The sequence below is a fragment of the Kribbella deserti genome (assembly GCF_042434725.1).
GTDB classification, from domain to species: domain Bacteria; phylum Actinomycetota; class Actinomycetes; order Propionibacteriales; family Kribbellaceae; genus Kribbella; species Kribbella deserti.
The window spans coordinates 173,015-227,913 of record NZ_JBHLTC010000030.1 but is presented as its reverse complement, the minus strand read 5'-3'; the positions used below and the strand labels follow the sequence as shown (position 1 = coordinate 227,913).

General features: G+C 68.0%; 55 protein-coding genes, 6 tRNA genes and 1 pseudogene (1 of these 62 cut by a window edge). 35 read left to right on the top strand and 27 right to left on the bottom strand.

What is annotated here, in order from left to right; all coding sequences use genetic code 11:
* The 7 genes in view from ACFFGN_RS23755 to ACFFGN_RS23725 are tightly spaced (at most 26 nt apart) and all read left to right on the top strand, a layout consistent with a single transcriptional unit that may run on beyond the window.
* Positions 1–2,216 carry the 3' portion of a UxaA family hydrolase gene (locus tag ACFFGN_RS23755; RefSeq protein ID WP_380051414.1) on the top strand. 481 nt of this gene lie to the left of the window's left edge, so only the last 2,216 of its 2,697 coding nucleotides appear in the window; its start codon lies beyond the left edge, outside the window; its stop codon occupies positions 2,214–2,216.
* 26 nt (positions 2,217–2,242) lie between these two features.
* A complete protein-coding gene (locus tag ACFFGN_RS23750) occupies positions 2,243–3,145 on the top strand; it encodes a fumarylacetoacetate hydrolase family protein (protein WP_380051412.1) in 903 nt (300 codons plus the stop codon).
* Entirely contained in the window at positions 3,142–4,587 is a 1,446-nt protein-coding gene (locus ACFFGN_RS23745; protein ID WP_380051410.1) for an aldehyde dehydrogenase (NADP(+)), read from the top strand. Before ACFFGN_RS23750 ends, ACFFGN_RS23745 begins: the two co-directional genes overlap by 4 nt.
* Positions 4,584–6,440 (top strand): IlvD/Edd family dehydratase, encoded by a 1,857-nt coding sequence (locus ACFFGN_RS23740; RefSeq protein WP_380051408.1) that lies wholly within the window; start codon positions 4,584–4,586, stop codon positions 6,438–6,440. Before ACFFGN_RS23745 ends, ACFFGN_RS23740 begins: the two co-directional genes overlap by 4 nt.
* The gene (locus ACFFGN_RS23735) at positions 6,440–7,714 is read left to right on the top strand and encodes a nickel pincer cofactor-dependent isomerase, group 22 (RefSeq protein ID WP_380051406.1); all 1,275 of its coding nucleotides are present in this window, start codon (positions 6,440–6,442) and stop codon (positions 7,712–7,714) included. The genes ACFFGN_RS23740 and ACFFGN_RS23735 overlap by 1 nt, the downstream gene beginning before the upstream one ends.
* Positions 7,711–8,586 carry a U32 family peptidase gene (locus ACFFGN_RS23730; RefSeq protein ID WP_380051404.1) on the top strand — a complete coding sequence of 292 codons (876 nt, stop codon included), beginning with the start codon at positions 7,711–7,713 and terminating at the stop codon, positions 8,584–8,586. Before ACFFGN_RS23735 ends, ACFFGN_RS23730 begins: the two co-directional genes overlap by 4 nt.
* Positions 8,583–9,965: an FAD-binding oxidoreductase gene (locus ACFFGN_RS23725; RefSeq protein WP_380051402.1), complete on the top strand. Its 1,383-nt coding sequence runs from the start codon at positions 8,583–8,585 to the stop codon at positions 9,963–9,965. Before ACFFGN_RS23730 ends, ACFFGN_RS23725 begins: the two co-directional genes overlap by 4 nt.
* 641 nt (positions 9,966–10,606) lie before the next feature.
* On the opposite strand, the gene ACFFGN_RS23720 is transcribed toward ACFFGN_RS23725, so the two are convergent.
* The gene (locus ACFFGN_RS23720) at positions 10,607–10,801 is read right to left on the bottom strand and encodes a hypothetical protein (RefSeq protein WP_380051400.1); all 195 of its coding nucleotides are present in this window, start codon (positions 10,799–10,801) and stop codon (positions 10,607–10,609) included.
* A 104-nt stretch (positions 10,802–10,905) separates the two neighbouring features.
* Between ACFFGN_RS23720 and ACFFGN_RS23715 the strand changes: the two genes are divergently transcribed.
* Both ACFFGN_RS23715 and ACFFGN_RS23710 read left to right on the top strand, forming a co-directional pair.
* Positions 10,906–11,508 (top strand): hypothetical protein, encoded by a 603-nt coding sequence (locus tag ACFFGN_RS23715; RefSeq protein WP_380051398.1) that lies wholly within the window; start codon positions 10,906–10,908, stop codon positions 11,506–11,508.
* A complete protein-coding gene (locus tag ACFFGN_RS23710; protein ID WP_380051396.1) occupies positions 11,495–11,812 on the top strand; it encodes a transcriptional regulator in 318 nt (105 codons plus the stop codon). Before ACFFGN_RS23715 ends, ACFFGN_RS23710 begins: the two co-directional genes overlap by 14 nt.
* Before the next feature lie 45 nt (positions 11,813–11,857).
* Here the strand turns inward: ACFFGN_RS23710 and ACFFGN_RS23705 are convergent, their stop codons facing one another.
* The 7 genes from ACFFGN_RS23705 to ACFFGN_RS23675 all read right to left on the bottom strand — a co-directional run bounded on the left by ACFFGN_RS23705 (position 11,858) and on the right by ACFFGN_RS23675 (position 14,227).
* Positions 11,858–13,087: an RtcB family protein gene (locus ACFFGN_RS23705; protein ID WP_380051394.1), complete on the bottom strand. Its 1,230-nt coding sequence runs from the start codon at positions 13,085–13,087 to the stop codon at positions 11,858–11,860.
* Positions 13,088–13,133: 46 nt separating this feature from the next.
* Positions 13,134–13,206: transfer RNA gene (locus ACFFGN_RS23700), tRNA-Gln, on the bottom strand.
* 17 nt (positions 13,207–13,223) lie between these two features.
* A complete protein-coding gene (locus ACFFGN_RS23695) occupies positions 13,224–13,670 on the bottom strand; it encodes an HNH endonuclease (protein ID WP_380051392.1) in 447 nt (148 codons plus the stop codon).
* Between the two features lie 57 nt (positions 13,671–13,727).
* Positions 13,728–13,801 (bottom strand) — tRNA-Leu (locus ACFFGN_RS23690).
* A 110-nt stretch (positions 13,802–13,911) separates the two neighbouring features.
* A tRNA-His gene (locus tag ACFFGN_RS23685) sits at positions 13,912–13,988 on the bottom strand.
* 2 nt (positions 13,989–13,990) lie between these two features.
* Positions 13,991–14,064: transfer RNA gene (locus ACFFGN_RS23680), tRNA-Arg, on the bottom strand.
* Between the two features lie 96 nt (positions 14,065–14,160).
* Positions 14,161–14,227 (bottom strand) — tRNA-OTHER (locus tag ACFFGN_RS23675).
* Positions 14,228–15,277: 1,050 nt separating this feature from the next.
* On the opposite strand from ACFFGN_RS23675, the gene ACFFGN_RS23670 reads away from it, so the two are divergent.
* A tRNA-Thr gene (locus ACFFGN_RS23670) sits at positions 15,278–15,353 on the top strand.
* Positions 15,354–15,501: 148 nt separating this feature from the next.
* Entirely contained in the window at positions 15,502–16,647 is a 1,146-nt protein-coding gene (locus tag ACFFGN_RS23665) for an aminoglycoside phosphotransferase/kinase family protein (RefSeq protein ID WP_380051390.1), read from the top strand.
* A gap of 32 nt (positions 16,648–16,679) precedes the next feature.
* Here ACFFGN_RS23665 and ACFFGN_RS23660 read toward each other — a convergent pair whose 3' ends face one another.
* From ACFFGN_RS23660 to ACFFGN_RS23650, 3 genes are all read right to left on the bottom strand, one after another.
* Positions 16,680–17,252: a GNAT family N-acetyltransferase gene (locus ACFFGN_RS23660; protein ID WP_380051388.1), complete on the bottom strand. Its 573-nt coding sequence runs from the start codon at positions 17,250–17,252 to the stop codon at positions 16,680–16,682.
* A 112-nt stretch (positions 17,253–17,364) separates the two neighbouring features.
* Positions 17,365–18,450, bottom strand: a complete 1,086-nt coding sequence (mraY, locus tag ACFFGN_RS23655; RefSeq protein WP_380051386.1) for a phospho-N-acetylmuramoyl-pentapeptide-transferase — start codon at positions 18,448–18,450, stop codon at positions 17,365–17,367.
* A 312-nt stretch (positions 18,451–18,762) separates the two neighbouring features.
* Positions 18,763–19,140: a hypothetical protein gene (locus ACFFGN_RS23650; protein ID WP_380051384.1), complete on the bottom strand. Its 378-nt coding sequence runs from the start codon at positions 19,138–19,140 to the stop codon at positions 18,763–18,765.
* Between the two features lie 361 nt (positions 19,141–19,501).
* Here ACFFGN_RS23650 and ACFFGN_RS23645 point away from each other — a divergent pair, with 361 nt between their 5' ends.
* The 3 genes from ACFFGN_RS23645 to ACFFGN_RS23635 all read left to right on the top strand — a co-directional run bounded on the left by ACFFGN_RS23645 (position 19,502) and on the right by ACFFGN_RS23635 (position 21,018).
* Positions 19,502–19,852: a hypothetical protein gene (locus ACFFGN_RS23645; protein ID WP_380051382.1), complete on the top strand. Its 351-nt coding sequence runs from the start codon at positions 19,502–19,504 to the stop codon at positions 19,850–19,852.
* A 97-nt stretch (positions 19,853–19,949) separates the two neighbouring features.
* A complete protein-coding gene (locus ACFFGN_RS23640; RefSeq protein WP_380051380.1) occupies positions 19,950–20,414 on the top strand; it encodes a hypothetical protein in 465 nt (154 codons plus the stop codon).
* A 106-nt stretch (positions 20,415–20,520) separates the two neighbouring features.
* Complete coding sequence (locus tag ACFFGN_RS23635; RefSeq protein WP_380051378.1) at positions 20,521–21,018, top strand: PH domain-containing protein; 498 nt, start codon at positions 20,521–20,523, stop codon at positions 21,016–21,018.
* Positions 21,019–21,054: 36 nt separating this feature from the next.
* On the opposite strand, the gene ACFFGN_RS23630 is transcribed toward ACFFGN_RS23635, so the two are convergent.
* From ACFFGN_RS23630 to ACFFGN_RS23610, 5 genes are all read right to left on the bottom strand, one after another.
* Positions 21,055–21,762, bottom strand: a complete 708-nt coding sequence (locus ACFFGN_RS23630; RefSeq protein WP_380051376.1) for a class I SAM-dependent methyltransferase — start codon at positions 21,760–21,762, stop codon at positions 21,055–21,057.
* A gap of 57 nt (positions 21,763–21,819) precedes the next feature.
* Entirely contained in the window at positions 21,820–22,035 is a 216-nt protein-coding gene (locus ACFFGN_RS23625) for a VOC family protein (protein WP_380051374.1), read from the bottom strand.
* 78 nt (positions 22,036–22,113) lie between these two features.
* Complete coding sequence (locus ACFFGN_RS23620; protein WP_380051372.1) at positions 22,114–22,530, bottom strand: hypothetical protein; 417 nt, start codon at positions 22,528–22,530, stop codon at positions 22,114–22,116.
* 37 nt (positions 22,531–22,567) lie between these two features.
* On the bottom strand, positions 22,568–22,984 hold the full coding sequence (locus ACFFGN_RS23615; RefSeq protein WP_380051370.1) for an SMI1/KNR4 family protein: 417 nt from the start codon (positions 22,982–22,984) through the stop codon (positions 22,568–22,570).
* Positions 22,981–23,742 (bottom strand): class I SAM-dependent methyltransferase, encoded by a 762-nt coding sequence (locus tag ACFFGN_RS23610; RefSeq protein WP_380051368.1) that lies wholly within the window; start codon positions 23,740–23,742, stop codon positions 22,981–22,983. Before ACFFGN_RS23610 ends, ACFFGN_RS23615 begins: the two co-directional genes overlap by 4 nt.
* A 117-nt stretch (positions 23,743–23,859) precedes the next feature.
* Between ACFFGN_RS23610 and ACFFGN_RS23605 the strand changes: the two genes are divergently transcribed.
* The 6 genes from ACFFGN_RS23605 (at position 23,860) to ACFFGN_RS23580 (ending at position 28,345) form a co-directional block, all read left to right on the top strand.
* A complete protein-coding gene (locus ACFFGN_RS23605) occupies positions 23,860–24,273 on the top strand; it encodes a VOC family protein (protein WP_380051366.1) in 414 nt (137 codons plus the stop codon).
* Positions 24,274–24,285: 12 nt separating this feature from the next.
* Entirely contained in the window at positions 24,286–25,281 is a 996-nt protein-coding gene (locus ACFFGN_RS23600) for an alpha/beta fold hydrolase (RefSeq protein WP_380051689.1), read from the top strand.
* A 10-nt stretch (positions 25,282–25,291) separates the two neighbouring features.
* Positions 25,292–26,062, top strand: a complete 771-nt coding sequence (gene uppS / locus ACFFGN_RS23595) for a polyprenyl diphosphate synthase (RefSeq protein WP_380051364.1) — start codon at positions 25,292–25,294, stop codon at positions 26,060–26,062.
* A 110-nt stretch (positions 26,063–26,172) separates the two neighbouring features.
* Positions 26,173–26,577: a DUF3592 domain-containing protein gene (locus ACFFGN_RS23590; RefSeq protein WP_380051362.1), complete on the top strand. Its 405-nt coding sequence runs from the start codon at positions 26,173–26,175 to the stop codon at positions 26,575–26,577.
* Between the two features lie 212 nt (positions 26,578–26,789).
* Positions 26,790–27,248 (top strand): nuclear transport factor 2 family protein, encoded by a 459-nt coding sequence (locus ACFFGN_RS23585; protein ID WP_380051360.1) that lies wholly within the window; start codon positions 26,790–26,792, stop codon positions 27,246–27,248.
* 89 nt (positions 27,249–27,337) lie between these two features.
* A complete protein-coding gene (locus ACFFGN_RS23580; protein ID WP_380051358.1) occupies positions 27,338–28,345 on the top strand; it encodes a LacI family DNA-binding transcriptional regulator in 1,008 nt (335 codons plus the stop codon).
* Here ACFFGN_RS23580 and ACFFGN_RS23575 read toward each other — a convergent pair.
* On the bottom strand, positions 28,342–29,652 hold the full coding sequence (locus ACFFGN_RS23575; protein ID WP_380051356.1) for a Gfo/Idh/MocA family oxidoreductase: 1,311 nt from the start codon (positions 29,650–29,652) through the stop codon (positions 28,342–28,344). The genes ACFFGN_RS23580 and ACFFGN_RS23575 overlap by 4 nt on opposite strands.
* A 286-nt stretch (positions 29,653–29,938) precedes the next feature.
* Positions 29,939–30,421 (bottom strand): Lrp/AsnC family transcriptional regulator, encoded by a 483-nt coding sequence (locus ACFFGN_RS23570; RefSeq protein ID WP_380051354.1) that lies wholly within the window; start codon positions 30,419–30,421, stop codon positions 29,939–29,941.
* Positions 30,422–30,539: 118 nt separating this feature from the next.
* Here ACFFGN_RS23570 and ACFFGN_RS23565 point away from each other — a divergent pair, with 118 nt between their 5' ends.
* From ACFFGN_RS23565 to ACFFGN_RS23555, 3 genes are read left to right on the top strand one after another with little or no spacing between them, the layout of a single operon-like run.
* Positions 30,540–31,634, top strand: coding sequence for a thiamine pyrophosphate-dependent dehydrogenase E1 component subunit alpha (locus ACFFGN_RS23565; RefSeq protein ID WP_380051352.1), 1,095 nt, complete (start codon positions 30,540–30,542; stop codon positions 31,632–31,634).
* Entirely contained in the window at positions 31,631–32,617 is a 987-nt protein-coding gene (locus ACFFGN_RS23560; RefSeq protein WP_380051350.1) for an alpha-ketoacid dehydrogenase subunit beta, read from the top strand. Before ACFFGN_RS23565 ends, ACFFGN_RS23560 begins: the two co-directional genes overlap by 4 nt.
* On the top strand, positions 32,614–33,981 hold the full coding sequence (locus ACFFGN_RS23555; RefSeq protein ID WP_380051348.1) for a dihydrolipoamide acetyltransferase family protein: 1,368 nt from the start codon (positions 32,614–32,616) through the stop codon (positions 33,979–33,981). Before ACFFGN_RS23560 ends, ACFFGN_RS23555 begins: the two co-directional genes overlap by 4 nt.
* On the opposite strand, the gene ACFFGN_RS23550 is transcribed toward ACFFGN_RS23555, so the two are convergent.
* Positions 33,967–34,689 (bottom strand): TetR/AcrR family transcriptional regulator, encoded by a 723-nt coding sequence (locus ACFFGN_RS23550; protein ID WP_380051346.1) that lies wholly within the window; start codon positions 34,687–34,689, stop codon positions 33,967–33,969. The genes ACFFGN_RS23555 and ACFFGN_RS23550 overlap by 15 nt on opposite strands.
* Positions 34,690–34,806: 117 nt before the next feature.
* The gene (locus tag ACFFGN_RS23545; RefSeq protein WP_380051344.1) at positions 34,807–35,601 is read right to left on the bottom strand and encodes a S1 family peptidase; all 795 of its coding nucleotides are present in this window, start codon (positions 35,599–35,601) and stop codon (positions 34,807–34,809) included.
* A 214-nt stretch (positions 35,602–35,815) separates the two neighbouring features.
* On the opposite strand from ACFFGN_RS23545, the gene ACFFGN_RS23540 reads away from it, so the two are divergent.
* Positions 35,816–37,003: a glycoside hydrolase family 113 protein gene (locus tag ACFFGN_RS23540; RefSeq protein ID WP_380051342.1), complete on the top strand. Its 1,188-nt coding sequence runs from the start codon at positions 35,816–35,818 to the stop codon at positions 37,001–37,003.
* Here ACFFGN_RS23540 and ACFFGN_RS23535 read toward each other — a convergent pair.
* A pseudogene (locus tag ACFFGN_RS23535) lies at positions 36,990–37,292 on the bottom strand (aldo/keto reductase); the annotation flags it as partial. The gene ACFFGN_RS23540 and the pseudogene ACFFGN_RS23535 overlap by 14 nt on opposite strands.
* Before the next feature lie 92 nt (positions 37,293–37,384).
* The gene (locus tag ACFFGN_RS23530) at positions 37,385–38,572 is read right to left on the bottom strand and encodes an MFS transporter (protein ID WP_380051340.1); all 1,188 of its coding nucleotides are present in this window, start codon (positions 38,570–38,572) and stop codon (positions 37,385–37,387) included.
* 157 nt (positions 38,573–38,729) lie between these two features.
* Between ACFFGN_RS23530 and ACFFGN_RS23525 the strand changes: the two genes are divergently transcribed.
* The 7 genes from ACFFGN_RS23525 (at position 38,730) to ACFFGN_RS23495 (ending at position 45,804) form a co-directional block, all read left to right on the top strand.
* On the top strand, positions 38,730–39,179 hold the full coding sequence (locus ACFFGN_RS23525; protein ID WP_380051338.1) for a MarR family winged helix-turn-helix transcriptional regulator: 450 nt from the start codon (positions 38,730–38,732) through the stop codon (positions 39,177–39,179).
* A complete protein-coding gene (locus ACFFGN_RS23520) occupies positions 39,176–40,126 on the top strand; it encodes an NAD-dependent epimerase/dehydratase family protein (RefSeq protein WP_380051336.1) in 951 nt (316 codons plus the stop codon). Before ACFFGN_RS23525 ends, ACFFGN_RS23520 begins: the two co-directional genes overlap by 4 nt.
* Before the next feature lie 151 nt (positions 40,127–40,277).
* Positions 40,278–40,859 carry a helix-turn-helix domain-containing protein gene (locus tag ACFFGN_RS23515; protein WP_380051334.1) on the top strand — a complete coding sequence of 194 codons (582 nt, stop codon included), beginning with the start codon at positions 40,278–40,280 and terminating at the stop codon, positions 40,857–40,859.
* Between the two features lie 179 nt (positions 40,860–41,038).
* Positions 41,039–42,181: an NAD(P)/FAD-dependent oxidoreductase gene (locus ACFFGN_RS23510; protein WP_380051332.1), complete on the top strand. Its 1,143-nt coding sequence runs from the start codon at positions 41,039–41,041 to the stop codon at positions 42,179–42,181.
* On the top strand, positions 42,178–43,896 hold the full coding sequence (locus ACFFGN_RS23505; RefSeq protein ID WP_380051330.1) for an FAD-dependent oxidoreductase: 1,719 nt from the start codon (positions 42,178–42,180) through the stop codon (positions 43,894–43,896). The genes ACFFGN_RS23510 and ACFFGN_RS23505 overlap by 4 nt, the downstream gene beginning before the upstream one ends.
* Positions 43,893–44,801 (top strand): dihydrodipicolinate synthase family protein, encoded by a 909-nt coding sequence (locus ACFFGN_RS23500; protein WP_380051328.1) that lies wholly within the window; start codon positions 43,893–43,895, stop codon positions 44,799–44,801. Before ACFFGN_RS23505 ends, ACFFGN_RS23500 begins: the two co-directional genes overlap by 4 nt.
* 1 nt (position 44,802) lies before the next feature.
* The gene (locus tag ACFFGN_RS23495) at positions 44,803–45,804 is read left to right on the top strand and encodes a proline racemase family protein (RefSeq protein WP_380051326.1); all 1,002 of its coding nucleotides are present in this window, start codon (positions 44,803–44,805) and stop codon (positions 45,802–45,804) included.
* 103 nt (positions 45,805–45,907) lie between these two features.
* Here the strand turns inward: ACFFGN_RS23495 and ACFFGN_RS23490 are convergent, their stop codons facing one another.
* The 5 genes from ACFFGN_RS23490 to ACFFGN_RS23470 are packed head-to-tail and all read right to left on the bottom strand — an operon-like array spanning position 45,908 to position 50,831.
* Positions 45,908–46,741, bottom strand: a complete 834-nt coding sequence (locus ACFFGN_RS23490) for a 5-oxoprolinase subunit C family protein (RefSeq protein ID WP_380051324.1) — start codon at positions 46,739–46,741, stop codon at positions 45,908–45,910.
* The gene (locus ACFFGN_RS23485; RefSeq protein ID WP_380051322.1) at positions 46,738–47,349 is read right to left on the bottom strand and encodes a 5-oxoprolinase subunit B family protein; all 612 of its coding nucleotides are present in this window, start codon (positions 47,347–47,349) and stop codon (positions 46,738–46,740) included. Before ACFFGN_RS23485 ends, ACFFGN_RS23490 begins: the two co-directional genes overlap by 4 nt.
* Positions 47,350–47,365: 16 nt before the next feature.
* On the bottom strand, positions 47,366–48,118 hold the full coding sequence (locus tag ACFFGN_RS23480) for a LamB/YcsF family protein (protein WP_380051320.1): 753 nt from the start codon (positions 48,116–48,118) through the stop codon (positions 47,366–47,368).
* Positions 48,119–48,159: 41 nt separating this feature from the next.
* The gene (locus ACFFGN_RS23475) at positions 48,160–49,458 is read right to left on the bottom strand and encodes an NRAMP family divalent metal transporter (protein WP_380051318.1); all 1,299 of its coding nucleotides are present in this window, start codon (positions 49,456–49,458) and stop codon (positions 48,160–48,162) included.
* A 41-nt stretch (positions 49,459–49,499) separates the two neighbouring features.
* Positions 49,500–50,831 carry a PA0049 family protein gene (locus tag ACFFGN_RS23470; RefSeq protein ID WP_380051316.1) on the bottom strand — a complete coding sequence of 444 codons (1,332 nt, stop codon included), beginning with the start codon at positions 50,829–50,831 and terminating at the stop codon, positions 49,500–49,502.
* Positions 50,832–50,956: 125 nt separating this feature from the next.
* Between ACFFGN_RS23470 and ACFFGN_RS23465 the strand changes: the two genes are divergently transcribed.
* The 4 genes from ACFFGN_RS23465 to ACFFGN_RS23450 all read left to right on the top strand — a co-directional run bounded on the left by ACFFGN_RS23465 (position 50,957) and on the right by ACFFGN_RS23450 (position 54,895).
* Positions 50,957–51,682, top strand: coding sequence for a GntR family transcriptional regulator (locus ACFFGN_RS23465; protein ID WP_380051314.1), 726 nt, complete (start codon positions 50,957–50,959; stop codon positions 51,680–51,682).
* A gap of 18 nt (positions 51,683–51,700) precedes the next feature.
* Positions 51,701–52,459, top strand: a complete 759-nt coding sequence (locus tag ACFFGN_RS23460; protein ID WP_380051312.1) for a putative hydro-lyase — start codon at positions 51,701–51,703, stop codon at positions 52,457–52,459.
* 273 nt (positions 52,460–52,732) lie between these two features.
* The gene (locus ACFFGN_RS23455; RefSeq protein WP_380051310.1) at positions 52,733–53,227 is read left to right on the top strand and encodes an NUDIX domain-containing protein; all 495 of its coding nucleotides are present in this window, start codon (positions 52,733–52,735) and stop codon (positions 53,225–53,227) included.
* 234 nt (positions 53,228–53,461) lie between these two features.
* Positions 53,462–54,895 carry an aminopeptidase P family protein gene (locus ACFFGN_RS23450; protein WP_380051308.1) on the top strand — a complete coding sequence of 478 codons (1,434 nt, stop codon included), beginning with the start codon at positions 53,462–53,464 and terminating at the stop codon, positions 54,893–54,895.
* Positions 54,896–54,899: the final 4 nt, after the last annotated feature.

Below are 54,899 nucleotides of genomic sequence, written 5' to 3'. Positions count from 1 at the left end.
TCACCGAACTGGCTCGTCGCCTGGGCAACAGCCCCACCGTCGTACCGGTCGCTCATACCGAAGGTGGCGAGGACGTCCGGCCGAACAACCTGCACTTTCTGCTCGCCACGTTGAGCGGCTTCTTGCTGAATCCCAACGTTGGCGCGGTTCTGGTGGTCGACACCGAGAACGATGTGGTTGCCGGGAGCAACATTCGCGAGTTCATCGCGGAGCAGGGCTATCCGTCGCTCCAGGTGCCGCACGCGTTCTTCACCCGCACAGGTGGTTTCGAGGCCGACCTGGCTGCCGCCGCAGCGCTGGTCGAGCCGTGGATTCCGCAGGTGCTCGCGCAGCAGCGCACCGAGGTCCCGCTGACGGACCTGCGGATCGGCCTGCAGTGCGGTGGTTCCGACGCTTTCTCGGGTATCAGCGCGAACCCGCTGTCCGGTGCCGTCGCCCGCGAGGTGATCCGCCACGGCGGCATCGCCGTACTCGCCGAGACCGACGAGTTGATCGGTGCTGAGGGCTACGTACTCAAAAACGTGCGGGATGTCGCGACCGCCCGGCGATTCCTGCAGACCATCCAGTCGTTCAAGGAACGCGTCGGCTGGCACGGCCACACGGCCGAGGGCAATCCGTCCGGCGGCAACGTCTATCGCGGCCTCTACAACATCGTGCTGAAGTCGGTCGGCGCCGCCCGCAAGCTCGATCGGGACGTCCGGCTCGATCACGTCATCGACTACGCCGAGCCTTTGCCGGGGCCCGGGTTCATCTTCATGGACAGCCCGGGCAACGACCTGGAGAGTGTCGCCGGGCAGGTCGGCAGCGGCTGCAACCTGATCTTCTTCACCACCGGGAACGGGTCGATCACGAACTTCCCGTTCGTGCCGACCATCAAGTTCGTCACCACCTCCCCGCGGTACGAGCTGCTCAAGGCCGAGATGGACGTGGACGCCGGGCGCTACCTGACCGGTACGCCGATGGATACGTTGACCGCCGAGACGTTCGACCTCACCGTGCGGGTGGCGTCGGGCGAACCGAGCGCGGGCGAACGGGCCGGGCACAGCCAGGTGTCGATCTGGCGCGACTGGAAACAAACCGGCCCGCGCGAAGGCATTTCGATCGACCGTCGGCCCTTGCCGCTTGCGGAGCTGCCGATCGACGACCGCGACGCGCCGCTCGCGGGTAAGCCGGTCCCAGGTCGAACCGCGACGCCACCGGCGATCGGGCTGTCCCTGCTCGCCGCGGATGGCCGTCGTACGCCGGAACAGGTCGGGCTGATCCTGCCGACGAGCCTTTGCTCCGGGCAGATCGCCTTGCGGTTGGCCGAGCAGGCCGAGAACGAGAAGTGGGCGGGGGAGGCCGTTTCCCGGCTGGTGGCGTTGCCGCATACCGAGGGCTGCGGTTCGAGTGGTGGCGCGTCCGAGCAGACCTTCGCTCGCACGATGGTCGGGTATCTGCTGCATCCGAACGTGCGCATGGCCTTGCTGCTGGAACACGGCTGCGAGAAGACGCACAACGACTACTTCCGATCACGACTGGTCGAGGCCGGTGCCGATCCCGCGCGGTTCGGATGGGCCAGTATTCAGGCCGATGGCGGTCTGGAGGCGGTTGGCGGCCGGGTGCGCGAGTGGTTCGGCCGCTTCGGATTGCCCGCGCCGGTGGAGGTCGCTGGTGGCCTGGGTGATCTCACGGTCGCGCTGGAGGCTCGGGGCGAACTGACCGACGACACGGCCGACGCCTTCGCGCTGGTAGGCGCGAGCATCGTTGGTGCCGGTGGCACGGTCATGTTGTCGTCGCGGGGGAGCCTGCTGGCGAACGACCGGTTCCGCCGGAATGCCTTTGGTAGCGAGGATTCCGTCGACCCGACCATCGCGCACGGCCAGCGGTTCGTCGAATCCGGGTGGCACGTGATGCGCATGCCCGGCACGGACTGGATGGAGACGGCCACCGGATTCGGCGCGGGTGGTGCGCAGCAGATCCTCGCGCATGTTGCCGGAGGCACCTTGTCGGCTCAGCGGTTCGTCCCGGTCGTGCAGCTCAGCGCGGATCCGGCGACGGTCCGAAAGCACGGCGACGACCTCGATGCGGTGGTCTCCGGTACGCGTCTGGAGCAGGCGCAGGTCGCGTTGCGCACGGTGGCCGCGGTGGCGAGCCGCCGCCAGGTACCGCGTGCGGTTGCCTCGGGCAACGTCGGCTTCCAGATCACCCGGGGGCTGCTCGGTACGTCGATGTGACCGGTTTTCTACAGAGAGGCATTTCCATGCATCTGGTCCGCTTCCAAGCGCCGGGCGAACAGCCGCGGGTCGGCGTACTCGCTGACGGCGCGGTGGCACCGATCGAGGGCTACAGCTCGATGGCGGAGTTGCTCCGGCTCTCCGTCGACGAACTGCGAACGGCCGTCGGCACGGTGTCCGACGCGATCGACGCCGCGGGTGTTCGGCTCTTGCCGCCGATCGACGAGCGGGCCGAGGTGTGGTGTGCCGGTGTGACGTACGAGCGTTCGCGTGGCGCCCGGATGGAGGAGAGCACCGAGCAGTCGGTGTACGACCGGGTCTACTCCGCGGAACGGCCCGAGCTGTTCGGCAAGTCGCCGGCCTGGCGCGTGGTCACGGATGGCGAGCCGATCGGCATCCGGGTCGACTCCGGCCACGACGTACCGGAACCGGAACTGGCGGTGGTCGCGAACAGTCACGGCCAGATCGCGGGTTTCACCGTCTGCAACGACGTCAGCTCCCGGTCGATCGAAGGCGTGAACCCGCTGTACATCCCGCAGGCGAAGGTCTTCGCCGGAGGCTGCGCGCTGGCCACGGGGATCCGCCCGGTCTGGGAGGTCGCGGACCCGGCCAACCTGACGATCGACCTGCGAATCACGCGCGATGGCGCGGAGGTGTTCGCCGGTACGACCTCGACGGCCAAGCTGGTTCGGCCGCTGGCCGACCTGGTCGACGTGCTGTTCGTACCGAACGACTTTCCCGACGGCGTGGTGCTGGCCACGGGCACCGGGATCGTGCCCGAACTGGACTTCGCGCTGTGGGCCGGTGACGTGGTGGCGATCTCGATCGAAGAGGTCGGCACGCTGACGAATACGGTGGCAGTGGGCAAAGAGGCATTTGCCACCCTGGCCACCGGAACCGCTCGCCCCGAATTGAAGGACGCAGAATGACCGACACCACCGCTGCCGAACTCGACCAGATCCTCGCCGCCGCCTGGGATGCCGCACCTGCCTTGGCCGCCTCCGGGCCGGCTGAGCGCGCGGGCTGGATCCGCGCGGCCGCGGACGCGCTGGACGCCGCCGCGGATGAGCTGGTGCCGATCGCCATGCGCGAGTCGTCCCTGCCTGAGGCTCGCCTGCGTGGCGAGGTGGCCCGCAGCAGCGGCCAGCTCCGCATGTTCGCGGACGCGCTGGCGGAAGGCTCGCTGCTGGAGGTCGTCATCGACACGGCGGACCCGGCGGCCAAGCCCGTACCGCGGCCGGACCTGCGCCGGGTGCTCGTACCGCTCGGGCCGGTACTGGTGTTCGCTGCCAGCAACTTCCCGTTCGCGTTCAGTGTTTGCGGCGGTGACACCGCTTCGGCCCTGGCCGCGGGCTGCCCGGTCGTCGTCAAGGCGCACCCGGGTCACCCCGAGCTGTCGCAGCGGACCGCGGCCGTGCTCGCCGAGGCGCTGACCAAGGCAGGCGCCCCGGCCGGCGCGCTCGCGCTGGTCGAGGGGTACGACGTCGGCATCGCGGCGCTCAAGGACCCGCGCATCACCGCGGCGGGTTTCACCGGTTCGGTGCCGGCTGGTCGCGCGCTGCACGAGATCGCGGTCACCCGGCCGACGCCGATTCCGTTCTACGGCGAACTCGGCAGCCTCAACCCGGTCATCGTCACCCAGGCCGCGATCGACGCGCGTGGTGCCGATATCGCCAAGGGCTACGTCGGCTCGTTCACGCTCGGCGTCGGGCAGTTCTGCACCAAGCCGGGCATCCTGCTGCTGCCGAACGGCCACGGCCTCGAGGACCAGCTGACCGAGGCCGTTGGAGGCGTCGCCGCGGCGCCGATGCTGAACGACCGGATCGCCTCCGGCTTCGCGAGCGGCCTGGCCCGGCTGCGCAAGGCGGTTCGCGTGCTCAGCGAAGGCCCGGGCGCGACGTTGCTGCAGACCACCGTGACCGAGCTCCTGGCCGCGCCGGAGGAAATCCTCGAGGAGTGCTTCGGACCCGCTTCGGTCATCATCGAGTACGGCTCGATCGATGAGCTGAAGGCCGCGATCGAGGCCTTCGAGGGCAACCTCACTGCCACCATTCACGCCGAGGCGTCCGACGCAGACCTGGCCGCGGACCTGCTGCCGTTGCTCACGGCAAGGGCCGGGCGAGTGCTCTGGAACGGCTGGCCTACCGGTGTCGCGGTCTCCTGGGCGCAGCATCACGGTGGCCCGTTCCCGTCCAGCGTCGGCTCGATCCACACCAGCGTCGGTGTCACCGCGGCCCGGCGGTTCCAGCGGCCGGTGGCGTTCCAGGACGCGCCGGACGACCTGCTGCCCGCCGTACTGCGGGATGCCAATCCGCTCGGCGTCAGCCGCCGGATCAACGGCGAGATCAGCACTGCGGAGGTGCACCGATGAGTGACGACCAAGACCGCCCGGCCGTCGAGGACCCTCAGCCGTCGGTCCCCGGGGTCCCCAGCTCGGGCTCGGGCGAGCCGACGCCGGACAAGACCGGCCGTCCGATCGGCGAGGAGCCGGGGCGGCCGGAAGGGCATATCGGCCGACGGAGCTTCGACCACTGGTTCGGCGAGAAGGACCGCAACGGGTTCATCCACCGGTCCTGGATGCGCGCGCAGGGCTTCTCGGACGAGGTGTTCGACGGCCGGCCGGTGATCGGCATCTGCAACACCTGGTCGGAGCTGACGCCGTGCAACGCGCACCTGCGCCGGCTGGCTGAATCGGTCAAGCGTGGCGTCTGGCAGGCCGGGGGATTCCCGCTGGAGTTCCCGGTGATGTCGCTCGGCGAGACCATGCTCCGGCCGACCGCGATGCTGTTCCGCAACCTGCTCAGCATGGACGTCGAGGAGTCGCTGCGCGGTAATCCGATCGACGGCACGATCCTGCTGACGGGCTGCGACAAGACCACGCCTGGCTCGATCATGGGCGCCGCGAGCGTCGATCTGCCCACGCTGGTGGTGACCGGTGGCCCGATGCTCAACGGCAAGTTCCGCGGCTGCGACATCGGTTCCGGTACGGCGGTCTGGCGGTTCACCCAGGACGTGAACGCGGGCCGGATGAGCCAGGAGGACTACGCCGCCGCCGAATCGGGCATGTCCCGCAGCAACGGCCACTGCATGACGATGGGCACGGCCTCGACAATGGCCTGTATGGCGGAAGCCCTCGGTCTGCAGCTGCCCGGTTCCGCCGCCATCCCGGCCGTCGACTCCCGGCGGTACGCGATCGCCCAGCAGGCCGGCCAGCGCATCGTGCAGATGGTCGAGGAAGACCTCAAACCGAGCGACATCCTCACCCGGGACGCCTTCGCGAACGCCGTCCGGGCCAACGCGGCGATCGGTGGTTCGACCAACGCGGTGATCCACCTGCTCGCGATCGCGGGCCGCGCGGGCGTGGACCTGACCTTGGACGACATGGACGAGTGGGCCCGCGGGGTGCCGTGGCTGGTGGACCTGCAGCCGTCGGGCCGTTACCTGATGGAGGACTTCTACTACGCGGGCGGTCTACCGGCCGTACTGCGGGAGATCCTGCCGCTGCTCAAGGCCGACGCGATCACCGTCACGGGCAAGAGCATCGGCGAGAACGTCGCGAAGGCCGAACGAACCGTCGATACCGACGTCATCCGTGCGGTCGGCGATCCCCTTGGCAGCGGCGCGGGTACCGCCGTACTGAAGGGCAACCTGGCGCCGGACGGAGCCGTCGTGAAGCAGTCGGCCGCCTCCGAACGATTGCTGCAGCACCGGGGACGGGCCTTGGTCTTCAGCAGTATCGAGGAATATGACCTGGCCGTGGACGACCCGGAGCTCGACGTGGACGCGGACACCGTGCTGGTACTGCAGAACGCCGGCCCACGCGGATATCCGGGTATGCCCGAGGTCGGCAACATGACCATCCCCCGCAAGCTCGCCGAACAAGGCGTCGACGACATGGTCCGGATCTCCGACGCCCGCATGAGCGGTACGGCGTACGGGACCGTGGTGCTGCACGTCGCGCCCGAGGCGGCCGTGGGCGGGCCGCTGGCGTTGGTACGAACGGGCGACTGGATCGAGTTGGACGTGCCCGGGCGGACATTGCACCTGGACGTGTCCGACGAGGAGCTGGAGAAGCGCCGCGCCGACTGGCAGGCGCCAACGCCCGCGGGCGATCGCGGTTGGGTCCGGCTCTACACCGATCACGTGATGCAGGCCAACGAAGGCTGCGACCTCGACTTCCTGGTCGGCCGGAGTGGCTCGGCCGTCGGCCGGCAGAGTCACTGATGTCCGACCTGTTCGCCGCCGTTCGGGACCTGCGGCCGGAGGGACCGGTGCCGTTGGTGACGCCGGTCCGCGCGCCGCTGGGGGAGTTACCGATCGAGCCCGACCCGTATGGCGCCGCCCGGGCCGCGCTGGCGCCGTTGCGGGTCGAGCCAGGCGCGCGGGTCGCCGTCACCGCTGGAAGCCGGGGGATTCGCGATCTCACCGTCGTACTGCGGGCGGCCGTCGACTGGTTGCGCGAGGCTGGAGCTGCGCCGTTCATCGTGCCGGCCATGGGCTCGCACGGTGGCGCCACGGCCGAGGGACAGCGGGAGATGCTGGCGGGTCTCGGGGTGACCGAGGAGTCGATGGGCTGCCCGATCGAGGCGACCATGGAGACGGTGGTGCTCGGCACGCTGGCCGACGGCACACCCGTGCATCATGACGCGATCGCCGCTCAGGCGGACGGGGTGTTGCTGGTCAATCGGATCAAGCCGCACACCGATTTCCACGGGCCGGTGGAGAGTGGGCTGGCCAAGATCGCGGCGATTGGCCTCGGTAACCATCGTGGTGCTGCCGCCTTGCATGCGGGCGGAATTCCCTTGCTGGGTGGGGCAATCGCCGCTGTGGCTCGCATGGTTGTTGCGCACGGCAAGATAATCGGCGGACTCGCCATCGTGGAGAATGCTCGCGACGAGACCGCTTTTGTTGAGCTGGTGATGCCCACTGGCATCGCTGGCGAGGCGGAGAATGTCTTGCTTGGAAAGGCTTCCAGCCTGCTCGGGCGACTGCCTTTCGATTCGCTGGATGTGCTGGTGGTCGATGAAATGGGCAAGGACAAGTCCGGTACCGGGATGGACACCAACGTCATCGGTCGTTGCTGGGTGCACGGAATTCCCGAGTTCGAGAAGCCTTCGATCGCGGCGATCACCGTGCATCGGATCAGCGCGGCGTCCCACGGCAACGCCTCGGGCCTTGGCCTGGCTGACGTCATCCCGATGCGGCTGCTGGCTTCGGTTGACCTGCGCGCGTCGTACGTGAACGCCTTGACCTCGGGCGCCGGTGGAGCCCGGCGGTCGCGGTTGCCGATGGTGCTGGCGGATGACGCGGCGGCGATCGTGGCCGCGGTCGCGATGAGTGGGCGGCGGGATCTGGCGGAGCTGCGGTTGGCCCGCGTTCGCGACACGCTGAACCCGCACGAGCTGATGGTCACGCGCCCACTGCTTAGCCTGGGCTTCGAGGTGCTGGGACCGGAACGGCCGATCACGAACGACCTGGGCGATCTGGAGGACTGGTGAACTTACGCGAAGCGCGTGAACTCCTGGCGGAGCAGGGATATCCCGTTCTGTTCGCGCTGCCGTCGGCGCCCGGGCGGTTCCACGGCGGGGCACCGTACCGGATCGAGATCCCGTCTTGCGAGGGGCCCGAGGTGTTCAAGGCCGTACTCGACGAGGCGGTCGAGCGGGATGTGCCGGTGCATCGGGTCTCCCAGGGCAGCGGCGTGATGATGCTGACCGACGCGGAGATCTCCGAGATGGTGGAGCTGGGCAACGATTACGGTGTCGAGGTCTGCCTGTTCCTGGGGCCGCGATCCGGTTGGGATATCGGCGGACAGGCCAAGGTTTCGGCGGCGGTCGCATCGGTTGCTCGTGGCAACGAGATGGTTGCCGCGTCGCTGTGTGATGCCTTCCGCGCAGTCGAGCTCGGCGTGCGCAGCCTGCTGGTCGGCGACCTGGGCGTGCTGCAACTACTGGGCGATCTGAAGAAGTCCGGCCATCTGCCGGACGACCTGGTGCTGAAGACCTCGGTGCTGATGCCGTTGACGAACGGCCCGACCGCCGCGCTCTACCAGGCCGCCGGCGCGACCAGCCTGAACGTGTCGACGGATCTGCCGTTGTCCGCGCTCGCCGAGATCCGGGCGTCGGCCAGTGTGCCGATCGACCTGTACGTGGAGGCGCCGGACGACCAGGGCGGCAGCGTGCGGTTCTACGACGTACCTGAGGTGATTCGGATCGCCGCGCCGGTCTATCTGAAGATGGGTCTGCGCAACGCCCCGAACATCTATCCCGTCGGCGCGCATCTCGCCGCGACCGCGCAGGCGCTGGGCCGGGAACGCGTTCGCCGGGCCGAGTTGGTGCTGCGCCTGCTCGCCGAACAGGATGAGATATGACCGCCGAACAGCTCGCCGACCGCCTTCGCATCTCGATCGGTGACAAGGCCGTTGTCACCGATCCCGACATCCTGAACAGCCATCGCAACGACCACGCCACTTTCTGTAGCGCCGGTACGCCGTTGCTGCTCGTCCGTCCGGCCTCGACCGCCGAGGTCTCGGAGGTACTACGCGCCGCCGGCGAGGCCGGTGTTCCCGTAGTCACGCAGGGCGCCCGTACCGGTTTGTCCGGCGCGGCCAACGCGATCGACGGCTGCATCCTGCTGTCGACGTCCCGGATGAACCAGATCCTCGAGATCGACGTCGAGGACCAAGTGGCCGTCGTACAACCCGGCGTGATCAACGCGGACCTGTCCCGGGCCGTGCTGGCGAAGGGCCTGTTCTATCCGCCGGATCCGTCGTCATGGGAGATGTCCACCATCGGCGGCAACATCGCCACCAACGCGGGCGGCCTGTGCTGCGTGAAGTACGGCGTCACCGGCGACTTCGTCCGCGGTCTCGAGGTGGTGCTCGCGTCCGGCGAGGTGGTCCGGATGGGCCGCCGTACGGCGAAGGGCGTGGCGGGCTACGACCTGACCAGCCTGATCGTGGGTTCGGAAGGCACGCTTGGCGTGGTCACGGAGGCCACCCTCGCGCTCCGCCCGGAGCCGGAGGCCGCCCTGACCGCGGCAGCCACCTTCACCTCGGCCGAACAAGGTCTCGCCGCGGCCGCCGCCATCATGGCCGCGGGCCTGCAACCTTCGCTGCTGGAGTTCCTCGACGGCGCGACCGCCCGGGCGATCCAGAACTACCGCGACATGGGCCTGCCCTCCAACGTGGGCAGCCTCCTGATCGCCCAGTCCGACCGAGGCCTCCGCGCGGTGGACGACGTCGCCGAAATGGCCCGCATCTGCACGGAGGCCGGCGCCATCGAGGTAGCCGAGGCCTCCGACGCCGAGGAATCCCGCATGCTGCTGGAGGCCCGTCGCCTGGTCAACCCGGCGCTCGAACCACTCGGCGCCACGCTGGTCGACGACGTTGCCGTACCGCGCAAGCGCCTCGTCGACCTGCTCGACGGCATCACCGCCATCGCCACCAAGTACGACGTCCAGATCTTCTGCCCGGGCCACGTCGGCGACGGCAACATGCACCCCACGGTGGTCTTCGACCGCGACAACCCGGCCGCGGAAGAACGAGCCCTCCAAGCCTTCGGCGCCGTCATGGAACTAGGCCTGGCCCTAGGCGGAACCATCACCGGCGAACACGGCATCGGCAAGCTGAAACGCCAATGGCTAGAACAAGAACTAGGCCCAGTAGCCCTAACCCTCCACCGCCGCCTCAAAACCGCCTTCGACCCCACCAACCTCCTAAACCCCGACAAACTCCTCCACCCTCACTAACCCCCTCCCTCCCTCGTCCCCCCTCGAAATACCGACGCCCCCCGGCGCGCCGGTATCCCGCTCATCGGACCCTTGTTACGCGGCGTGTCGGCGTTCATCGGACCCTTGTGGCCATCTCCCGGCGTGTCATCGGACCCTTCTGACGCGGCGTGTTGCCGTTCATCGGACCCTTCTGACCAAGGGCTAACCGACCTATCCAGCCGACGCCGCGGCCCCTGCATTCATCGGTTCGAATCCGCGCTCGTAGAGGAGCGCGAAGGTCAGGTGGCGCGTGGGAGGGCGGATTCGGACCGACGCCATGCCACCGCAGCGCCATTCGTCGGCAACGGCGGCGGACAGTCCCTCTGCCTGGAGTCGAACCAGGAACCCGGCCTTATGAGAGCCAGGCAGGCACCAACCTCAAAGGGTCCGCCAAGAGGTGGTCGGCGGGCGACAGATCGCACCCTGGTGATGACAGGCCGGCAGTTGGTCGGAAGGGTCCGATGACACGCCGAGGCATGGTCACAAGGGTCCGATGAAGGGCAACGCGCCGCGTAACAAGGGTCCGATGAAGGGCAACGCGCCGCGTAACAAGGGTCCGATGAACGCCGACTCGCCGCGTAACAAGGGTCCGATGAACGGGATACCGGCGTGCCGGAGGGTTATTCCTCGACGGTGACGACGCGGAGCCAGTTGGAGCAGCCGGCTTCGCACCAGACGTGGTCGCCGGTGTGGGCGATGCGGTCGCGCTGGAGGTGCCCGCAGGCCAGGCGGACCCGGCGCATCGCGTGTCCCGGCCGGACGGGAGCGCCTGTCCTGCCCTTGGCCGCCTTCTTGTTCGTACTGAGATCGGCCATGGCCGGTCCTCCTTTCGGGTTATAAGGTTTGCATCGCAAACTAGTTGACGCGACCCGACTTTGGCGCTTAAGTTTGCGGCACCAACTAGTTTGAGGGGGTCCAAATGGAGCGGAAGCAGTTGGAACGCGCCGGGGCGACGTACACCTATCTGCGTGGTCTGCTGGCCATTCCCGGCGGGCTGATGATCGTGGTCGCGGCGCTGGGGAACTGGGAGGTTCCGCCGCTCGACATCACCGCCGTCTTTTTGGTGGTGTTCCTCGCCGCGGCGCTGTCGGCCCTGCCGATCCAGCGCTACTACAACGAGAACTACGGCCGGCTCACCCAGACCGCGAAGCACGGTTGGCTGACCGTCCTGCAGATCGTGCTCACGGTCGCGCTCGTGGTCGGTGCATCCCTGCTGTTGCGCAGCCGGATGTCGTGGTCCTTGGATCTGCCGGTCAATCCCATCGCCATCGGTGTAGCGCTCGCGGCCCTGCTGTCCTACGTGATCGGAGTCGGATTGAAGCGCCACCACGTGATGATCTGGGGTGCACTCCTGGTCATCGGAGCGGTGCCACTGTGGAACGGCGCCGACCCGAGCAACATCGGGCTACTGCTGGCCGGTTTTGCCGTCATTCTGAACGGCGTTTTGGACCACCGGGCGTTCGTCCGTACCTTTGGTCCAGCCGGAGCCCTGGAGCCGAAGGACAGCGATGCCGGAGCGTAATGCCGATCTCAACCTCGACCGGCTGATCCACGAACCGGGCCGGTTGGCGATCCTGACGGTGCTCTCGTCGGTCAAAAGCGCGGATTTCCTCTTCCTGCAAAGGACGACCGGCCTTACCAAGGGCAACCTGTCGAGCCACCTGACCAAGCTGGAAGACGCCGGTCTGGTCGACATCTTCAAGAGCTTCGTCCGCAAGAAGCCGAATACCAGCGTTGCGTTGACCGCCTTGGGCAAGGAGCGCATCGCGCACCACTGGGCCCAGCTCGAGCGGCTCAAGAACCTCTCGGAGCAAAGCGAGGAGTAGGGCCGCCCGTCGTAACCCCTGTGTACGACGGACGGCCCACCCGGCTCAGCCCTTGACGCAGATCACCTGCTTGAGGTGGGCAACTACCTCGACCAGATCGGCCTGCGCCGCGATTACCGACTCGATGTCCTTGTAGGCGGCCGGTAGTTCGTCGAGAACCCCCGCGTCCTTACGCGACTCCACCCCGGCGGTCTGGGCCACGAGGTCGTCGACGGTGTAACGCCGCTTGGCCTCGTTACGGCTCATCCGACGCCCGGCGCCGTGCGACGCGGAGTAGAACGACTGCGCCGACCCCAGCCCGCGTACGACGTACGAGCCGGTGCCCATCGAACCCGGGATCAGCCCGAGATCGCCGAGGCCGGCCCGGATCGCGCCCTTGCGGGTGACGAGCAGGTCGAGGCCATCGATCGTCTCCTCCGCCACGTAGTTGTGGTGGCACGAGATCGGCTGCTCGAACGTGACTCCGGCCGTCGGGAACGACTCCCGAATGACCTGGCAGATCAGCGCGAGCATGATCGCCCGGTTGCGCGCGGCGTACTCCTGGGCCCAGGTCAGGTCGCGGCGGTACGCGTCCATCTCCTTGGTGCCACTGAGGAACACCGCGAGATCCCGGTCGGGCAGATCCGCGTTGTGCGGCATGGCCTTGGCGATCTTCATGTGCCGCTCGGCCAGTTCCTTGCCGATGTTCCGGCTGCCCGAGTGCAGCATGAGCCAGACGCGGTCCACTTCGTCGAGGCAGACCTCGATGAAGTGGTTACCGCCTCCGAGTGTGCCGATCTGCAGCATGGCCTTGCGTTCCCGGTCCTGCACACCCTCGTGCAGGCTGGTGAACTTGCCCCAGAAGTTCTTCCAGCTCCAGTCGTCCCCACCGCCACCGCCACCGCCACCGCCGTCGCCGGAGAGGGAGAGCTTGCGCGGGCTGACGGCCGACTCGTGAGCCTTGAAGCCAACCGGTACGGCGTCCTCGATCCGGCCGCGGATCGCCGAAAGGTCGTCAGGCAGATCCGCTGCCGTCAGCGAGGTGAGTACGCCTTCCATGCCGCAGCCGATGTCCACCCCGACCGCCGCGGGCGAAACCGCCTGCCGCATCGCGATGACCGAACCGACCGTGGCGCCCTTGCCGAGATGCACGTCCGGCATCACCCGGACACCGTGCACCCAGGGCAGCGCGGCGATGTTGCGCAGCTGGGTCAACGCCGCGGCGCCGACCTCGTGTTCCTGGGCCCACATCAGGGTGGAGCTCTTCGCGCCACTCAGCGGGACAGGGAAGTTCATCTCCACTCCTTCTTCTCTGGTATTGCTCGGATTGTTGGGTACGGCGTTGCCAGGGCAGGGCTCGAACCTGCGGGACCTCGGGTCAGAACCGAGGGTGGGACGCCGTCGCCCACCTGGCACTACTGGTAGCCGTGGCTCAGATCGAGAGTTCGGCCCGCGAGGGAATCCACGGCTGCCAGAGCAACGGCATACCGGCTTCCTCAGGCGTCCGGTTGCCCTTCTTCTCGTTGCACGAGGCGTGCGCGGCGACGGCGTTCAGCCACTCACCCCGGCCACCACGGGAGCGCGGTACGACGTGGTCCATCGTCATCGCGCCGGCCTGACCGCAATAGGCGCAGCGGAACCGGTCACGGCGCAGTACGCCGGCGCGGGTGTACTGCAGGCGGCCGGTCGCATACCGCCACTTGGTCACGACGTACCGGACGAGGCGAAGCACGCGGGGTAAAGGGAATGGCCCGATGCGGGCGCCGTCGTGCGCTTCCTCGACCACCGCCACCTCCCGGACGAGCATCCGGATGGCGTGCGGCACGGAGACGACATGCAGCTGCTCGTACGACGCGTTGAGCACGATCACACCGCTCATGGCCTTCCTCCTCTCCTCAGTGTGCCAAACGACCTCACGTTGAGGCCGATCCATCGGTGCGGCTCCAGGGATTCGAACCCCGAACCTTCCGGTCCTGAACCGGACGCCTCTACCAGTTGGGCCAGAGCCGCGCGTACGTCGATCAACGGTGCTTCATCCGGCCGGGTGGTTCCCGGCTCGGGCTTTGCCCGGCCGGTGGATCCGGCGCGGGTGTTTCTTGTCCGGCCGGGTGGATCCGGCTTGGGGTGTCCGGCGGGGCTCGAACCCGCTTCCTCCGGGGTCACATCCCGGCGCATCGCCCACTTCCGCCTCGGACACAGCACGCCCGGCAGGACTCGAACCTGCACTCTGCTGCTTCGTAGGCAGCCGCCTTGTCCAGTTGGGCCACGGGCGTTCGGCGGGTCCCCGGCCGGCGCCTCCGCCTGGCCGGGGACCACGGCCTTTTCGTTTGGCGCCCCTGCGGCCGGTAGCTGAACCTGAGGGCGCCCGGTCGAGCTGGAGAGATTCGAACTCCCGATCTCCTCATCTGAGGCGGCCCACCACTGGCCCGCAGCTCGTCCATTCATTGACTATTCGATTCTCATTCTTCAATTCGCCGCCCGTGGGCACCGAAAAGCACCGATGGAAGGAATCGAACCCTCGGGAAACAGGTTTGGAATCTGTTCCGCTGCCACAGCTCACCGGCAAAACCAAGGTGTTTCGAACATGAAAAAGGGCCGCCCCGGTCGGTCGAACCCGACGGGCGGCCCCTGGCCTGATCAGCAACGATCAAGCAGGTGGACCACCCGGACTCGGACGGGATTCGCCGCCACTAAGCAGGTTCTGACCGTGATACGCGCGGACCGCGGGCCAAGACCGCAGGCAGGCAAAGCCGGCGGTGCGCGAAATACGCAACCCCCGCTTATCCATCTCCCGCCGTCCAGTCACGATCGTCCCTCTCAGTCCTGCGGCTATCTGCCGAGCAATAGTTTGACCCCCACCCCCGCCCACCGTCAACCCATTTCCCAATTTCCCCCCCAAATTCCCATTCTCATGCCCGGTCCCGTGGAATACACAGCCCCACCAGCCAATTTCCGCAAGCAGTACGACGCCTAAGCCGCCGCCGCAGGTTCCGGCAACGAGTGGTCCCGCCAGAACCCGCTCGCGAGACGCCGCGCCAATCCCCGCCGCCCCAGCCAACCGCCCGGCCCTCCCGCAACCGCCCCAGCCAACCGCCCGGCCCTCCCGCAACCGCCCCAGCCAACCGCCCGGCCCTCCCACAACCGCCCCAGCCAACCGCCCGGCCCAGGCCCCGGCAGCCGCCCGTCCGACGTCCGCCCCAGCCGCCCGTCCGGCGAGCGACCCGGCCACCCTCCGACGTACGACCAGCCAACGCCTGGTCCGCGCCGACCTCGGACAACCGTCCGGCAACCGAACCCGGCCAACCAGCCGAGGTGCGACCCGGCCGACTCCGGTCCGGGTCGGCCGCCCTCGCGGCCTCGGCGTCCGGACGTGCCTCGCCGCCGCGACGGCACCCGCCTTCGGTGGCCCTCCGACAACCCGTCGGGGTATCCGATTCGGAATCGGCCCGACCTCCCGCTACACTCTTGCATCGGCCCTAGGGCCACGCCGCCTTAGCTCAGTCGGCAGAGCGTCTCACTCGTAATGAGAAGGTCATCGGTTCGATTCCGATAGGCGGCTCCACGAGAAACCCCAGGTCACGGGCTACATGACCTGGGGTTCTTTAACGCCTGGGCGGGCTTGCCAGCAGATCTGCTAACGCGGTCGCCGCCACCGCTTCCCACGACTCCGGGTCCGGGATGCCGGGTCTGCTCCGGCCACAAGGCGAGTGATGATCTGGGGTGCGTTCTCCCACCTGACGATCGGCTCGTGGTGCGAGGTTGCCGGCGTCCTGCCGGCCGAAATGGTGTCGCCTCCGGGCGTGGCGCGTGGAACACTCCCCGGGGTGCCGATCAACGCCGAGCAGCTCGCCGATGCTTTCGGCCTGGGGATTGTCCTGGAGGACCGCCCGCTCGCCAACGGAGACCGCCCCGCCGTCACTCGAGTCTTGTCGACGACAAACGGGCGCTGGGTGGTCAAGTACGACCATCTCGGCTCCGCCGATCGCCCTGATCTCGCCGAGTGGCAGCGTCGGAAGGCCTGGACCGTGTACCGGCTGGAGAGCGCCGCCGTGGCGGCCGGTATCCCTATGCCTCAGCCCGTCCAGCCGCCCGAGCCGAGCGTTGGCTATTGGTACGCGCCACCGGACGCCGGCGGCGACCTTGTCCGGGTGACGGCCTGGGTTGAGGGCCGCGACCTGCGGGACGCCCGCGTCCCCGACGAGGAACTGGCGTCCTGGCTCGGCGGCGTCCTGGCCCGGATCGCCCGGTTGAACGTGGCACTCGACCCGGACGCCGACGCGTCGTCGGTCTTCCCGCTGGACGAGTGGCGGGACTGGGCCGGTCAGGCCGAGGGCATGGCAGACCCGGCGTTGGGCCGGGCCGCTCGCGCTGTACTCGGGGTGGCCGAAGACTCGGCCGACCTGATCGCCGACGCGCTGCGGAACCGGCCGGCCCTGAGGATGACCCACGGGGACGCCGCCCGAGCCAACATCCTCGCCACCCCGAGCGGTCTGGTGTTGATCGACTGGGAGTCGGCGACCGCCGATGTTCCGTGGTGGGACGCGGCGGCCAACGCCGTTCGGCTCGCCGCTGCCGACGAGCGGAGCATCGCGGGCGGCGACCCTGGCATCGTTCGTCCGCTGATCGGGTCCTATCGGGAGCACGGCGGCCCGGCCGGGTCCGTCGACGCGACTGCCTTCGCCGGACTGCTTATCGGGCATCTCAGCTTCACGGCCTGGTGCTTGTGGGTGGTGCTGGGGCATCGCGACGAGAGCGCGGAGCAGGTCGCGTTCTGCACCCGGTCGCTGCTCGACGCTGGCGAGCACCTGCCGCGGATCCTGCGGGAACTGGACGACTGGGCCCGCCTACTGACCTGACGACCCGGATGCCTGCGTCGGACGAGACCCGCTCAGAGGGCTTGCGGCGCCTCGGTTGGTGACTGCCAGTCGCGCCGGAGGAGGCCGTAGACCCAGGAGTTGGAGACGTCGCCGTTCACGATGCAGTCTTCGCGCAGTGTTCCTTCGTGCACGAAGCCGAGCTTTTCCAGGACGCGGGCGCATGCCACGTTGCGTGTGTCGGCCTCGGCTTGAACGCGATTCAGGTCCAGCGTGTCGTACGCCCATCCCAGCAAGGCGCGCGCGGCCTCGGTGCCGTAGCCGTAGCCCCAGGACGCCTCGGTGAAGCAGAAGCCCAGCGACGCGCTGCGGTAGTCCGGGTTCCACTGGCTCAGGCTGCACCAGCCGAGAAAGGTCCCGTCGGAGGAACGATCCACGGCCAACCGAGCCCCGGTGCCCGACTCGGCAAGCTGACGGCAAGCCGCGATGAATCGCGCGGAACGGTCGCGTTCGGTCCACGGCGGCGAGTCCCAGTAGCGCAGCACGAACGCGTTGCTGTGCAGCGCGAATAGCTCGTCGGCATCCGCGTCGTCGAAGGGACGCAGCCGAAGGCGTTCGGTATGCAGCGTGGGGGTCGGCAGCGACATGTGGTCGTGGTTCCTTCCCTTACTTGGTTGCACATCAATCAAGCAACCGGGCCAGACCACCGCAACGGGTTTTCCCGCCCGTCGGCGGTGTACTCCGAAAGACCGGACAGGTTCAGGCCAGCCAGGAGGCGTAGAAGATGCCGAGCCCGGCGGCGACGGAGATCCCGGCGATGATCCAGAAGCGGATCACCACGGTGACCTCGTCCCAGCCCAGGTGTTCGAAGTGATGGTGGATGGGCGCGATCCGGAAGATGCGGCGCCCCGTGCCCGTGAGTCGCCTGGTCAGTTGGAAGTAGCTCATCTGCAGCAGCACGGACAGCGTCTCGAGTACGAACAGTCCGCCGATGACGGCCATCAGCAGCTCGGTACGGGACATGATCGCCAGCCCGGCCAACGCGCCTCCGATGGCCAGCGAGCCGACGTCACCCATGATGATCCGCGCGGGATTGGCGTTCCACCAAAGGAAGCCGATACACGCCGCGGCGATGGCGGCCGCGAACACCGCGAGGTCGAGCGGATCGCGCACCTGGTAGCACTGCGACTCCACCACGGTGGGCCGGGCGGAGCCGCACAGCTGGTTGTTCTGCCAGATGTTCACGATGGTGTACGCGCCGAAGATCAACGCCGACGCGCCGGCGAGCAGGCCGTCGGCACCATCGGTGAGGTTGGCGCCGTTGGAGGTCGCGGTGACGAGGAACCAGATCGCAAGCAGTACGACGACCAGCGGCAGCTTGATCCCCCAGTCGTGCGTGGTGGAGATGTACTGCGACGCCGGCCGGACGCCGCGCTCGTCGGCGTACAACTGGGTGGCAAGTACCCCGAAAACGAGCGCGACCAGCGTTTGTCCCGCCATCTTGGCCCGGCTGCTGAGGCCCTGGTTGTTCTGGGTGTAGACCTTGATGAAGTCGTCGAGGAACCCCACGGCCCCGCAGCCGAAAAACAGCAACATCAGGAGCCAGGCGCTGGCACTCGGCCACCCACCGGTCACGATCGTTGCCGTCAGGTAGGCCGCGGTGGCGCTCAGCAGGATCGCGAGACCGCCCATGGTCGGCGTACCTCGTTTGACGTGATGCGTGGTCGGTCCGTCCTGCCTGATCGGCTGGCCGAAGCCGTGACGGGCGAACCACCCGATCGCGTACCGAGTCCCCAGCAGCGAACAGACCACCGCCAGCGCACCACTCAGCAGGATCGTCCGCATAACTTCCAGCCCCTCTCGGCCATTCGGATGCTCGATCCCTTCGAGTCAAGAGGGAGTCGTATCGCCGCCCGCGCCGGCGTACGCGAATCGGCAAGTCGGTCCAACATAGCCAAGTCCCGGTCCCAGCCGGGCGCGGGTGCAGGCCGAACCAGGCTGACGGCCGGCCCTCGGCTAATGGACGATCAGGCCGAGTCTGCCGGTACGGCGATAGGACGCCGATGACCGCCACCTCAAGACCGGCCACGACGACACCTGGACCCACGCCAAAGGCTTTGGACTGGCAAACCGCACGCAACCAACCTCGACGAGCACCTATAGCGGCGCCTGGGGTCGGGCGATCGCGAAGGGGTCTTCGTCGTCCGAGGTGTCGGACTGGCCATCGTGGGAGACGAAGGTGTTCCACTCCGCGTGCGGCTCCAGGCCCGGAGCGTTCGCCAGACCCGACCAGCCGCTCGCGTGCACGATCTCGGCGGCGGCCCGAATGATGTCCGGGACGGCAAGGGCGGCGTCTTCGTCGGTGTCGGACGGCCACAGGCTTCGATAAGCATCCCGCCCCGCGCTGACCAGGGCCGCCTGGTCCGTGACCGTGAAATCCGAACGGAGTAAGCCCGAGAGCACAGGCCCGGCGGCCTCCTCGTCCTCGTCATCCTCGTCATCGTTGTCTTCGTCGTCGAAGTCATCGAGGTCCATGAGGTTCAGCGCGGACGAACCGCACCAGTCGAGTTCCGTCTCGTTGAACGCTTCAGCCGCCTTCGAAAGCGCCTCAGTGGAGGAAAAGTACGGGCGAACTCTCGTTGGCGACCGCTCCGCTCGATCGTCAGCGCGACATGTGCCTTGAGCGCGGCCATCAGATCGTCGGCGCATCGCTCGTAGCGCTGGCGTGCCGCATCCGACCACTGAGCAACTTCGCTGATCTCGTCGATGAGACGAACGCTAACCCGCAGCGACGGGGCCTCTTGGATATGCGCGGGTGGGCTGAAGCCGCGCATGGTCAAGACGTGGGAGCGGCAAGCTTTGGTGTTTCGGGGCGCGGACAGTGAAACTGGGTTCCATGTTCGATCAGCAGCCAGGCCCAGATCCGGTCCAGATGCCGACTGCGCGCGGGGCATACGCATCACCGCAAGTCCCGGGGGTCAGCACCGGCTACCGGCGGTGGGCCAAGGTTTTCGTCTGGTCCGCCATCATCCTCGGGGTCCTGATGGTGGTCGCGTTCGTGCTGAGCATCGTCTTGCTTGTGCTGGCGGACGCGGACGTGAACAACGCTGCCTACGGCTACCTCGCCATCGTTCTGTGGGCCGTGATCGTTGTTGTCATGCCCATTCTGATCGGGGTCGCCATCGCGGGCGCGGTCATGACGAGGCATGTGCGGCGGCAGCGGCAGGCGGGGACCATACCTGCGTGAGGCCGGCGTGCATCTCGGCGACCCGCAGTGATCTGACGGTTGCGGGGGCTAACGTCCGTGCTTGCCGTTTCGGCGATTCCGCTAGGCTGCCCCTGCCATGACGACCAAACGACCACTGCGCACCCGCGAGCGGGTCTTTGTCCTCATCGGCATCGTCTTCATCCTGCTCTTCACCCTCGGTGGCGGGCTGAGCCTGGCAACCGAGGGACTCGAGGGCCGCTCCGCCCTGCGCGACGGCCCTGTCGGGACCCTGACCCCTACCGACCGCAAGTGCGGTGACGAGTCCTGCCGCTGGGTCGGCACGTTCACCCGCGCCGACGGCACCGTGATGGGACAGGACATCGTGCTGAATGACAGTGTCCGGGTCCGGCACACCGATCCCATGCCGGGCGCGATCGAGGGCGTACGGCTCGCGGAGAACGCAAAGACCGCCTACACCGCCGACTACGGCTGGCGCGTGCCGATCGTGAAGTGCGGTGTGCTCGCCCTCGTGGGCCTAGCGATCGCGACCGGCCTGATCCTGATGCTGCGCAGCTACCGAACCACCGCCAAGTCGCGCTGAACCGTCCGGGGCGAGTGCCGACCACAATGCCGCCGAGCCCCGCGTCTTAAAGCGTCCTGTACGACGAGTCGCCTGTCGGTTCTAGCCTGGCCTGAAGGTCGAAGTGGTGGCGTGGAGTGTGGGTCTCGATCAAACTGCATTCGTGAATGAAGACCGAGACGAGCAGGACGAGCAGGTATGGGATGCCGGGGTGGTCGGCCGGATTTTGTGCGTTCTGCCTGTGCTGGGCTTCGTGGCGACGGTCGTCTTTGCCAGCGAACATTTCCCGATCGATGAGGTGTGGCCGTTCTCCATTCTGTTGGCCGGCTTTCCGGCGCTCATCCTGCGGCCCGCTGTGCGGATTACGCCGACTGAGCTGGTGATTCGGCACCCGATCGGCAGTGAGCGCTTCCCCAGAGCCGAGGTGGCGTCCGCGAGGTTCAACTACGCAGGGCTCATCATTCGTACGCGGCGTGGCGGTTCCGCGATCGCCTTCATTCTTCCCAAGTGGACGTCGACCGAGTTGAGTGGCGACGAACCACCGCCCGACAGCGCCGCCTACCAGATCACCAGGTGGGCGCAGCTCGCCGATCCGGGCACCCGCGTTGAGGGGCCGCCGCGATGAGCAGTCGCTCGGACTGACCACCAGGCGGGAACTGGCTCAGGCCAGGTGGCAGCGGGCGTGGAGGAGTTGGGGGACTTCCTGCCAGACCGGCGGGTGGTCGAGGGGTGGTTCGCGGAGTTGGTCGACGACGAATCCCGCGCTCGACAACGTGTTCACGTAGGTGCTTAAGGTGCGGTGATAGGCCCCGACGGGCAGGGCGTTCCGATGAAGACCTGGGCCGTCCCAATAGCCCTCGGCGAAGTACCGCCCGACGACGCGACGGACGCTCTTGTTCGTATGGTCGACAAAATCGCCGGTCGCAGGTGTCTTGAAGCAGGGATGCGTGATCGCGAAAACGAACCACCCACCTGGCCGCAGAATGCGCGCGATAGACCGCAGCGCCGCATCCAGGTCAGGGATGTCCATCAACGCCATGAAGCAAACCACGCCGTCGAACGACTCGTCTGCCAGCCCTTCGAGCGTATGCGCATCTCCTTGCTGATAAGAGATTCCGAGCGGCTCCGCCTCCTCGTGGCGCCGCGCAAGCGTGATGAAGTTCTCCGACAGGTCGACACCCGTCACGGTCGCGCCCTGGCTGGCGAGGTACCGCGCCTCCCGGCCTTGCCCGCAAGCGACCGAACAGACCTCCTGCCCATCCACCCGGCCGACCAATTCCGCGAACACCGGGTCGGCCAGCGGCGAACCACCGCCCACCCATTCGTCGTACTCCGCCGCCACCTCGTCGTACCTGGACTCGACGCTCATAAGCCCACCCCTTCAGCGTTTCGGCCACGTTAGCCCGTACGTCAAAACGGCGCCTGGCTAGAAGCGCCGGGCCGCGGAGGCGCGCAGCAGGCAGAGCGGATGGCCGGCCGGATCTTGCAGCACCAGCAGGTTCGGGTTGTTCGGATCTTGGTGAGGGGAGAGGTTGCCGCCAAGCGGCAGCAGGGCTTCGGCGGTGGCGTGCGGGTCAAGGCAGTGGATGGTCATGGCCCACCATTGGACGGGTGGGGTCGAGTGCGTCGGCTGTTCGCTCATGGAGCCAAGGCTGACAGCTGGTACGACCGCTCGGGCGGGTTTATCGCGCTTCGGATAATGCCTACGCCTACAGAAGAATCAGGGGAGAGTACGGACGGTCTGGGTGTAGTGGTCAGCGTTGAAGTTGAACGGGCCGAAGCGCGTGTAGTCGCGCTTAGGGCGGTGCGGCTGGGCGAAGTCACTCCAAGTCACTACGCCATCTTCGGCCAGGACCTGGGCCAGGAGTGGCCAGCAGCCGGTATCGCCGCAATCGCAGCCTAGAAGCGCAACAGCGCCTGGATTGTCGCCGAAGGAGTACCGAGGCTTCCCGAGCAGGTAGTCGGCTAGTTCGCCAGCTTTGAAGCTTTCGACCTTAAGCCCCGCGTAAGCCCCGGGGACATCGAAGCGGCTCTTCTGCTCGTACGCCGACACAAGGTCCAACAGGCTCACGCCGTCGACGTACGGGACCAATTCGTGCCCACCCCATTCCTCGAACGGTACGACCTCAAAGCTCACTTGCCGGAGTCTGGCCACGCCACCACTGTAAGCAAGGTCAGGTCCCGATCTGGCCGGAAAGCCATCCCGGCCAGAAGGCCTCAAGGTTGTCCGCAAGGTGGGTGGCCTCCTGGGACACAGGTGACCACGAGTAGACGGCCGGATCTCGGTCGAGGCTTGCGCAGAACGGATCGCCAGTACCGTCGTCGCCGAAGGCTAGGAGCGTACGGCGCTCGGAAGGGCCTTCCCGCCAGGAGGTGAGGTTCCAGCTGACTAGGTCGGTTAGACGCCACATACTGAACCACTGGCCGCTGATGTCGTAGATGCCGTCTGTATGGCGGTAGAGCCCGTGCAGGTCTTGCGGCAACGTCCGGTCGAGGATGCGCTTTGCCGCGGCTAATCGAGGTTCGGAGCAGCCGGGGTGCAAGGTGATCTCATGCGCGTACGGCGCCAGGACCTCCGGCCAGTTCGTCATGTCGTGCCGGTAGTCGTCCACGCGGTGGCGGAGATGGTGAACGGCCCTGCGGGTAGTACCTCGGCGCAGTGGGCGCGGAGGGCCTCGCGGTGTTCAGGCGACAGCTTGGCCGTGTACGCGCCGGCCGGGCCCACGCCGAGGGTGTACGGCTCCCACCATTCGTCGAACGACTCGTACGGGACTTCCACCGTCAACGTGCCGGCTTGCACGTCCTGAACTCCAGCGGCAGCGAAGAGCTCGGCTAGCTGGCCAGCACGAGCACCAGCACGATCCGACTCGTCGTGCACCTCCGGCAACACCTCGTGAGCCGCCTTCCAGAACGGGCTCAACGGGCCGCGGCCACCGGCGTGGTCCCAGACGCAGGCGGCGATGGTCCCGCCCGGACGGGTGACACGGGCCATCTCGCGCAGTCCCTGGACCGGATCGGCCATGAAGTGAACGACGAGCTGGGCCAACGCGACGTCGAAGGAGCCGGCGGCGAACGGAAGATCCTCGGCGGTGCCGGAGTGGATATCGACCTCGGGAAAGCGCTCGCGCACCGCGGTGATGAACGGCGGCGACGGGTCGATGGCCGACACGGCGTCCGGGCCGAGCCGATCGATCAGCTGGGCGGTCAGGGCACCGGGCCCGCAGCCCACGTCGAGCGCGCGCTGACCCGGCCGGACCCCGGCGAGGTCGGCGAAACCGCCCGCCAGCGGTTCGGCGTACCGGCCCATGAAGCGTGCGTAGGCATCCGCGCTCACGTTGTTGAAACTCACCTTCGGAAGGTAGCCCGGCAGCGGCGCCGCGTCCATGGATCCGAGCTCTCGCAGACTGTCGGTGGGCGGGTCTAGTGTGCAAAGCAGTTCCCGTTCTGGACCGCAAAGGAGCGTCCGATGGCCTCGCGACTCAATCCGTATCTGAGCTTCACCGACAACGCGCGGGAGGCGATGGAGTTCTACCAGAGCGTTTTCGGCGGTGATCTCACGCTGAGCACGTTCGGGGAGTCCGGCATGGCCGGCACGCCCCAGGAGAACGGCATCATGCACTCCCAGCTGGAGACGGAGAAGGGCTTCACGCTGATGGGCGCCGATACCCCGCCGGGCATGCCGTACAACCCGGGCACGAATATCGCCATCAGCCTGAGCGGTGACGACAGCGACGAGCTGCGCGGTTACTGGGAGAAACTCTCCGACGGCGGCACGGTCGCGGTGCCACTGGAGAAACAGATGTGGGGCGACGTGTTCGGCATGTGCTCGGACAAGTTCGGCATCGGCTGGATGGTCAACATCGCCGAGGGCCAGAGCTGAGCGGCGCCTGAGCTGAGCGAGCAGCTGACCCTGCCGGATGGGCGCCGCGCCCAGTACTGGCAGGGCGGGGATCCACGCGGGCGGGCGTTCTTCTTCCTGCACGGCTGTCCGGATACACGCCGGGCCGCCTTCACGGGTGATACGGCCGCGCGGCGGGTCGGCGTGCGGCTGATCGCGGTGAACCGCCCTGGCTATGGCACCTCCGACCCATACCTGCCACGCCCTGTGGAGGTGGAGACGTCCACGGTGCGGGCTGATCCGTGCCGGGCGGAGGTGGGGACGCCCGCGGTGCCGGCTGGTCCACGTCCGGCGGAGGCGTGGGCAGAGCGGACAGGGGTGGGGCACTCGGTCGTCGCCAGGGATTTGGTGGCGGTGGCGGATGCGTTGGAGGTGGCGGAGTTCGGACTGCTGGGAATGTCGCTGGGCGGGCCGTACGCGTTGGCCTGCGCGGCGCGGTACGGCGAGAGGGTTCGGGCCGTCGTGCTGGCTGCCGCGCCGGGTATGGCGCCTGCCATGGATCCGCCGTGGCCTCGGGACGACCTTTCGCCGCAGCAGCGGGACTTCTTCGCCGCGCTGGCGCGAGGGACTGTCGCCGAGAACGTCGAGCGGATGCGCCCCGACTTCGAGCAGTACGTCGCCCAGCTGGACCCGGCCGACGAGGATGACGAGGCCCTCGCCACTCGGTTCCTGGCCGGTCTGCCGCCCGAGGATGCGGCTCAACTCGCCCGGCAGGGCGCGAAGGCCGTCGCGGATTCCGTGCGCGAGGGGCTCGCTCAGACGGACGGCTATCTGGCGGATGCCGCGATCACCTTCCGGCCCTGGGACTTCCGGTTGCCGGACGTGAGCTGCCAGGTCAGCCTTTGGTACGGCGAGCACGACGCCAACGCGCCGGTCCGCAACGGCCGCTGGCTGGCGGACCGCCTCAGTGACGCCAGGCCCACCGTTCGCCCGACAACCCACCTGTGCACATTGCTCGACCACTGGGAGGAGATCCTCACAACAACATAGGTTGATCGGTATGACGCTGCTCGAGCCGTTCTACTCGCTGTACGTCCGTCGTCTGCGCGCGCGGCTGGCCGGACGGCCGATTCCCGCGCACATCGGCATCGTGATGGACGGCAACCGGCGCTGGGCCCGCGGCCAGGGCCACGCCAACCCGAGCGTCGGCCATCGGTACGGCGCCGAGCACGTCGAGAAGATGCTGCGCTGGTGCGAGACAGCGGGCGTTCGGCACGTCACGGCCTTCGTCTGCTCCACCGAGAACCTGGTCAAACGCGGCGACGCCGAAGTGGCGTACCTGATGCGCGTCACCGAAGAGGTGGTCGCCAGTCGGCTCATGCAGCCGGGAGGCCGGTGGCAGTTGCACATCGCGGGCATGCTCGATCTGCTGCCGGACAGCACGGCGCGGGCGTTGAAGGAGGCGGTTGAAGCGACGAAGGACTGTACAACCGGCAATCACCTCAATCTCGCGATCGGTTACGGCGGAAGGCAGGAGGTGGTCGAGGCCGTTCGAACGTTGCTGGAGACCGGGGCGGCAGCGGGTAAAGGCCTGACCGATGTGGCGGAAACCGTCTCCGTTGAGGACATCCGGCGCCATCTCTACACCGCGGGGCAGCCCGATCCCGAGCTGATCATCCGGACCAGTGGAGAGCAGCGGATGTCGAACTTCCTGCTCTGGCAGAGCACCCGATCCGAGCTGTACTTCTGCGACGCCTACTGGCCCGCGTTCCGTGAGGTCGACTTTCTGCGCGCGCTCCGCTCGTACGCCGACCGCCTCGACCGTGACTGACCACGTCGCGCCTGTGACCTGCCGACCGGGGTGTTCGACGTGCGGACGGGGTGTGCGATTGACCTGCGCAGCGTTTACGGTCTGTCGGTGCGAATTGTGGGGACGGAATCGTGGTGATCTGGGGTTATCTGTTCGTGGCCGTGGGGGCGGCAGGAGTGTTGGCGGCGCTGGTGCTCGCGCGCCGGGAGCGACGGTTGACGCGCGGATACACCGCGACGGGCCAGCTGGTCGCGATCGAGGTGGACCAGAAGACGACCAAGAGTGGCATCAGCACCTACCGTTATCCCGTCATCCGGTTCCGTACCGCCGACGGGCATGAGGTGCAGGCCCGTTCGCCGTACGCCGATTCGGGCGGCAAGGCCGTCGGCGATTCGATCGACGTGGTCTACTCCCCGCAGGATCCGGCGGAGTTCCGGGTGGCCGGCAGCTCCATCGGCCTGGTCGGCGTCGCGGCCTTCGGCACGGTCGGCGCCGTCATGCTGCTGATCGGCCTTCTCGTCACCACCTACGCCTGATCACCGAATCGCCCGCCTACACCCGCAACGACCGCGAGTACGGACTAGGGCCATGTCGAAAGTGGATCTGGGCGATCGGCTCGCATTACTTCGGAGGTAGTCGTCTCGGCGAGCCCGTGCTGGCAGATTTAGCGATCTCTCCGCGTCGGAGGACGCGGAGCTGGACGGAGAGGTCAGTCGTGTCTATAGCCACACCTACGAACACCCGCGCTGTGGTTGAGGAGTTGCTGCGCAGAATCGGCGAAGGCAATCCCGAGCGCATCGCCGAGCTGTATGCCGAGCAGGGAGATTGGAAGCTCGACTGGCCAGAGTCCGAGCACGGCCGTACTGCCACGCCGTGGATCCGTCACCGGTCCACCCGGGCTGATGCAGCCGCCCACTATCGCGAGCTTGCCGAGTACCACGTGCCGGAGCAGGTGGCGACTGAGGTCGAGCGCATCCTGATCGACGGAAGCGACGCGGTCGTACTGGGCGAGATCCGTCAGACCGCCCGGCCCACCGGACGTGCCTACCGGGCGCGGTTCGCTCTGCATCTCACCGTCGAGGACGGCCTTGTCACCCGGCACCATGTCTACGAGGACAGCCTGGCCGTGGCCCAGGCATTCGAAGCGAAGAGTCCAGTGAAAGACCAGCTGATCAACCCCGAAGACGCTGCGACAAGCCCTCGCTGACGGCCGCCGCGCGAAGGCGGCCGCGCGAAGGCGGCCGCGCGACGGCCGCGGCGCGGACGGCCTCGGCTCGGCGAGCGTACGATCTGGCCATGGTCAAGGGCGGGCGCGAGGTGGTGACCAGGAACGACGTCGCCGAGTACGCCGGGGTCAGCACGGCCGTGGTGAGCTACGTGGTGAACAACGGCCCGCGGTCGGTGTCCCCGCAGACGCGGGACCGCGTGCTGGAGGCGATCCGCGTGCTCGGGTATCGGCCGAACGCGACGGCCCGTGCACTGAAGGTCGGCAGTACTCGTACGTTCGGCCTGATCATTCCCGACGGCGGCAATCCGCTGTACGCCGAACTCGCGAAGGCCATCGAGAAGGAGGCCGCCGCGCGCGGATACGTCGTACTGCAGACGAATACCGACAGCGACCCGGTGGTGGAGAAGCAGAAGATCGCGGAGTTGCTCGCCCGCCAGGTCGACGGCCTCATTCTCACCACGCCGACCGGGGAGCCGGATACCACCGAACTGGCTGATGCGAACGTTCCGGTCGTGGCCCTGAACCGCCCGGTGCGCGGAACCACCTCCATTTGCGCGGAGTACCGGGCCGGCGCGCGCCTCGCGGTCGAGCACCTGATCGGCCACGGCCATCGCGAGATCGGCCTGGTGATCGGCATCGAGCAGAGCGACTGGAGTCCCGATCGCGAACACGGCTGGCGCGACGCCCTGAACGCGGCGGGCCTACCGGACGGCCCGATCGAGCGGACGGAGTTCAGCCGCCAAGGTGGTTACGACGCGGGCAGGCGTTTGCTCAAGGCAACGAATCCGCCGACCGCCGTCTTCGTGAGTTCCGACCTGCAGGCCGTCGGCCTTCTTCGCGCCATCCATGAGGCGGGGTGCGACGTGCCGGGACAGCTGGCGGTGATGGCCTTCGACGGGACGGCTGAATCGGAGTTCAGCTGGCCTCCGCTCAGCGTCGTACGGCAGCCGATCGAGCGGATCGCGCGCAAGGCGGTGAACCGGCTGCTGGACGAGACGGACGAGCCGATCGAGGCTTTCACCTACCCGACCGAACTCGTCCTCCGCGCCTCGTGTGGTTGTCCCGAAAAGGCTTAGAAACCGCTTAGCTCCAGCTCCGCGATGGTGACGGGCAGACCGGTTTCGAGCGACTGGTTGCCGGCGATGCCGACGGCAACGGCCCGCACTCCGTCGTGCACGTTGGCCGCCCGGCCGAGGGGATCGTCGGTCACCCCGCGGAAGAGATCCGTGAAGAGCACCGCGTCGCCGCCACCGTGGCCACCGATGGCCTTCGGGATCGGCACCTCTACCGCGGATTCCCAATGCCGTTGCAGCACGAGGCGTTCGCCGTCCACCCGGACGTTGCCCGTGGCAACCGGTTCGAACGCATAGCTCGGGTCGACCTCGGCGCCGAGTACGGCGGCCCGTTCGACCACCTCCAGCTCGGCCCGTCCCGCCGTGCCGTTGACGGCGACGCGATAGCCCTCCCACGGGCTGTGCGCGTTCAGTGAGTACGACAATCGGGCCGCGCTGTCGTACTCGACGGTCAATGCGAGGTTGTCCTCGATGGTGATGCCGTCGCCGAAGACGTCCTGGTCGCGGAGATAACCGTCGTGGTGCTCGGCCTCCAAGTAGAGCCGGCGCAGGTCCTCGTCAGTCCGAAGGTCCAGCAGGAACGGATCGTCGGCGGACCCGTCGACCGTGCCACGCGCGGGACGTGGCCCCAGCCCACGTTCCGCCGCGTTGGCCGAACCGTAGAACGCGAGCGACCCCGAGGCGAAGACCCGGGCCGGGGCCGCGTCGATCCACCAGTTGACCAGGTCGAAGTGGTGGGAGGCCTTGTGTACAAGGAGTCCGCCCGAGTTCTTCTTCTTGCGGTGCCAACGCCGGAAGTAGTCCGCGCCGTGCCGGGTGTCCAGCACCCACTGGAAGTCGATGCTCGTGACCTGGCCGATCGAGCCGTCCGCGATGAGCTGGCGCAGCGCGCTGTTACGGGGCGAGTAGCGGTAGTTGAAGGTCACCACGACGGACTTGCCGGACGACGCCTGAGCCTCGACGATCTCGCGAGTGCCCGCGGCGTCGATCGTGAGCGGCTTCTCGACGATCACGTCCGCGCCCGCCCGCAGGCAACGCGCGACCAGCGCCGCGTGGGTGTGGTCGGGGCTCGTCACGATCACCCGATCCACCCGCTGGTCGGTGATCATGCTTTCCAGCCCGTCCGGGTGGTACGTCGGCAGGCTGTCGCCACCGAGCTCCTTGACCAGGTCCAGGTAATACGCCAACCGGCCCGGGTTGGTGTCGAGCAGCGCGACCAGTTCGGCCGTCTCCGCGTGATCCCGGTAGATCGCCCGCACGTACTCCCGGGCGCGATGCCCGGTCCCCACTACGGCGTACCTCGTCGTCATCCGCGCAAACTCCGATCAGGTCAGCAGGACATCGCGAAGCTACTCGTGTAGATCCGCGCCCGCCGCCGACGCTAGCAAGCCCTTTCCCAACGGGTCAACCCCCGCCGAACCGTCCAAGGGGCACTGGCTCGCCGGGGAGCCTGGCAGTGAAGAGCGGCAGGGAGGCGAGATGCGGTCCGGCACGAAGAGGCGGGTGCCGGGCCGGTCACTGTGTCTACGGCCACTTCGCCGACTTCATGGAAGCTCTCAACGGCTGGGCCTGACCAATGGCCGGCCGAGGTGGCGGTTAGGGGGTGCCGAGGTCTTCGAAGACTAGGGCGGTTCGGGTGCTTAGGACTTCGGGGACGGCTTGGAGTTCGTCGAAGACCACCCGGCGCAGGCCGGCGTTGTCGGCGGCTCGGACCAGGAGGATCGCGTCGAAGTCGCCGCCGACGAGGGCGACGTGGCGGACTTCGGGAATGGCCTGAAGGCGTTCGCGGAGTACACGCCACGAGCTTTGGCGCAGGTTGAGCATCACGTACGCCGAGGTGGCGAGGCCGATCTTGAGCGGATCCACCGTCGCGGTGAAGCCGGTGATCACGCCGGCGGTGGTCAGCCGCTCGACCCGGGCATAGGCGTTGGCCCGCGAGATGTGCACCTTTTCGGCCAGTGCGCGGATGGAAAGCCGGCCGTCGGCGACCAACTCGTCGACGATCAAACGATCGATGGCGTCGAGCGGCGCGGCCAACTGTCCAGTACCACCCCCGGCAGAGGTATCACGATCAGACATATTGCTCCCGTCGGGCGGTTCCAGTGATACATATTCTCGCATCTAGGCGAACTGTGGATCACTAATGGCCAGCAGGGGGACCATAAGGAATCCGTCCGTCTGTGCAGTAGGAGGGTCCATGACCGCCATCGAGGAGCACTTGCTCCCCTCCACCGAGCCGGTTCGGCTGATCGACGAGCACGGCACCGCCCACGAGCATGCGGTGTATTCGATGCCGGCCGACGACCTGTTGCTCAAGGGGTACGGCGAACTCGTTGCCGGGCGCCGGATCAACGACCAGGCCGGCGCACTCGTCCGGCAGGGACGGCTCGCGGTCTACCCGTCGTCCCATGGCCAGGAGGCTTGCCAGGTCGCGGCCTCGCTCGTACTGCAGGAGCAGGACTGGCTTTTCCCGACGTACCGCGACACCGTTGCGGCCGTCTCGCGCGGCGTCGACCCGATCGAGGTGCTGACGCTGCTCCGCGGTGACTGGCACTCCGGCTACGACCCGTACGAGCACAACGTCGCGCCGCAGGCCACGCCGCTCGCGACGCAGCTGCTGCATGCGGTCGGTGTCGCCCAGGCGGCCAAGCTCAAGGGCGAGGACACCGTCGTGATGGCCCTCTGCGGCGACGGCGCGACCAGCGAGGGCGACTTCCACGAGGCCGTGAACTTCGCCGCGGTTTTCCAGGCCCCGGTCGTCTTCTTCATCCAGAACAACGAGTACGCGATCTCCGTGCCGCTCAGCCGCCAGACCATCGCGCCGTCCCTTGCCCACAAGGGCGTCGGGTACGGCGTACCGGGAGAACGGGCCGACGGCAACGACCTCGCGGGCCTGCTCGCCGTACTCGGTGCAGCCGTGGCGAAGGCCCGTCGCGGCGAAGGCCCGCAGTTGGTGGAGGCGCACACGTACCGGGTCCAGGCGCATACGAATGCCGACGACGCGACACGTTATCGCGACGACGCCGAGGTGGCGCCGTGGCTCGAGCGCGATCCGCTGAAGCGCGCGGAGGCCTACCTCACCGCGCGCGGGTTGCTCGACGACGACGGCCGGGCCCAGGCGCGGGACAACGCGGAGCGGATCGCGGCCCACCTGCGCGAAGGCCTGATGCAGGAGGTCCAGCCGGATCCGGCCGATCTCTTCGCCCACGTGTACGCCGAGCCGACGCCGCAGTTGCGCGAGCAGTGGGCCTTCCTGACCGACGAACTGGCGCGTGAGGAGACGGCGCGATGACGCACGTGAAGCTGAGCATGGCCCAGGCGCTGAACCAGGCGCTGCGCGACGCGATGACCGCGGACGAGACCGTGCTGATGTTCGGCGAGGACGTCGGCGCGCTGGGCGGCGTCTTCCGGATCACCGACGGCCTGACCGCGGAGTTCGGTGAAAGCCGCTGCTACGACACTCCGCTGGCCGAGGCCGGCATCGTCGGTACGGCGATCGGCATGGCCATGAACGGCATGCGCCCGGTGGTCGAGATGCAGTTCGATGCCTTCGCGTATCCGGCGTTCGAGCAGATCGTCAGCCACGTCGCGAAGATGCGGAACCGCACCCGCGGCCGGGTCACCCTGCCGATGGTCATCCGCGTTCCGTACGCCGGGGGCATCGGTGGCGTCGAGCATCACTGCGACTCGTCCGAGAGCTACTACGTCAACACCCCGGGCCTGATCGTGGTCGCGCCCGCCACCGTGGCCGACGCGTACACCTTGTTGCGCAGGGCAATCGAATCGCCGGATCCGGTGATCTTCCTGGAGCCGAAGAAGCTGTACTGGGCCAAGGAAGAGGTCGACCTGACCCAGGCCGAGCCCGGAATCGGACAGGCCGTCGTACGGCGTGAGGGTGGTGACGCCACGTTGATCGCGTACGGGCCGTCCGTGCCGATCGCGTTGGAGGCCGCCGAGGTGGCCGCGACCGAGGGGCGCGAGCTGCAGGTGGTCGACGTGCGCTCGCTGGTGCCGTTCGACGACGAAACGGTGTGCGCGGCGGTTCGCAGTACGGGCCGGGCCGTGGTGGTCGCCGAGGCGACCGGTTTCGCCAGTGTCTCGTCCGAGATCGTTGCCCGGGTCACCGAACGGTGCTTCCACTCGCTGGCCGCGCCGATCCGCCGGGTGACGGGTTTCGATATTCCGTTCCCGCCACCGAAGCTGGAGCGTCACCAGCTGCCGAGCGTTGACCGCATTCTCGACGCCGTCGACGACCTGCAGTGGGAGGACTCGTGACCGTGCAGACGTTTCTGCTGCCCGACCTCGGTGAAGGCCTGACCGAGGCCGAGGTGGTCCGCTGGCTGGTGGCCGTCGGCGATGTTGTCGCGGTGGACGCGCCGATCGCCGAGGTCGAGACAGCCAAGTCGATCGTCGAGGTGCCCTCGCCGTACGCCGGTGTGGTCGCCGAGCTGCACGGCGAGGAGGGCTCGACCGTCAACGTCGGCCAGCCACTGATCTCGATCGGAATCCTGACCGACGCTGCCGGCAAACCAGCTGCCGAAAGCAAGCCGGCTGCGGAAAGCAAACCTGCTGCCAAGAGCCGGGCCGCGGAGCAGTATCGCGAGGAGGAGAAGGCCGGTTCCGGCAACGTGCTGATCGGCTACGGCACCTCCGGTCTGCACTCGACCGGCCGCAATCGCCGCCGCCGTACCGCCGTCCCGGCCGCGCCCGCCTCGAAAGCCGCCACCGGAACAACAACGGCCAGCCCGATCGCGCGCCCAGCAGCCAAGGCCGGGAACAAGGTCCCGCTGGTGATCTCGCCCCTCGTACGCAAGCTCGCGAAGGACTCCGGCGTCGACCTGACCACCCTCACGGGTACGGGCACCGGCGGCGTCATCACCCGCCGCGACGTGGAGACCGCAGCCACGCCCGGACCCGAAAAGCAGCAAGACGGCCTGGACAGCCGGACGGGCCTGCCGATCAAGCTGGTCACGCCGATGAGCGGATTCCGCAAGGCCGTCGCGACCACCCTGAGCCGCAGCCGCCGCGAGATCCCCGAGGCGACCACCTGGGTGGACGTGGACGCCACCGCGTTGCTCGACCTGCGCGAGTCGTTGCGCACGGCAACCGACCCCGGTCCGGGTCTGCTCGCCTTGATGGCCCGGTTCGTGGTCGCCGGTCTGCTCAAGTACCCGGAGCTGAACGGCAGCGTCGATACCGAACGCGACGAGCTGATCCAGTACGACGGCATCAACCTCGGCTTGGCCACGCAGACCGAGCGCGGGCTCGTCGTACCGGCGGTGCTGAACGCGCACCGGCTGACCACGCGCGGCCTCGACGCCGAGATCCGCAAGGTCACCGCCGAGGCGCGGGAAGGCCGCAATATCGGCACGGCCGGCACCTTCACGCTGAACAACTACGGCAGTTTCGGTGTGGACGGCAGCGCGGCGATCATCAACCACCCGCAGGTCGCGATTCTCGGCGTCGGCCGGATCATCGACCGGCCGTGGGTGGTCGACGGGCAGCTCGCGGTTCGCAAGATCACCCAGCTGTCGTTCGTTTTCGACCACCGGGTTTGCGATGGCGGTACGGCCGCGGGGTTCCTGCGGTTTGTCGCCGACGCCTTCGAATCGCCGCTGTCGGTGCTAGCCGACCTTTAACGGTTCCTCGAGTGGTTCCTCAACACCGCCAAGGATGGCCCGGAGGCCGGCCACGAACCGCGCCTCCGGTCCGGCCAGGTCATTCCGGCTCAGGTAGGACGCGAGCACGCTGGCCCCGACCCCGAGCTGATCACCCGCCGCGGCGGCCCATTCCGGCTGGGTTCTGCCGCTACGCCTGATCGTGGCGGTCCAGGCCGCGTCCGCGACGGCTGCGCCGACGACGTAGTGGAAGACGGCCGACACCGCGGCGTCAAGGCCTTCGCCGACGAATCCCGCCGCGGCGAGGATCTCCAGGATGCGCTCGGCGTACGCCTGATAGTTCGGACCGAGGCCCGCGTGGCTGCCGAGGAGCTGGGACGCCCACGGATGGCGGCGCAGTACGTCGTACACCCGGCGGGCGAGGATCTCGAGCTGCCGGCGCCAGTCGCCGGCCAGGTTGCCGAGATCGGCCTCACCGATGACGGCGTCGACGGCCAGTTCGAGCAGGTCGTTCTTGGTGGCCACCCGCCAGTACAGCGCGGAGGTCGCGGCGGTGCCGAGCTCGCCGGCCATCCGCCGCATCGTCAGGCTGTCCAGGCCCTCGGAGTCGAGAATCGCGATGGCTGTTTTGACGATGTCCGCGCGGCTGAGCGGTGAGCGCGTCTCGCCTGGATCCGGCCGCAGCCAGACCGAGCCGAGGGTGGTCTTCTCATCCGCCGCGCGTGCCATGGCGGAACCTTAGCGGCCGGGCTGAAACAGTGTTTCAGCAGGCTCTGAAACGCCGTCTCAGACGTGCCTCGACCCCGGCAGCGGGCGGCTTGCCGGGGTCGAGGTGGAGGGAGACGGCTAGCTGTTGATCTGGGCCTGCAGCGCGCTGGCGTAGGTGGCGACCTCCGCGTACACACCCGGCTTGCGGGCTTCCGCACAGCCGATACCCCACGAGACGACACCGAACAGGCGGCCGTTCAGCACCAGCGGACCGCCGGAGTCCCCCTGGCAGGAGTCCTTGCCACCCTCGACGTACCCGGCGCAGATCTCGCCGTCGGCTTCGTAGTCGTAGTCGGCGTAGACGTCCGGCCGCGAGCAGTACGAATCACCCAGCACGGGGACGAGCACCTTCTGGAAGCGTTCGGCCGGTCCGGCGCCGCCGGTGTTGCCCCAGCCATAGACGGTCGGCCGGGCGCCGGCGACATCCGCTGAGCGGCTGGTCTCCAGCGGCAGGGTGGCGACACCGGTGAACGGCGTGGCCAGGGTCAGTACGGCGACGTCGTGGCCCGGCTGCTGGCCGTACAGCGGGTCCTTCCAGATCTTGGAGATCTTTGAGGTACGGCCGACCGAGGTCTCCGACAGGCTATCGCGACCCTGGACCGCGGTGTACGAACTCATCGCGCGGGCGACGCAGTGGGCTGCGGTCACGATCTTGTTGGCCTTTACCAGGGTCGCGCCACAGTATTGGTCGTTCGGCGAGGACGAAGCGGTGTTGTTCAGCGCGATCGCCCACGGCGCTTGGGCCGTGCTCGCCAGCGTGCCGCCGACGATGGTGGTGCCGGGGTTCGGTGCGGCCTGCGCCGGGGTGGCGGCGCCGAGGGCGGCGGTGGTGATTGTTGCCAGGGCCAACACGAGCTTGAGCTTTCCTGCCATGCCTCACACTCCAGGTAGTCGGGCCGCCAATGGGCGGAAGCGGCCGTCTGACGCAGAAGAATCGTCCGGGCACGGACAGTTATGCAAGCGTTTGTACGGCACATCCGTGCCGATCTATCGGTGGTGTCAGATTTGGGCCGACCGCTACTTAAGTCGCGCTGATCGAGCCTGCGGAACGATGTTCTTTCGGCCAGACCGGCAAAAACTGAGCGGTATGCCGATCGAGACCAGCAAGATCAATCGAGCCCAGTTCCTCGCCGGCGCGGCCGCCGTCGGAGTCAGCCTGGCCACGCCGAACCAAGCCGCCGCCACGCCCACCCAAGCCGGCACCACGCCGAACCAAGTCACGGCCGGCGCTACGCCGAACCGGACCGCGGCCGGACGTCGCCCGATGCACCTCAACGGCGTCGGGTACGACACCGGCACGGTCTTCCTGGGCGACGACAGCCGCCCAACCTGGAACCGCGGCCAGATGCGCGCCGAGCTCCGCGCCATCGACAAACGCCTGCACGCCAACTGGGTGAGCCTCTTCGGCAGCGATGCCACGCGCCTGACTGAAACGGCCGAGGAAGCGTTGAATCGCGGCCTGACCGTGTCGATCCAGCCGCGCGCGTTCGACCGCCCGCAGTCGTATGCGCTGGAGCAGTTGCGGCAGACGGCCTGCGCCGCCGAGCGATTGCGTCATCGCCACGATCCCGAGGTGATCCTGGTCGTGGGCTGCGAGTTCATGCTGTTCACGCCGGGAATCGTGCCGGGGGCGGACTTCTACGAACGGGTCGAGAACCTGGCGAAACCCGATCTCGACTGGCCCGCGATCCGGCGCCGGATGGCGGTGTACGTCGAGAAGGTGGTGACCGTGGCCCGGAAGAACTTCGGCGGCCGGATCACCTACGGCGCGGCGGCGGATCTGGAAGCGGTCAACTGGAACCTGTTCGACATCGTCGGCCTGGACTACTACTCGTACCACGAGGACCCGGCGAGTCACACGGCCGAGCTGGCGCCGTTCCGCAAATGGCGAAAGCCGATCCTCGTGCTCGAATTCGGATGTTGCACCTCCACCGGCGCGGCCGAACTCGGCGGCATGGGCTGGGACGTCGTTGACTACACGCAGGACCCGCCGGTCATTCCGGCCGAGGTCACCCGGGATGAGGCCGAACAGGCCCGGCACTTGGTCAACATGGTGGGGGTGTTCGAGCGGGAGGGCCTGCTGGGCGCCTCGATCTACTCGTTCATCTCGCCGGATGCGCCGCATTCCGCGAGCAAGGAGCACGACTACGACATCGCCTCGTACTCGGTGGTGAAAACGATCCGGGCGGACCACTTCGACCCCACCTCGCCGTACCGGTGGGAGCCGAAGCAGTCCTTCAAGGCCGTCGCGAAGAAGTACGTCAGGCCACGTTGAACGTGTCCGGGTCGGGGCCGGTGCGCTCGCCCCGGTCGAGACCCGCGAGATCGGCCAGCTCGCTCTCGTTCAGCTCGAACCCGAAGACGTCGATGTTCTCCTGAATACGCGACGGCGTGACCGACTTGGGAATTACCGCGTTGCCGAGCTGGAGGTGCCAGCGCAGTACCACCTGGGCGGCGGTTCGGCCGTGCTTGCCGGCGATCTTGGCCAGCACCGGTTCCGCGAGCAGTTCGCCACCCGTGGCCAACGGGCTCCAGGCCTCGGTGACGGCCGCCTGGGGCTCGTCGTTGGGGACCTGGAAGACGCCGAAACCGAGCTGCGGTATCTCGACGCCGTTGTTCAAAGTGATGCTGGTGTTTTCCTTACTGCTATGGATTTTCAGACGTGGAAGAGGGCGGGAGCGGTCTCGCGCGTGGTCTGCCGGCGGGTGCGATCGAGCCGCCCGGACAGTACGGCGACGGCCAGGCCGGACGCGGCGAGCGCGGCACCGACCCAGTTAGGTGCCGTGTACCCGAGGCCATGCTCGATGGTCAGCCCACCGGCGTAGGCGCCGACCGCGTTGCCGAGATTGAACGCGGCGATGTTCGCCGCGGAGGCCAGCGCCGGGGCACCGACGGCCTTGTCCATCACCCGCTTCTGCAGCGGCGCCACGGTGGCGAATCCGGCCGCGCCGAACAACGCGATGGTGATTGCCGCGGGCAACTTCGCGTGCGCGGTGAAGACGAACACCACCAGCACCGTCGCGAGTAGCGCGAGAATGACGTACAGACTGGGCATCAGCGACTTGTCGGCCGCCTTGCCGCCGACGATGTTGCCGACCACCAGGCCACCGCCGAACAGCACCAGCAACCAGGTGACCGCGCCACTGGAAAAGCCCGCGACGTCGGTCATCATCGGCGCGATGTAGGTGAACGACGCGAACACCCCGGCGAAACCGAGCGCCGTCATCGCCAGTGCGAGCCAAACCTGCACGTTCTTGAAGACGGCCAGTTCGCTGCGCAGGCCGCCGCTCTCGTTCACGGTCTGCCTGGGCACCAGCGCGATGATGCCGAGCAGGCCGATCACGCCCAGCGCGGTCACCGCCCAGAAGGTGGATCGCCAGCCGAACTGCTGACCCAGCGCCGTTCCGCCCGGCACGCCGAGCACGTTGGCGACGGTCAGGCCGGTGAACATCAACGCGATCGCGCTGGCCTGCTTCGCCTTCGGCACCAGCGACGCCGCGACCACCGAGCCGACGCCGAAGAAGGCGCCGTGCGACAGGGCCGCCACGATCCGACCGGTCATCAGCACGCCGTACGACGGGGCGAGCGCGGAGATCAGGTTGCCGACGATGAACAGGCCCATCAGCGCGATCAGCACGGTCTTGCGGGACACCTTCGAGCCGATCGCGGTGAGCAGGGGTGCGCCGACGACGACGCCCAGGGCATAGCCGGAGATCAGCAGACCGGCGGACGGAATGCTCACGCCGAAATCGGTGGCGACCTCGGGCAGCAGGCCCATGATGACGAACTCGGTGGTGCCGATGCCGAAGGCACCGATGGCCAGCGCGAGCAGTGCGGCAGGCATGACTGGATTTCTCCTCGACTGTAGTCTTGCGACTGTTATCGGCGTCCGCGATAGTTGCATACGCGGGCTATTGCATAAGCGTCATGCTGCCTTATGCAACGGTATGAATCAAGTCGCGCCTGCCATCCGAGCGGAGGGCCGGTCTGGAGGAGGAGCTGTGGGAGTCGCGGACGACGCCGTCGAGGCGCGGGCGCAGGGTTGGCGCACGCTGGCTGCTCTGCATGCCCGAATCGAGGATGAGCTGGAGCGGGCACTGCAACGCCAGCACGGAATCTCCGTCAGCGAGTACAGCGTGCTGGACGTTCTAGCCTGTCAGGACGATTACCACTTGCGGATGAACCAGCTGTCGAACGCAGTGGTTCTGAGCCAGTCGGCCACTACCAGGCTGGTGAACCGTCTGGAGGATCGCGGCCTGCTCTCGCGGTATCTGTGCGCTACAGACCGCCGGGGCATCTATACCGAGGTGACGCCGGCGGGGCGTGAACTGTTGGCCGAGGCGAGGCCTACGCATGACGCCGTACTGTCCGAGGCGCTTCAGAAGGCGGCGGAGCTACCAGAGCTCGCGCCGCTGGTTGACGCCCTCGCCCGCCTAGCCTTGCCTGCGTGAGACTTCTTCTACTCGGCGGAACATCCTTCATTGGCCGGACTATCGCGGAGGAAGCTCTCCGCGCGTGCGTGGACCTCACACTCTTCAGTCGCGGCCTTACGGGGAACGAGCTCTTCCCGTCGGTGCCGCGGCTGGTGGGTGATCGAGACGCTGGGGACTACTCGGCACTGGAAGATGGCTCGTGGGACGCCGTAGTCGACGTGAGCGGCTACGTACCTCGGCACGTCGGCCAAGCCGCAGAGGCGCTTGGTGATCGTGTCGGGCGCTACCTGTTCATCTCGAGCCAAGCCGTCTACGAGCGCTCAGGAGTCGTCCCGGGCGCTGACGAGGATGCTCCGCTTCGTCCGCCGGTGCGGGACACCGAGGAGCTTTCGGAAGACACCTACGGCCCTTTGAAGGTCGCCTGCGAGCAGGAGCTGGTCTCGCGGTACGGCGATCGGGCGACGGTCGTGCGTCCGGGCAAGGTGGCCGGCCCGTACGACTCATCGGACGCCTTCACCTATTGGGTACGTCGTGCCGCGCAGGGTGGTCGAGCGGCTCTGCCGGGGCATCCCGAACAGCCGGTCGAACTGGTCGACTCGCGGGCGCTCGCGTCGTTGGTCGTACGGCTGGTGCTGGACGATCGGGGCGGGGCCTTCAACGCGGGTGGGCCGCCGGAGCCTACGAGCTTGGGCGAGTTGATCCACCTCTGCGCGGAGGTCGCCGGGACGTCGGTGGAGGTGGTTCCCGTACCGGAAGGCTCGGGTGGTCCGTTCTTCCCGCTGGTCCGGGATCGCTCCGCCTGGTCAGGGCTGCAACGCAGCTGCGCTCGCGCCTACACCGCCGGCCTCCCGCGCATCCCGTTGGCGCAAACCGCCACCGACGTTCTCGCCTGGGACCAGGCTCGCGGCCTGCCGCGGTTGACCTCCGGCTTCACGCCTGCCGACGAAGCCGCGCTGCTCGCCTGACGCTGGTCGTTCATTTGTCGCAAAGCGCCCTCTCGGCCCCTGCGGCCAGGTGCAGGCGGCCGGTGGGCGAAGGCGCTTTGCGACGAATGAACGACAAAGGTGGCTGGGGTGGTGTGGGAGGCTCGGGGTTCCGGACGTTAGGAGGCGGTTGGTGGCTGGGCAGGGTGCGGGGCGGGTGCTGGGGGCGAACCTGCGGGCGCGACGGGATGAGCAGGGGATCTCGTTGTCCGAGTTGGCGCGCCGTTCGGGCATCGCCAAGGGGACTTTGTCGCAACTGGAGTCCGGCACCGGCAATCCGACGATCGAGACCGTGTTCAGTTTGTCGAACGCCCTCGGCGTGGCGGTCTCGTCGTTGCTGAGCGAGACGACCGCCGCGGACGTGGTGGTCGTGCGATCGGACGAGGTCGACGTGCTGAGCGGTGACGCGGTGGACCTCAGGATGTTGCGGCGGATCGAGGCCGCGGGCAGTTTGTGCGAGTTGTACGACCAGCGCGTCCGGCCTGGCCAGGTCCAGCATTCCGCCGGCCATCCCGGTATCGAGCACACGATCGTGGTTTCCGGCCGGCTTCGGATCACCTCGGGTGGCGTCGCGCATGAGGTCGGCCCGGGCGACTACCTGTCGCTGGTCGCGAGCGGGCCGCATTCGTACGAGGCGCTCGACGGCCCGGTCTTCTCGGTGCTGATGCTGGAATATCCGCCGGACGTGCGCGGCCCGGTGGTCCTGCCGCACTGAGCCCGCGCTGAGCCCGCACTGAGCCCGCACTCAACCCGCGCTGAGTCTGGACTGAGGCGGCGCTGAGCCCTGCCGAGGCTGGGCCGAGGTCGCTCGAGGCGGCCCCATTGACCTGGGCCCGGTTAGGCGCCTACTCTCGATATCGTTCAGTTTAATGAACGATGCGTCGAGGAGGTGCTGTGCCGGAGGTCGTGGTTGTCGGTGCCGGCATCATCGGCGCTGCCTGCGCGGAGGCGCTGACTCACGCCGGGTTGAGTGTGCTCGTGGTCGATCGAGGTGATCCAGCCTCAGGAACCACCGCAGCCGGCGAGGGCAACGTCCTGGTCTCCGACAAAGAACCCGGGCCGGAGCTGGCTCTAGCCATCGCCTCCCGCCAGGAGTGGCCGAGCGTTCTCGAACGCCTGCAGGCCGACGTGGAGTGGGAGCCCAAGGGCGGCCTCGTAGTCGCGACCACCTCACTTGAGCTCTTGGAGAAGTTCGCCGCCTCCCAACGGGACGCAGGCGTCGAGGCCATCGCGGTGTCGTCTGCCGAGGCCCTAGAGCTGGAACCACTTCTCACGCCTCGCGTCGCGGGAGGCGTCTACTACCCGGACGACGCTCAACTCCAGCCAGTACTGGCCGCAACCGCCCTACTCGCCGCCGTACGTGCTCGTGGTGGCGAAGTCCGCGGCGGCGTGACAGCTACCGGCGTGCGTCAAGCAGGTGCGCGAGTGGTCGGCCTGGAAACCTCAACCGGGTTCATCCCTTGCGAAACCGTCGTGAATGCCTGCGGACCGTGGTCCGGCGCCTTCGCCTCTGCAGCCGGTACGCCGGTCGAGGTGTTGCCGCGCCGGGGGATGATCCTCGTGACCGCTCCGCTGCCCGAATGCGTCCGGCACAAGGTGTACGACGCGGACTACGTCGGGGCCGTCGGTAGCGGTGAGGCCGACCTCCAGACGTCAACGGTGGTCGAGTCCACCCGGGGCGGCACGATCCTGATCGGCTCCAGCCGCGAGCGGATCGGGTTCGACGGGACTATTCGCGTGCGGGTGCTGCAGGAGCTTGCCGCGAAGGCGGTTGGGCTGTTCCCGTTCCTGGCGGATGTGCCGGTTATGCGCGCGTACGGCGGCTTCCGCCCGTATGCGCCGGACCACCTGCCCGTGATCGGGGCCGACCCGCGCTTGCAGGGCCTTTGGCATGCGACTGGTCACGAAGGTGCGGGCATTGGACTGGCGGCATCGACGGGACGGCTCATTAGCGAACTGATGACCGGCCGGACTCCCCATGTTGACGCGGAGCCCTTTCAGGTCGGCCGGAACGCTGTGATCGGAGCAGCCTCATGAGCCAGTCCAACGCCCCCCAGCCCGGCCAGCCCGACGACCTCAGCATCACCATTGATGGTGAGGTCGTGGCCGCGCGGCCAGGCACGACCGTCGCGGCGGCGCTGATGGCGTCGGGTCGCGACTCGTGGCGGCGTACCCGGTTCGGCGATCGGCCGCGTGGAGTCTTCTGTGGCATCGGAGCCTGCTTCGACTGCCTGGTCACGGTGAACGACCTTTCCGACGTTCGAGCCTGCCAGCGCACCCTCGCCCCCGGCGACACCATCACCACCACACCGGGTGTGCCGTCATCAGTCCGAATCCGCCCTGCTGACTCAGCGCCGGATACCTCCAGGGGCGGATTCGGACCGATGACGGCAAACCCGGTAGTCGTGGTTGGCGCGGGACCTGCGGGTATGGCCGCTGCACTCGCGGCTGCCGACGCGGGTGCGCCCGTGGTGCTCGTCGACACGGCTCCGGCGGTTGGCGGTCAGTACCATCGCCAATTACCCGAGGCTGCTAACCAGCCTGCGGCCACCGACTTCGCGAAGACCCGCGAGCGGATCCGCCAGCACGCCAACCTCACGCACCTGGCGGAGACCTCCGTCTGGGCGCTCGAACCCGCGCCGAACGGTCATCGGCTGCATCTCCAGACTGGTCCGGCTGACGCGTCCAACCGTCAGCTGACGACGATCGATACGCCTGCACTGGTCCTCGCCACCGGCGCCTACGATCGCGCTCTGCCCTTCCCTGGTTGGGATCTGCCGGGCGTCTACACGGCTGGCGCCGCCCAGGCTTTGGCCAAGGGACAAGGTGTTGCCGTCGGCAAACGAGTTCTGCTGGCCGGAACCGGCCCGTTCCTCCTGCCGGTCGCTGAATCCCTGCTGAAAGTAGGTGCGCGCCCGATCGAACTGCTCGAGGCCAACCACCTCACAACCATGGCCCGCGGCTGGCTCGCCGACCCATTGGTTGCCCGGGGCAAATTCCGCGAAGGCGTGGGGTACGCGGCAACCATCGCGCGACACCGAATTCCGGTGCGCCACGGACAGACCGTGGTCGCCGCACACGGAACCGATCGCGTTGAGGCCGTCACCGTGGCGAAGCTGGATCGCGACTGGCGGATCGTGCCGGGCAGTGAGCGACGCGTCGAGGTGGACGCGGTCTGCGTCGGCTTCGGCTTCACCCCGAACCTGGACTTGGCCGTCACCGCGGGCTGCGCGCTCGATCCGTTCGTCGTCGTCGACGATCACCAGCGGACTTCGGTGCCAGGCGTACTCGCGGCAGGCGAGGTGACCGGTATCGCCGGCGCCGTTCCGTCCGCCGCCGAAGGCCGAGTCGCCGGAAAGACGGCCGCCGCGTTGCTCGGCCTGCCGATCGAGCCGAGTCCTGCCGAGTCGAAGGCGGTTGCCCGGGGCAAGCGGTTCGGCCACGCGCTCGCGAAGGCCTATCCCGTTCCCGATGGCTGGCAGACCTGGTTGACCGATGACACGATCGTCTGCCGGTGTGAAGAGGTCACCTGCGCCACGATCCGGCAGGCCGACGCGGAAGGCCTTCGCGCCCTCAAGCTCACCACCCGGGCCGGTTTGGGGCTGTGCCAGGGCCGGGTTTGCGCCCGCGCCGTACAGACCCTGGCCACCAGCCTGAGCGCCGAAGACCTCGGCGCGAACCGGCCCATCGTCGTACCCGTGCGGCTGGGAGATCTTGCCGCAGCACCAACCGAACCCGTGGAGGGGAAATGACCGAGAAGCTCGACGGCGTCATCGTCGCGACGGCCCTGCCGTACGCCGAGGACGAGAGCGCGCCGGCCGGCCTGCGACCGGACTACGAGCGGTACGCCGAACACTGCCGCTGGCTGGTGGAGAGCGGCTGCCGCGGCGTCGGCCCGAACGGTTCGCTGGGGGAGTACTCGTCGCTGACCGACGACGAGCGCCGGACCGTGGCCAAGACCGCGATCGAGGCCGTCGGCAACGATGGTGTGGTAGTGGTCGGCGTACACGGCGCGGGCGCGCACCAGGCCCGCCGCTGGGCTGAGTTCGCGGCCGCGGACGGCGCCGACGGTGTGCTGTGCCTGCCGCCCACGATGTACCGGGCGAACCGCACCGAGGTGATTCACCACTACACCGAGGTGGCGAAGGCCGGTCTGCCGGTGATGGTCTACAACAACCCGCACGACACCAAGGTCGACCTGACCCCGGACATCCTGGCCGAGCTGGCCCAGATCGAGAACGTTGTCGCGGTCAAGGAATTCACCGGTGACGTCCGGCGCATTCTGGAGATCCGTGAGCTGGCGCCCGAGCTGACCGTCGTCGCGGGCGCCGACGACCTCACGCTGGAGGCCCTGCTGATGGGCGCGACCGGCTGGTTCGCCGGATTCCCGAACGTCTTCCCGGCCGAGTCCGTCAAGCTCTACAACCTTGCCCTGCAGGGGAATCTCGCCGAGGCGCGGGCGCTGTACGAACCGCTCGTGGCGGCGTTCCGCTGGGATTCGCGGGTCGAGTTCGTCCAGGCGATCAAGTACGGCATGGACTACGTCGGCCGGTACGGCGGCCCCTGCCGTCCGCCGCGCGGACCGCTGACGCCGGAACACCTGGGTCAGCTCGAGCTCGACATGAAGAAGGCCGTCGAGTACCTGCGGACGGCCTGACATGCGCGCGGCCCGATCCATCAGCGCGGTCGACTCGCACACCGAGGGCATGCCGACGCGGGTCATCACCGGCGGCGTCGGCGTCATTCCCGGTGCGACGATGGCCGAACGGCGTGTCCACTTCATGGCGCATCAGGACGACCTGCGGCTGTTGCTGATGAACGAGCCGCGCGGCCACAGCGCGATGAGCGGCGCGATCCTGCAACCACCGACCCGGCCCGACGCCGATTGGGGCGTGCTCTACATCGAGGTGTCCGGCTGCCTGCCGATGTGCGGCCACGGCACGATCGGCGTCGCGACGGTTCTGGTGGAGACGGGCATGGTCACGGTCACCGAGCCCGTCACCACCGTCCGCCTGGACACCCCGGCCGGGCTCGTCGTGGCGGATGTTGCCGTCCGCAACGGCAAGGCCGAGCACGTCACGATCCAGAACGTGCCCGCGTATTCGCATGCGCTGGACGCGGTGGTCGACGTACCGGGGCTGGGGGAGGTGACGTACGACCTGGCGTATGGCGGCAACTACTACGCGATCTTGCCGTTGGAGCAGCTGGGGATTGCGTTCGACCGGGCGGAGAAGGACCGGATTCTGGCGGCGGGCCTCGCGATCATGGACGCGATCAACGCGAAGGACCGGCCGGTGCATCCGCTGGATCCGGAGATCTCGGGGTGTAAGCACGTCCAGTTCACCGCGCCCGGACGGAATGGCAGCCACTCGCGTAATGCGATGGCGATTCATCCCGGCTGGTTCGATCGCTCGCCTTGTGGCACGGGCACTTGCGCGCGGATGGCGCAATTGCACGCGCGCGGCGAACTTGCCCTGGGCAACGACTTCGTGAACGAGTCCTTCATTGGTACGCACTTCACCGGCCGCCTTATCGGCGAGACCCCGGTAGGCCCGTACCCCGGCCTCATTCCAACGGTCACCGGCCGCGCCTGGATCACCGGTTTGGCCACGTATCTCCTCGACCCCGAAGACCCGTTCCCGACCGGCTTCCAGCTCTAGCACCCCACCTGATTTTGCGACGATCGGACCCGTTTGCCGCTGCGAGGCAGCCTGCACCTGACCGGCAGCGGACGAGCGGCGAACGGGTCCGATCGTCGCAGAATCAGGGCCCGAACTGCAGGGTTTGCCCCGGGCGGAGCTGAGCGCAGGTGGGGAGGGACGCGCGGGTTACGTAGGCGATGACCGGGTAGCCGCCCGTGACGGGATGGTCGGCCAGGAACAGCACCGGCAGACCCGACGGCGGGATCTGCAGGGCGCCGACGGCCATGCCCTCGCTGGGGAGTTCGCCTTCGCGGGTACGGGGTAAGGGCATGCCGTCGAGGCGTACGCCGACGCGGTTGCTGTTGCTGTTCACCGTGTAGGTCTGCCCGGTCAGCAACTCCCAGGCCTTCTCGTCGAACCAGTCGAGCCGCGGCCCGGGCACGACCCGCACCCGCACGAGACCCGCCGCGGGCGCCGCCACCGGAGCCAGGTCCACGCCCGGCATCGGCCGCATCGCCGTACCGACAGGCAGTACGTCACCAACTGCGAGTGGAGCCGGACCAAGGCCCGACAACACGTCACTCGATCGCGAACCCAGCACGGGCTCGACGTCGAACCCGCCACGTACGGCGACGTACGTGCGCAGGCCGCTGGTCGGCGGGCCGAAGCGCAGAACCGTGCCGCGGCGGACCTGGTGCGGCGCGTTCAGCGGTACGCCGGTACAGGGCGCGCCGGTGATCGCGACGACCAGGTCGGTCTCGGCGAGCAGCACCAGCCCGCCGAAGGTCAGTTCGAGCACGGCGGCACCTTCGGGATTGCCGACCAGGCGGTTCGCCAGCGCATAGGCCTCGACATCGCACGCGCCGGACCGGCCGATGCCGAGCGCGGCCTGTCCGGGGCGGCCCGCATCCTGGATCGTTGTCAAAGGCCCCGATTCGAGCACCGTGAAGCTCACGCGTCGACCTCACGGAAGCGGACCCGAACACCCGGGCGGAGCAACGCGGCCGGCTCGCGGTGCAGATCGAAGACCGCGAGGGCCGTCCGCCCGATCAGTTGCCAGCCACCCGGCGATTCGCGCGGATAGATCCCGCTGAATTCCCCGGCCAACGCGATCGAGCCCGGCGGCACCTTCGTCCGCGGCGTGCCGCGTCTCGGGATATCCCAATCGCCGGTGCTGGTGAGATAGCCGAAGCCCGGCGCGAACCCGCAGAACGCGACGGTCCACTCGTCACTCGTGTGCCGAAGGACCACCTCTTGCGCCGAGCAACCGAGCAGCTCCGCCACCTCCGGCAGATCCTCCCCGTCGTACACCACGGGAATCTCCACCAACTCCCCATCCGTACGACGATCCAGCCGCGGATTGGTTGCCCTGAGCATCTTTTCCAACGCCGTCAGCGAGGTGACCGACGGGTCGATCGCCGCCATCACCGTGCGAGCCGCCGGGACGAGGTCGACGACGCCCGGCGGCGGGTCGGCCGCGAGGGCCGCGTAGTACCCCAGCACCTCGTCGAGGTCCGCCAGTTCGACCAGCAGCGCCGATTCACCGCAGGACAGGATTCGCATCAGGACGGCATTCCGGTCAAGGCGCGAACGGGCTCAACGTGACGCCCGCCCCGGTCAGGCCGGCGCGAACCGTTCGGGCGATCTCGACCGCGCCGGGGGTATCGCCGTGCACGCAGATCGACCCCGGCGACAGGCGCAGCGAACCACCCGCGCTGTCCTCGATCGGCTCGCCCGTGGCCATCGCGACACACCTCGCCGCGATCGCCGTACCTTCGTGCAGTACGGCGCCCTCGGTACGGCGGGACACCAACGTGCCATCCGGGTTGTACGCCCGATCCGCGAACGCCTCGTGCACGACCGGCAGGCCCCTCTCGGCCGCGAGGCGGAGCCAGGCCGCGCCGGGCAGACCGAGTACCGGCAGGGTGGCGTCGTACTCCGCGACGGCCTCGACCACGGCCCCCGCCTGCTGCTCGTGGTGCACGATCGTGTTGTACAGAGCGCCATGCGGTTTCACGTACCGAACGCGGGAACCGCCGATCCGGGCGAAGGCGTCGAGCGCGGCCAGCTGGTAGACCACCTCGTCGCGCAGCGCGGCCGGCTCGATGTCGATGAACCGGCGCCCGAACCCGGGCTTGTCGTTGTAACCGACGTGCGCGCCGATCGCGACTCCACGCTCGGCCGCGGCCTGGGTGACCCGTCGCATGATCGACGGATCACCCGCGTGGAAACCGCAGGCCACGTTCGCACTGGTGACGACGTCCAGCAGAGCCAGGTCGTCACCCATCGACCAGGAGCCGAAGCCCTCGCCCAGATCGGCGTTCAGGTCCATCGCGTGTTTCCCTTCCCACAAGTGGCTTCATCGAGGTCTGGCTAGAACAGTTCGATCACCGGTCGGACCGATCGGACCGCCAGGTAAAGCGTCAGCAGCCAGGCGACCCAGCCGATGCCCAGTAGCCAGTTTGGGTACGAGTACCCACGCAGCAGATCCCGGCGCCGGGTGGCGACCCAGAGCAGCACACCGATACCCACCGGCAGCAGAATGCCGTTGAAGGCACCGGCGAATACGAGCAGCGTGGTCGGCGCCGTACCGACCGCCACGTAGATGATGGTGGTGACCGCGATGAAGGCCACCACGATCCAGGTCCGCACCCGGTCGGAGGTCTTCGTCCGGCTGGTGATGAACGAAACCGTCGTGTACGACGCGCCGATCACGGAGGTGATCGCGGCGGCCCAGAGCACGATGCCGAAGACGCGCAGGCCGACCTCGCCGGCCGCGTGCTGGAAGGCCGACGCGGCCGGGCTGGCCTTGTCGAGCGCGGCACCACCCGCGACGACGCCGAGAATCGCCAGGAACAATACGATCCGCATCACGCCGGTGATCAGGATGCCCGTCACCGAACCGCGGGTGATGTCCCGGATGTGCTGCGGACCGGAGACACCGGAGTCGAGCAGGCGATGCGCCCCGGCGTACACGATGTAGCCGCCGATCGTGCCGCCGATCAGGGTGGTGATGGCGAGGAAGTTGACCTGCTCGGGCATCACGACGTTCTTCAGTGCGCTACCCACGGGCGGACCCGAGGTGATCGCGATGTAGGTGGTGAGCACGATCATCAAGGTGCCGAGCACGAAGACGATCCGGTCCACTGCGAGACCCGCCCGCTTGGACAAGAAGATGCCGATCGCGATCAGCGCGGACAGGGCGCCACCGAGCTTGGGATCGAGCCCGAGCATCGCGTCCGTACCGAGTCCGGCGCCGGAGACGTTGCCGATGTTGAACACCAGGCCACCGGCGAACAACAGGCCGGCCATCACCCAGCCGAGGCCGGGCAGGACCAGGTTGCCGAGCTCCTGCGCGCGCCGGCCGGAGACGCCGATGACGCGCCAGACGTTCAGCTGCAGGGCGATGTCCACCAGGATCGAGACCGCGATCGCGAACGCGAAGGCCGCTCCCAGTTGCACGGTGAACGTGGTGGTCTGGGTGATGAACCCGGGCCCGATCGCCGACGTGGCCATCAGGAACATCGCCCCGATCAGCGTCGACCGGGTACTGGTCTTCATCGCGTTGTCGGGCGTCTTCTTACCCGCCGCGGCGTCGCGTGGTGCCTTGCCGGTACGCCGTACCGGGCGGGCCGATGGTTTCGGGCTGGGCTTGTTCCCGGGCTTGCTCATGGTGCGCTCCTGGATCTCAGGGTGGGCGGATCCGGCGTGGATCAGCGGCGGATGGCCCGGCCGGCGGCCTCGACGAGGGCGACGGTCTGGTCCACGACGGCCTTGCGGTCAGCCTCGAACTCGGGGCTGGTGAGCGCACCCAGGTCGGCCGGATACACCAGCGACGAAATGTGCAGGTGACCGCCGGGCAGGCTCTTGTGTCCGGTACCGAGCCGAAGGCGGTTCGTCCGGTACATGCTCTCGTTCGACAGGTAGTTACCGCCTGGCGCGCTGGCCGCCCGCGAACCCGGCGACGGGTCGGGCGCGGTCCGCAGCGCGGCGGGGTCGGGGAAGGTTCCGGCGGGCCATTCGGTGATGCCCGGGTTCAGCTTGACCGGCCACGGGCCTGTGCCCGCGTCGATCATCGCCTGGTACGGCAGCGTGGTGTGGATGAACTGCGGCGACGGCTGCGGCTGCGGCCACAACGCCGCGGCCGAGATCGGGCCGTAGTTGATCGAGCGGTTGTTGTCCGGTGAGCCGCCGCGGAAACCGCCGGCCCACTTCTCGATGTTCATCATGCCGCGGCCGGTCTGGCTGATCGTCATCAACGCGTCGATAGAACCCTGGTACGTCGGGTGGTTACGCGCGACAAGCCAAGGACCGAAGGCGTCCTCGACGATGCCCTGATCGAAATCGGTCCAGTTCACCGGCAGCATCACGGCCTGGATCGTCACCTTGCCGGCCTTGGTCTGGACGGTGCGCCCGTCCAGTTGGAGCGCGGAGGCGCCGGAGGGATTCGAGTTCCGCAGGCTCTGGTCGATGCTGTAGGTGTCGAATCCGCTGACCAGCATCCGCTTGGAGTTCTTCGGGAAGGCCACCTGGTCGATTCCGCGCGAGGCGTAGCTCAACTGCCGGATCATCGCCTGGCGCTGCAGGCTGGTCAGGGCGAACGCGGGCTTCCATTCGCGCACGGCCCGGCTCATCGTCGTACGGGCCCAGTAGAGCGGACGGTCGTCGTACGGGTCGATCGTGCCGATCGCGAGACGGCCCTGGGCCCGGTCGACCGCCGTCCGCCAGAGCGTGGCACCGGCCGTCTTGATCGCGGCGCTGGCCTCGCTGACCGAGGTGTACCCGCACAGCCGGGTGGCGAAGTCGTCGACCAGGCCCTGGAAGCCGGCGGCCTCGATGAACTCGCGTGCCGCCGGGGTGGTTTTACCGGGGAGGGTGAGGCCGAGCCGCTGCTCCTCGACCGTGATCACCGGAGCCGGATCCAGCACGCATGCCGACGACGTGCTGGTGGCTGGGGCGGTTTGGGTCAGGGGGGTGCTTCCGGTGGTGAGCGCCAGGGCCGTCACCAGGTTGGTGGCGACGAGCAGGGCGGGGAGGGCTCGCATCGGATCTCCTCTGGTAAGGCCTTGACCACTGCGGGTAGTTCGATTGAGAGTAGGGATTGTTGAACAATCCTGCAAGAGGTTCTTTCAACTCGCGCCGATTACCAGGAGTAGGTGATGATGCGAAGGTGTCGACCATCAATGAGGCCACCCCGTCATCCGACTGGCTCGGCGCCGTCGCGGCCGAGGCAGCCCTGTTCGGCCCGAGCAGCTCCGCCGAGCGGGCCGCGGACATCTTGCGCAAGCAGATCACCGAGGGCCGGCTCAAGCCCGGCTCGCGCGTTCCGGAGAAGGAACTCGCCGCCGCCGCGAAGGTCAGCCGGAACACCCTGCGCGAGGCCTTCCGCCTGCTCAGCCACGAAGGGCTGCTGGTGTACGAGATGCACCGCGGGGTTTTCGTACCCGAGCCGACCGAGGCGGACGTGGTCGACCTCTACCGCCTGCGCCGCCTGCTCGAGTGCGACGTGCTGGAGGGGTTCGTCGGCACTGAGACGGGTATTCCGGCGGCCCGGCTGGAGCCGTTGCGGCTCGCAATCGAGCACGCCGAGGCGGCTGCCCGTGCGGGGGATTGGGCCCAGGTTGGTACCGGCAACATGCGCTTCCACGAACACCTGGTCGGCCTCGCGGACAGCGCCCGCATCAACGCGATCATCGCGCGCCTGGTCGCGGAACTCCGGCTGATCTTCCACATCATCGCGCTACCGCAAGAACTGCACGAGCCGTACATCGCCCGCAACCGGCAGCTGTACGAAATGCTCGTGGCGGGTCGCTACGGAGCCGCCGCGGACGAACTGAACCAGTACCTGCTGGACTCGGAAGAACGCATCCTCGCCGCCTTCCGGGCTATCACCTAGTCATACGGAGGTCCCGCCATGTCGGTCCGGTTGGCTTATCGCGAAGGGCTGGTGGAACCGACCAGCGGCCGCGCGCCCGGATACACCCAGGCCAATCTCGTCGTACTGCCGCGCGAGTGGGCGTTCGACATGCTGCTCTTCGGTCAGCGCAACCCGCAGCCGGTGCCGCTGCTGGACGTGACCGACCCCGGGTCGTACCAAACCGCGCTCGCGGAGGACGCCGACCTGCGGACGGACCTCCCGCTGTACCGGGTGTGGGAGAACGGCGAACTGGTAGCGGAGGTCCCGGACGTGCGGGACCTGTGGCGCGACGACCTGGTCAGCTTCCTGATCGGCTGCAGCTTCAGCTTCGAGTCGGCCTTGATCGATGCGGGCGTGCCGGTACGGAACATCGATCAAGGGATCAACGTGTCGATGTACCGAACGTCCGTGGACTGCCGCCCGGCGGGCCGGCTCTCCGGTCCACTGGTGGTCTCGATGCGGCCCATCCCGGCCGCGCTGGTGCCGCTCGCGGTCCAGGTCACCGCCCGAATGCCCAAGGTCCACGGCGCCCCGGTCCATGTCGGCTCACCCGAATCCCTCGGCATCCCCGACCTCGCCACCCCCGACTTCGGCGACCCGGTCAGCTTCGAACCCGGCGACATCCCCGTCTTCTGGGCCTGCGGCGTAACCCCCCAAGCCGCCCTGATGGCCTCCCGCCCGCCCTTCGCCTTAACCCATGCCCCCGGCCACATGTTCATAACCAACACCCCCAACACCACCTACCACCTCCCCTAACGCCAGCCACCCCCTTAACCATTCGGCAGGCGTCGAGCGCATGGCTTCTGATGGCCCGCAGCAAATGACTTCTCGTCGAGAAGTCCGGAACCACCCGCACTCCTGTCTGCAGCCGGCCATAGGTTTTCGACGACTAGCCCGCACTAAATCCACTCGACGCTGCATGGCCTCACCCCATGCTTCAGAACCTCCAGTACGCCATTGCGCAGGCCTCGCCCGGCGGCTGAGAGCGGCTTGAGCCGGCGCGAGTCGGTGTCCCTTAGAGTCGGGTTTGTGCCAGCCCAAGAAGCCTTCGCCGTCGCACAGCCCCGCGTCGCCGCTGGCGCGCTGTTCCGCGACGAGAACGGCCGCATCTTGCTGGTCAAGCCGACGTACAAGGAGCGTTGGGACATTCCCGGTGGCTATGTGGAGCCCGGTGAGACGCCGCGTCAGGCGTGCGGGCGAGAGGTGATGGAGGAACTCGCGCTGGACCGTCCTGTCGGGCGCCTGCTTGCTGTCGACTGGGCGCCAATGCCAGGTGAAGGCGACAAGCTCCTCTTCGTCTTCGACGGGGGTCAGCTCGACGAGTCCGAGATCGAGCAGATCGCCTTACCTCCCGAAGAGCTCAAGGCGTTCAAGTTCTTTGAGCAAGGTGAACTGTCTGAGGTCCTCACCGCCCGGCTCATTCGCCGCATCACAGCGGCAAGCGCTGCACTCGCTGGTGGCGACGTTGCCTATCTGGAAGCTGGCCATGAGCCCGCTCCGAGCCAGATCGCTTCTAAGTCCTGAGTCGCGGCCTGGGGCAACGACCGCCGGAAGGTCTTGCACGATCGACCTGAGGCCTAGCAACAACGTTTCCTGCCAGGAGCCTCGACTTCAGTTTGGGCACGTCGGCCCGCAGTCACCGGTGGCACTTCATCACTGCGGGTAAGACCGCGTTTCCAGGGGGAAACGGGCTCGCGTTTGGGGTGGGTGGGACGTAGGTTCGGGGGAGGTATCCGGGGAAAAACTGGAGGAGTGTGGATGAGCGAGATCAACGCGAAACGGACGGTGGCGCAGCGGGATGCGAACCGGCCGATCAACGCGACCGGGTTCAGGAATTCGATCAGCAAGGGCTGGGGCCCGGTGGATCGTTCCGTGAATCTTCCGGCCGGTTTGGCCGAGGCCGCCGCCGCGCACCGGGCGCAGTTGCGGGCGGCTCTGCCGGGGCGGCGGATCGCTGTGGCCGCTGGGCGCGCGCCGGTTCGGTCGAATGACACCGACTACCTGTTCCGCCCGGACAGCGATTTCGTCTGGCTCACTGGTTGCCAGGCCGAGGGCGCGGTGCTGGTGCTCGGCTCGAACGGTGAGGAGACGCTTTACCTGCGTGAGACCGCCGGCCCGGACGAACTCGACTTCTTCGCGAACGCCCGCGACGGCGAACTCTGGATCGGCCCGGTTCCCGGTCTGAAGGACTGGTCCGAGGCGCTCGGTCTGCCCTGCCGCCCGATTGAGGACCTGCCCGCCGGTGTGCGCGGCGCCGTACCGGCCGTGATGTCGACGTACGGCGTGGAGCCGTTGCTGGACGCGGTGGTTTCCACCGGGCCCGCCGCGTTGTACGAGCTGCGCCGGGTCCTCTCCGAACTCCGCCGGATCAAGGACGACTGGGAGCTCGAGCAGATCCGCGCCGCGGTTGACGCCAGCGTGCAGGGTTTTGCCGATGTGGCGAGCGAACTGCCCGAGGCGATTCGCGGTGGTGGCGAGCGCTGGCTGCAGGGCACGTTCGATCGGCGTGCGCGCACGCTGGGCAACGGCCCGGGCTATTCCTCGATCGTTGCTGCGGGCAACCACGCGCCGGTGCTGCACTGGGTCCGGAACGACGGCGCCGTGCGCGAGGGCGACGTACTGCTGCTCGACGCGGGTGTTGAGGTGCGCACGCTGTACACGGCGGATGTCACCCGTACCTTCCCGGTCACGGGCGAATACACCGCCGCCCAGCGCCAGGTCCACGACCTGGTGCACAAGGCGCAGCTCGCGGCCCTCGACGCGGTCCGCCCCGGCGCGCCGTACTCGGCCTTTCACAACGCGGGCATGCAGGTTCTCGCCGAAGGCCTCAAGGACTGGGGTCTGCTCGACGTGTCGGTCGAGGAGGCGCTCGGGCCGGACGGCCAGCAGCACCGCCGGTTCATCGTCTGCGGTACGGGCCACTTCATCGGGCTCGACGTACACGACTGCGCGTCCTCCAGCGCCGAGGCCTACAACGCCGGCACGATCGAGCCGCGGATGACGCTCGCCGTTGAGCCCGGGCTCTACTTCCACCCGCACGACGAGACCGTACCGCCCGAGCTGCGCGGTATCGGCGTCCGCATCGAGGACAACGTGGTGGTCACCGAGACCGGCATCGACATCCTCACCGAGGCCCTCCCCATCACCACCGACGGCCTCGAAGCCTGGGTCCGCTCCCACCTCCCCGCCTGACCAC

Excerpts from the sequence above, each read along its gene's own strand:
- ACFFGN_RS23470 (WP_380051316.1), bottom strand. The coding sequence starts at position 50,831 with ATGCGAGCCCTCCCCGCCCTGCTCGTCGCCACCAACCTGGTGACGGCC.
- ACFFGN_RS23660 (WP_380051388.1), bottom strand. The coding sequence starts at position 17,252 with ATGTCGCTGCCGACCCCCACGCTGCATACCGAACGCCTTCGGCTGCGT.
- ACFFGN_RS23740 (WP_380051408.1), top strand. The coding sequence starts at position 4,584 with ATGAGTGACGACCAAGACCGCCCGGCCGTCGAGGACCCTCAGCCGTCG.
- ACFFGN_RS23475 (WP_380051318.1), bottom strand. The coding sequence starts at position 49,458 with ATGAGCAAGCCCGGGAACAAGCCCAGCCCGAAACCATCGGCCCGCCCG.
- ACFFGN_RS23495 (WP_380051326.1), top strand. The coding sequence starts at position 44,803 with ATGCGCGCGGCCCGATCCATCAGCGCGGTCGACTCGCACACCGAGGGC.
- ACFFGN_RS23575 (WP_380051356.1), bottom strand. The coding sequence starts at position 29,652 with ATGACGACGAGGTACGCCGTAGTGGGGACCGGGCATCGCGCCCGGGAG.
- ACFFGN_RS23695 (WP_380051392.1), bottom strand. The coding sequence starts at position 13,670 with ATGAGCGGTGTGATCGTGCTCAACGCGTCGTACGAGCAGCTGCATGTC.
- ACFFGN_RS23750 (WP_380051412.1), top strand. The coding sequence starts at position 2,243 with ATGCATCTGGTCCGCTTCCAAGCGCCGGGCGAACAGCCGCGGGTCGGC.
- ACFFGN_RS23745 (WP_380051410.1), top strand. The coding sequence starts at position 3,142 with ATGACCGACACCACCGCTGCCGAACTCGACCAGATCCTCGCCGCCGCC.
- ACFFGN_RS23545 (WP_380051344.1), bottom strand. The coding sequence starts at position 35,601 with ATGGCAGGAAAGCTCAAGCTCGTGTTGGCCCTGGCAACAATCACCACC.
- uppS (WP_380051364.1), top strand. The coding sequence starts at position 25,292 with ATGACGCTGCTCGAGCCGTTCTACTCGCTGTACGTCCGTCGTCTGCGC.
- ACFFGN_RS23530 (WP_380051340.1), bottom strand. The coding sequence starts at position 38,572 with ATGCCTGCCGCACTGCTCGCGCTGGCCATCGGTGCCTTCGGCATCGGC.
- ACFFGN_RS23605 (WP_380051366.1), top strand. The coding sequence starts at position 23,860 with ATGGCCTCGCGACTCAATCCGTATCTGAGCTTCACCGACAACGCGCGG.
- ACFFGN_RS23625 (WP_380051374.1), bottom strand. The coding sequence starts at position 22,035 with ATGAGCGAACAGCCGACGCACTCGACCCCACCCGTCCAATGGTGGGCC.
- ACFFGN_RS23450 (WP_380051308.1), top strand. The coding sequence starts at position 53,462 with ATGAGCGAGATCAACGCGAAACGGACGGTGGCGCAGCGGGATGCGAAC.
- ACFFGN_RS23710 (WP_380051396.1), top strand. The coding sequence starts at position 11,495 with ATGCCGGAGCGTAATGCCGATCTCAACCTCGACCGGCTGATCCACGAA.
- ACFFGN_RS23705 (WP_380051394.1), bottom strand. The coding sequence starts at position 13,087 with ATGAACTTCCCTGTCCCGCTGAGTGGCGCGAAGAGCTCCACCCTGATG.
- ACFFGN_RS23725 (WP_380051402.1), top strand. The coding sequence starts at position 8,583 with ATGACCGCCGAACAGCTCGCCGACCGCCTTCGCATCTCGATCGGTGAC.
- ACFFGN_RS23735 (WP_380051406.1), top strand. The coding sequence starts at position 6,440 with ATGTCCGACCTGTTCGCCGCCGTTCGGGACCTGCGGCCGGAGGGACCG.
- ACFFGN_RS23505 (WP_380051330.1), top strand. The coding sequence starts at position 42,178 with ATGAGCCAGTCCAACGCCCCCCAGCCCGGCCAGCCCGACGACCTCAGC.
- ACFFGN_RS23650 (WP_380051384.1), bottom strand. The coding sequence starts at position 19,140 with ATGGACCTCGATGACTTCGACGACGAAGACAACGATGACGAGGATGAC.
- ACFFGN_RS23580 (WP_380051358.1), top strand. The coding sequence starts at position 27,338 with ATGGTCAAGGGCGGGCGCGAGGTGGTGACCAGGAACGACGTCGCCGAG.
- ACFFGN_RS23665 (WP_380051390.1), top strand. The coding sequence starts at position 15,502 with ATGATCTGGGGTGCGTTCTCCCACCTGACGATCGGCTCGTGGTGCGAG.
- ACFFGN_RS23615 (WP_380051370.1), bottom strand. The coding sequence starts at position 22,984 with ATGACGAACTGGCCGGAGGTCCTGGCGCCGTACGCGCATGAGATCACC.
- ACFFGN_RS23500 (WP_380051328.1), top strand. The coding sequence starts at position 43,893 with ATGACCGAGAAGCTCGACGGCGTCATCGTCGCGACGGCCCTGCCGTAC.
- ACFFGN_RS23480 (WP_380051320.1), bottom strand. The coding sequence starts at position 48,118 with ATGGACCTGAACGCCGATCTGGGCGAGGGCTTCGGCTCCTGGTCGATG.
- mraY (WP_380051386.1), bottom strand. The coding sequence starts at position 18,450 with ATGCGGACGATCCTGCTGAGTGGTGCGCTGGCGGTGGTCTGTTCGCTG.
- ACFFGN_RS23715 (WP_380051398.1), top strand. The coding sequence starts at position 10,906 with ATGGAGCGGAAGCAGTTGGAACGCGCCGGGGCGACGTACACCTATCTG.
- ACFFGN_RS23720 (WP_380051400.1), bottom strand. The coding sequence starts at position 10,801 with ATGGCCGATCTCAGTACGAACAAGAAGGCGGCCAAGGGCAGGACAGGC.
- ACFFGN_RS23565 (WP_380051352.1), top strand. The coding sequence starts at position 30,540 with ATGACCGCCATCGAGGAGCACTTGCTCCCCTCCACCGAGCCGGTTCGG.
- ACFFGN_RS23570 (WP_380051354.1), bottom strand. The coding sequence starts at position 30,421 with ATGTCTGATCGTGATACCTCTGCCGGGGGTGGTACTGGACAGTTGGCC.
- ACFFGN_RS23560 (WP_380051350.1), top strand. The coding sequence starts at position 31,631 with ATGACGCACGTGAAGCTGAGCATGGCCCAGGCGCTGAACCAGGCGCTG.
- ACFFGN_RS23645 (WP_380051382.1), top strand. The coding sequence starts at position 19,502 with ATGTTCGATCAGCAGCCAGGCCCAGATCCGGTCCAGATGCCGACTGCG.
- ACFFGN_RS23630 (WP_380051376.1), bottom strand. The coding sequence starts at position 21,762 with ATGAGCGTCGAGTCCAGGTACGACGAGGTGGCGGCGGAGTACGACGAA.
- ACFFGN_RS23550 (WP_380051346.1), bottom strand. The coding sequence starts at position 34,689 with ATGGCACGCGCGGCGGATGAGAAGACCACCCTCGGCTCGGTCTGGCTG.
- ACFFGN_RS23460 (WP_380051312.1), top strand. The coding sequence starts at position 51,701 with ATGTCGGTCCGGTTGGCTTATCGCGAAGGGCTGGTGGAACCGACCAGC.
- ACFFGN_RS23640 (WP_380051380.1), top strand. The coding sequence starts at position 19,950 with ATGACGACCAAACGACCACTGCGCACCCGCGAGCGGGTCTTTGTCCTC.
- ACFFGN_RS23485 (WP_380051322.1), bottom strand. The coding sequence starts at position 47,349 with ATGCGAATCCTGTCCTGCGGTGAATCGGCGCTGCTGGTCGAACTGGCG.
- ACFFGN_RS23540 (WP_380051342.1), top strand. The coding sequence starts at position 35,816 with ATGCCGATCGAGACCAGCAAGATCAATCGAGCCCAGTTCCTCGCCGGC.